The 57,671-nt window shown below is 40.7% G+C and carries 52 protein-coding genes and 2 tRNA genes (2 of these 54 only partly in view); 35 read left to right on the top strand and 19 right to left on the bottom strand.

What is annotated here, in order from left to right; all coding sequences use genetic code 11:
- The 4 genes from mreD to A6B40_RS02510 all read left to right on the top strand — a co-directional run.
- Positions 1-420: the 3' portion of a rod shape-determining protein MreD gene (gene mreD / locus A6B40_RS02525; RefSeq protein WP_176671460.1), read on the top strand. 69 nt of this gene lie to the left of the window's left edge; the window shows 420 of its 489 coding nt (coding positions 70-489); its start codon lies off the left edge, out of view; its stop codon occupies positions 418-420.
- A 9-nt stretch (positions 421-429) separates the two neighbouring features.
- Positions 430-1,767, top strand: coding sequence for a replication-associated recombination protein A (locus A6B40_RS02520; protein WP_176671459.1), 1,338 nt, complete (start codon positions 430-432; stop codon positions 1,765-1,767).
- A gap of 58 nt (positions 1,768-1,825) precedes the next feature.
- Positions 1,826-2,611 (top strand): zinc ABC transporter permease subunit ZnuB, encoded by a 786-nt coding sequence (gene znuB / locus A6B40_RS02515; RefSeq protein WP_176671458.1) that lies wholly within the window; start codon positions 1,826-1,828, stop codon positions 2,609-2,611.
- A 135-nt stretch (positions 2,612-2,746) separates the two neighbouring features.
- Positions 2,747-3,547, top strand: coding sequence for a class II glutamine amidotransferase (locus A6B40_RS02510; protein ID WP_025217555.1), 801 nt, complete (start codon positions 2,747-2,749; stop codon positions 3,545-3,547).
- Between the two features lie 35 nt (positions 3,548-3,582).
- Here the strand turns inward: A6B40_RS02510 and ispA are convergent, their stop codons facing one another.
- Complete coding sequence (gene ispA, locus A6B40_RS02505) at positions 3,583-4,476, bottom strand: (2E,6E)-farnesyl diphosphate synthase (RefSeq protein ID WP_176671457.1); 894 nt, start codon at positions 4,474-4,476, stop codon at positions 3,583-3,585.
- Positions 4,477-4,491: 15 nt separating this feature from the next.
- Entirely contained in the window at positions 4,492-4,722 is a 231-nt protein-coding gene (xseB, locus tag A6B40_RS02500) for an exodeoxyribonuclease VII small subunit (protein ID WP_025217553.1), read from the bottom strand.
- A gap of 124 nt (positions 4,723-4,846) precedes the next feature.
- Here xseB and A6B40_RS02495 point away from each other — a divergent pair, with 124 nt between their 5' ends.
- Positions 4,847-5,629, top strand: a complete 783-nt coding sequence (locus A6B40_RS02495) for an MOSC domain-containing protein (protein WP_176671456.1) — start codon at positions 4,847-4,849, stop codon at positions 5,627-5,629.
- Positions 5,630-5,664: 35 nt separating this feature from the next.
- Positions 5,665-7,614, top strand: a complete 1,950-nt coding sequence (locus tag A6B40_RS02490) for an LTA synthase family protein (RefSeq protein ID WP_176671455.1) — start codon at positions 5,665-5,667, stop codon at positions 7,612-7,614.
- Between the two features lie 74 nt (positions 7,615-7,688).
- Here the strand turns inward: A6B40_RS02490 and nagK are convergent, their stop codons facing one another.
- From nagK to yhbY, 3 genes are all read right to left on the bottom strand, one after another.
- Positions 7,689-8,606 carry an N-acetylglucosamine kinase gene (nagK, locus tag A6B40_RS02485; RefSeq protein WP_025217551.1) on the bottom strand — a complete coding sequence of 306 codons (918 nt, stop codon included), beginning with the start codon at positions 8,604-8,606 and terminating at the stop codon, positions 7,689-7,691.
- 2 nt (positions 8,607-8,608) lie between these two features.
- Complete coding sequence (locus A6B40_RS02480; RefSeq protein ID WP_112111107.1) at positions 8,609-9,340, bottom strand: phosphatase PAP2 family protein; 732 nt, start codon at positions 9,338-9,340, stop codon at positions 8,609-8,611.
- Positions 9,341-9,403: 63 nt separating this feature from the next.
- Positions 9,404-9,718, bottom strand: coding sequence for a ribosome assembly RNA-binding protein YhbY (gene yhbY / locus A6B40_RS02475; protein ID WP_081732162.1), 315 nt, complete (start codon positions 9,716-9,718; stop codon positions 9,404-9,406).
- A gap of 114 nt (positions 9,719-9,832) precedes the next feature.
- Here yhbY and A6B40_RS02470 point away from each other — a divergent pair, with 114 nt between their 5' ends.
- Complete coding sequence (locus tag A6B40_RS02470; protein WP_112111106.1) at positions 9,833-10,591, top strand: glycosyltransferase family 2 protein; 759 nt, start codon at positions 9,833-9,835, stop codon at positions 10,589-10,591.
- A gap of 58 nt (positions 10,592-10,649) precedes the next feature.
- On the opposite strand, the gene A6B40_RS02465 is transcribed toward A6B40_RS02470, so the two are convergent.
- Both A6B40_RS02465 and A6B40_RS02460 read right to left on the bottom strand, forming a co-directional pair.
- Positions 10,650-11,678, bottom strand: coding sequence for a glycosyltransferase family 9 protein (locus A6B40_RS02465; RefSeq protein ID WP_176671454.1), 1,029 nt, complete (start codon positions 11,676-11,678; stop codon positions 10,650-10,652).
- A gap of 81 nt (positions 11,679-11,759) precedes the next feature.
- Complete coding sequence (locus tag A6B40_RS02460; protein ID WP_197016874.1) at positions 11,760-12,275, bottom strand: M23 family metallopeptidase; 516 nt, start codon at positions 12,273-12,275, stop codon at positions 11,760-11,762.
- 177 nt (positions 12,276-12,452) lie between these two features.
- On the opposite strand from A6B40_RS02460, the gene argG reads away from it, so the two are divergent.
- The 4 genes from argG to purF all read left to right on the top strand — a co-directional run bounded on the left by argG (position 12,453) and on the right by purF (position 16,533).
- A complete protein-coding gene (gene argG / locus A6B40_RS02455) occupies positions 12,453-13,784 on the top strand; it encodes an argininosuccinate synthase (protein WP_176671453.1) in 1,332 nt (443 codons plus the stop codon).
- A gap of 97 nt (positions 13,785-13,881) precedes the next feature.
- Complete coding sequence (gene rnhA / locus A6B40_RS02450; protein WP_025217544.1) at positions 13,882-14,343, top strand: ribonuclease HI; 462 nt, start codon at positions 13,882-13,884, stop codon at positions 14,341-14,343.
- 154 nt (positions 14,344-14,497) lie between these two features.
- Positions 14,498-15,001 carry a CvpA family protein gene (locus tag A6B40_RS02445; RefSeq protein WP_025217543.1) on the top strand — a complete coding sequence of 168 codons (504 nt, stop codon included), beginning with the start codon at positions 14,498-14,500 and terminating at the stop codon, positions 14,999-15,001.
- 14 nt (positions 15,002-15,015) lie between these two features.
- Entirely contained in the window at positions 15,016-16,533 is a 1,518-nt protein-coding gene (gene purF / locus A6B40_RS02440; protein ID WP_176671452.1) for an amidophosphoribosyltransferase, read from the top strand.
- Positions 16,534-16,569: 36 nt separating this feature from the next.
- Here the strand turns inward: purF and A6B40_RS02435 are convergent, their stop codons facing one another.
- Positions 16,570-17,028 carry a DUF5358 family protein gene (locus tag A6B40_RS02435; RefSeq protein ID WP_112111104.1) on the bottom strand — a complete coding sequence of 153 codons (459 nt, stop codon included), beginning with the start codon at positions 17,026-17,028 and terminating at the stop codon, positions 16,570-16,572.
- A gap of 13 nt (positions 17,029-17,041) precedes the next feature.
- Entirely contained in the window at positions 17,042-18,139 is a 1,098-nt protein-coding gene (gene mltA / locus A6B40_RS02430; protein WP_176671451.1) for a murein transglycosylase A, read from the bottom strand.
- Positions 18,140-18,343: 204 nt separating this feature from the next.
- On the opposite strand from mltA, the gene A6B40_RS02425 reads away from it, so the two are divergent.
- From A6B40_RS02425 to A6B40_RS02415, 3 genes are all read left to right on the top strand, one after another.
- Positions 18,344-18,420, top strand: a tRNA-Met gene (locus tag A6B40_RS02425).
- Between the two features lie 164 nt (positions 18,421-18,584).
- Positions 18,585-20,045 carry an exodeoxyribonuclease VII large subunit gene (gene xseA / locus A6B40_RS02420; protein ID WP_176671450.1) on the top strand — a complete coding sequence of 487 codons (1,461 nt, stop codon included), beginning with the start codon at positions 18,585-18,587 and terminating at the stop codon, positions 20,043-20,045.
- A gap of 219 nt (positions 20,046-20,264) precedes the next feature.
- Positions 20,265-20,350 (top strand) — tRNA-Leu (locus A6B40_RS02415).
- A 62-nt stretch (positions 20,351-20,412) separates the two neighbouring features.
- On the opposite strand, the gene A6B40_RS02410 is transcribed toward A6B40_RS02415, so the two are convergent.
- Positions 20,413-21,264, bottom strand: coding sequence for an oxamate carbamoyltransferase subunit AllH family protein (locus tag A6B40_RS02410; RefSeq protein ID WP_176671449.1), 852 nt, complete (start codon positions 21,262-21,264; stop codon positions 20,413-20,415).
- A gap of 123 nt (positions 21,265-21,387) precedes the next feature.
- On the opposite strand from A6B40_RS02410, the gene allB (A6B40_RS02405) reads away from it, so the two are divergent.
- Positions 21,388-22,794, top strand: a complete 1,407-nt coding sequence (gene allB / locus A6B40_RS02405) for an allantoinase AllB (RefSeq protein WP_176671448.1) — start codon at positions 21,388-21,390, stop codon at positions 22,792-22,794.
- 85 nt (positions 22,795-22,879) lie between these two features.
- A complete protein-coding gene (locus A6B40_RS02400; protein ID WP_112111100.1) occupies positions 22,880-24,208 on the top strand; it encodes an NCS1 family transporter in 1,329 nt (442 codons plus the stop codon).
- 104 nt (positions 24,209-24,312) lie between these two features.
- Here A6B40_RS02400 and A6B40_RS02395 read toward each other — a convergent pair whose 3' ends face one another.
- Positions 24,313-25,170, bottom strand: coding sequence for an alpha/beta hydrolase (locus A6B40_RS02395; protein WP_176671447.1), 858 nt, complete (start codon positions 25,168-25,170; stop codon positions 24,313-24,315).
- A 76-nt stretch (positions 25,171-25,246) separates the two neighbouring features.
- Here A6B40_RS02395 and allE point away from each other — a divergent pair, with 76 nt between their 5' ends.
- From allE to A6B40_RS02345, 10 genes are all read left to right on the top strand, one after another.
- The gene (gene allE / locus A6B40_RS02390) at positions 25,247-26,032 is read left to right on the top strand and encodes a (S)-ureidoglycine aminohydrolase (protein ID WP_176671446.1); all 786 of its coding nucleotides are present in this window, start codon (positions 25,247-25,249) and stop codon (positions 26,030-26,032) included.
- A gap of 32 nt (positions 26,033-26,064) precedes the next feature.
- Positions 26,065-27,117: an ureidoglycolate dehydrogenase gene (allD, locus tag A6B40_RS02385; protein WP_176671445.1), complete on the top strand. Its 1,053-nt coding sequence runs from the start codon at positions 26,065-26,067 to the stop codon at positions 27,115-27,117.
- Positions 27,118-27,197: 80 nt separating this feature from the next.
- A complete protein-coding gene (locus tag A6B40_RS02380) occupies positions 27,198-30,197 on the top strand; it encodes a bifunctional FdrA/YlbE family protein (protein ID WP_176671444.1) in 3,000 nt (999 codons plus the stop codon).
- Positions 30,198-30,293: 96 nt separating this feature from the next.
- A complete protein-coding gene (gene arcC / locus A6B40_RS02375) occupies positions 30,294-31,226 on the top strand; it encodes a carbamate kinase (RefSeq protein WP_176671443.1) in 933 nt (310 codons plus the stop codon).
- 115 nt (positions 31,227-31,341) lie between these two features.
- Entirely contained in the window at positions 31,342-32,934 is a 1,593-nt protein-coding gene (locus A6B40_RS02370; protein ID WP_231475478.1) for an L-lactate permease, read from the top strand.
- A gap of 12 nt (positions 32,935-32,946) precedes the next feature.
- Complete coding sequence (locus tag A6B40_RS02365; RefSeq protein ID WP_176671442.1) at positions 32,947-33,141, top strand: hypothetical protein; 195 nt, start codon at positions 32,947-32,949, stop codon at positions 33,139-33,141.
- 44 nt (positions 33,142-33,185) lie between these two features.
- Positions 33,186-34,421 carry a M20 family metallo-hydrolase gene (locus A6B40_RS02360; RefSeq protein WP_176671441.1) on the top strand — a complete coding sequence of 412 codons (1,236 nt, stop codon included), beginning with the start codon at positions 33,186-33,188 and terminating at the stop codon, positions 34,419-34,421.
- Between the two features lie 109 nt (positions 34,422-34,530).
- Positions 34,531-35,904 (top strand): allantoinase AllB, encoded by a 1,374-nt coding sequence (gene allB, locus A6B40_RS02355; protein WP_176671440.1) that lies wholly within the window; start codon positions 34,531-34,533, stop codon positions 35,902-35,904.
- Between the two features lie 11 nt (positions 35,905-35,915).
- Entirely contained in the window at positions 35,916-37,274 is a 1,359-nt protein-coding gene (locus A6B40_RS02350) for an NCS1 family transporter (RefSeq protein WP_176671439.1), read from the top strand.
- A 78-nt stretch (positions 37,275-37,352) separates the two neighbouring features.
- Positions 37,353-38,573, top strand: a complete 1,221-nt coding sequence (locus A6B40_RS02345; protein WP_176671438.1) for a dicarboxylate/amino acid:cation symporter — start codon at positions 37,353-37,355, stop codon at positions 38,571-38,573.
- A 118-nt stretch (positions 38,574-38,691) separates the two neighbouring features.
- Here A6B40_RS02345 and A6B40_RS02340 read toward each other — a convergent pair whose 3' ends face one another.
- From A6B40_RS02340 to pepE, 4 genes are all read right to left on the bottom strand, one after another.
- Positions 38,692-39,921 (bottom strand): pyridoxal-phosphate-dependent aminotransferase family protein, encoded by a 1,230-nt coding sequence (locus A6B40_RS02340; RefSeq protein ID WP_176671437.1) that lies wholly within the window; start codon positions 39,919-39,921, stop codon positions 38,692-38,694.
- 188 nt (positions 39,922-40,109) lie between these two features.
- A complete protein-coding gene (locus A6B40_RS02335) occupies positions 40,110-41,378 on the bottom strand; it encodes a M20 family metallo-hydrolase (RefSeq protein WP_176671436.1) in 1,269 nt (422 codons plus the stop codon).
- Positions 41,379-41,430: 52 nt separating this feature from the next.
- The gene (gene dcuC, locus A6B40_RS02330) at positions 41,431-42,723 is read right to left on the bottom strand and encodes a C4-dicarboxylate transporter DcuC (RefSeq protein ID WP_176671435.1); all 1,293 of its coding nucleotides are present in this window, start codon (positions 42,721-42,723) and stop codon (positions 41,431-41,433) included.
- Between the two features lie 10 nt (positions 42,724-42,733).
- Positions 42,734-43,438, bottom strand: coding sequence for a dipeptidase PepE (gene pepE / locus A6B40_RS02325; RefSeq protein WP_176671434.1), 705 nt, complete (start codon positions 43,436-43,438; stop codon positions 42,734-42,736).
- Positions 43,439-43,543: 105 nt separating this feature from the next.
- Here pepE and A6B40_RS02320 point away from each other — a divergent pair, with 105 nt between their 5' ends.
- The 9 genes from A6B40_RS02320 (at position 43,544) to A6B40_RS02280 (ending at position 54,082) form a co-directional block, all read left to right on the top strand.
- Positions 43,544-44,779 (top strand): Zn-dependent hydrolase, encoded by a 1,236-nt coding sequence (locus A6B40_RS02320; protein ID WP_176671433.1) that lies wholly within the window; start codon positions 43,544-43,546, stop codon positions 44,777-44,779.
- Between the two features lie 176 nt (positions 44,780-44,955).
- Positions 44,956-46,749, top strand: coding sequence for a translation elongation factor 4 (gene lepA, locus A6B40_RS02315; protein WP_176672307.1), 1,794 nt, complete (start codon positions 44,956-44,958; stop codon positions 46,747-46,749).
- A gap of 114 nt (positions 46,750-46,863) precedes the next feature.
- Positions 46,864-47,823 (top strand): signal peptidase I, encoded by a 960-nt coding sequence (lepB, locus tag A6B40_RS02310; protein ID WP_176671432.1) that lies wholly within the window; start codon positions 46,864-46,866, stop codon positions 47,821-47,823.
- A 59-nt stretch (positions 47,824-47,882) separates the two neighbouring features.
- Positions 47,883-48,557, top strand: a complete 675-nt coding sequence (gene rnc / locus A6B40_RS02305; protein ID WP_025247842.1) for a ribonuclease III — start codon at positions 47,883-47,885, stop codon at positions 48,555-48,557.
- A gap of 142 nt (positions 48,558-48,699) precedes the next feature.
- Positions 48,700-49,608, top strand: coding sequence for a GTPase Era (gene era / locus A6B40_RS02300; protein ID WP_025217499.1), 909 nt, complete (start codon positions 48,700-48,702; stop codon positions 49,606-49,608).
- A gap of 496 nt (positions 49,609-50,104) precedes the next feature.
- Entirely contained in the window at positions 50,105-50,827 is a 723-nt protein-coding gene (gene recO, locus A6B40_RS02295) for a DNA repair protein RecO (protein ID WP_176671431.1), read from the top strand.
- Positions 50,828-50,902: 75 nt separating this feature from the next.
- Positions 50,903-52,144: an ATP-dependent RNA helicase RhlB gene (gene rhlB / locus A6B40_RS02290; RefSeq protein WP_025217497.1), complete on the top strand. Its 1,242-nt coding sequence runs from the start codon at positions 50,903-50,905 to the stop codon at positions 52,142-52,144.
- A gap of 13 nt (positions 52,145-52,157) precedes the next feature.
- Complete coding sequence (locus A6B40_RS02285) at positions 52,158-52,568, top strand: hypothetical protein (RefSeq protein ID WP_138317044.1); 411 nt, start codon at positions 52,158-52,160, stop codon at positions 52,566-52,568.
- A 23-nt stretch (positions 52,569-52,591) separates the two neighbouring features.
- On the top strand, positions 52,592-54,082 hold the full coding sequence (locus A6B40_RS02280; protein ID WP_176671430.1) for a helicase HerA-like C-terminal domain-containing protein: 1,491 nt from the start codon (positions 52,592-52,594) through the stop codon (positions 54,080-54,082).
- A gap of 61 nt (positions 54,083-54,143) precedes the next feature.
- Here A6B40_RS02280 and A6B40_RS02275 read toward each other — a convergent pair whose 3' ends face one another.
- The 4 genes from A6B40_RS02275 to A6B40_RS02260 all read right to left on the bottom strand — a co-directional run.
- Complete coding sequence (locus tag A6B40_RS02275; protein ID WP_176671429.1) at positions 54,144-54,770, bottom strand: DsbA family oxidoreductase; 627 nt, start codon at positions 54,768-54,770, stop codon at positions 54,144-54,146.
- Between the two features lie 9 nt (positions 54,771-54,779).
- Positions 54,780-55,790, bottom strand: coding sequence for an ABC transporter ATP-binding protein (locus tag A6B40_RS02270; RefSeq protein ID WP_025217493.1), 1,011 nt, complete (start codon positions 55,788-55,790; stop codon positions 54,780-54,782).
- Between the two features lie 9 nt (positions 55,791-55,799).
- Positions 55,800-57,446, bottom strand: a complete 1,647-nt coding sequence (locus A6B40_RS02265) for an ABC transporter permease (RefSeq protein ID WP_176671428.1) — start codon at positions 57,444-57,446, stop codon at positions 55,800-55,802.
- A 119-nt stretch (positions 57,447-57,565) separates the two neighbouring features.
- On the bottom strand, positions 57,566-57,671 hold the 3' portion of the coding sequence (locus A6B40_RS02260; protein WP_176671427.1) for a Fe(3+) ABC transporter substrate-binding protein. 923 nt of this gene lie beyond the right edge of the window; 106 of the gene's 1,029 nt are visible here — the last part of the coding sequence; its start codon lies off the right edge, out of view — the gene reads right to left on this strand; its stop codon occupies positions 57,566-57,568.

Here is a 57,671-nt window from a genome sequence, read left to right as displayed (position 1 = left end):
ATTATGCCTTGGCCTGTTGGATTTCAAGGCTTACGCCCAACGTGGGTTGTATTGGTGCTGATCTACTGGGCATTAGCACTGCCTGATAAAATCAGCGTCGGTACAGCTTTTTTAGCAGGTATTGTGTGGGATCTGATCTTAGGTTCGATTTTAGGTATTCACGCATTAATATTGTCTATTGCCATTTATTTTGTGGCTAAGTACCACCTTATTTTACGTAATTTATCACTTTGGCTGCAAAGTTTATTGGTAATGGCATATATTGTACTGATCCGTTTCGCTATTTTTGTGGTTGAATTTATTTTGCATAGTGCTGAATTTAACTCACAAGAAATATTAGGGGCAGTCATTAGTGGTGTACTCTGGCCTTGGATTTTCCTACTGATGCGTCATATTCGTCGCCAACTTCGCTTACGCTAAGGGGGAGAAATGAGTAGCTTGCCTTTTGATTTTGCAGAAGATTTTCGACCGCTTGCAGCAAGAATGCGCCCTCAACATTTAAATGAATATGTGGGGCAATCTCACCTGATTGGAGAAGGCAAACCGTTACGCAGAGCAATTGAAGCCGGGCATAGTCATTCTATGGTTTTCTGGGGGCCCCCAGGAACAGGGAAAACGACATTAGCTGAAATCATTGCTCATCATTTTGATGCTGAAGTGGAACGTATTTCAGCGGTAACCAGCGGTGTAAAAGAGATTAGAGAAGCAATTGAGAGAGCAAAATTAAATCGACAAGCAGGCAGACGAACATTACTCTTTGTTGATGAAGTTCATCGTTTTAATAAAAGTCAGCAGGATGCGTTTCTACCTCATATTGAAGACGGTACAATTATTTTTATTGGTGCAACAACGGAAAACCCTTCGTTTGAGCTCAATAATGCGTTACTTTCACGAGCCAGAATTTATATCTTAAAGCCACTACAAGCGGTCGAAATTTTGAAAATTTTGCAAATGGCGGTGGCAGATGTAGAGCGTGGGCTAGGCAATGAAAAATTACTGCTTGAAGATGATGTACTGACATTACTTGCCGATTATGTAAATGGTGATGCTCGTTTTGCCTTAAATTGCCTAGAGTTAATGGTAGATATGGCAGAAAGTACTTCTCAAGGTAAACTGTTAAACAAAGCATTACTTACCGAAGTATTGGGCGAGCGACAAGCCCGCTTTGATAAAGGGGGAGATCGTTATTACGATCTGATTTCTGCTCTCCATAAATCCATTCGAGGTTCATCACCAGATGGGGCATTATATTGGTATGCTCGCATTTTAACTGCGGGTGGCGATCCGCTTTATGTAGCAAGACGGTTACTGGCAATTGCTTCAGAAGATATTGGTAATGCAGACCCCAGAGCAATGCAAATTGCCATAGCAGCGTGGGATTGTTTCACCAGAGTTGGAGCTTATGAAGGAGAAAGAGCTATCGCCCAAGCGATTATTTATCTTGCGGTTGCTCCTAAAAGTAATGCGGTTTATCAAGCCTTCAATGAAGCTAAACGCTTAGCGAAAGAAGCGAAAGATTATGATGTACCGGAACATTTACGCAATGCTCCGACTAATTTAATGAAATCATTAGGTTACGGTGAAGAATATCGTTATGCTCATAATGAACCGAATGCTTATGCCGCAGGGGAAAATTATTTTCCGCCTGAACTTCAAGATACGCAATTCTATTTTCCTTCAGAACGAGGAATGGAAAAGCAGATTAGAGAAAAAATGGCTTGGCTGAAAACACAAGATGAATTAAGCGAGATCAGGCGGTATAAATAATCCATAAATTTGCAAAATGTGATGAAAAAGCGACCGCTTGTTGTTATTTGGAAGAGATATGTTTGATATTTTATTGCCTGCGTGGCTTGCAGGTGTTTGTTTAGCTTTTATTACGGCACCGCTTGGTGCCTTTGTTGTTTGGCGTAAAATGGCATATTTTGGAGATACACTTTCTCATTCGGCATTACTAGGTGTAGCTCTGGGTATTTTTCTGCAAATTGATCCTTACATTGCTGTCATTGTAATGACAATTATCTTAGCAATTTTATTAGTCTGGCTTGAGCAGAAAACCAATTATTCAGTTGATACTGTTTTAGGCATTATCGCCCATACCAGCCTTTCTCTCGGTGTGATTACCATTAGTTTGCTGGATAACGTGAGAGTGGACTTAATGTCCTACTTGTTTGGCGATTTACTGGCAATTAATTTTTCTGATGTGATTTTTATCGGGGCAGGAGCAATTCTGATCTTATCTGTACTGATGATTTTCTGGAAACGTTTATTATCCATCACAATTAGTCCGGAACTTGCTCAAATTGAAGGTTTAAATGTTGCTCGCTTGCGTTTATTGCTGATGATTTTAACTGCGTTAACCATCGCGTTAAGTATGAAATTTGTGGGGGCATTAATTATTACCTCACTGCTAATTATTCCGTCTGCAACAGCAAGGCGTTTTGCTAAAACACCTGAGAAAATGGTCTTTATTGCTATTTTATTTAGCATTATTGCAGTAACAGGGGGATTGTTGTTATCGGGTTGGAAGGATACTCCGGCAGGTCCATCGGTGGTAATTTGTGCCGGAATGCTCTTTTTAATTTCACTATTTAAGAAAGAATACAATTAAATGGCATAAAAAAGATATAAATTATAAAAATAAAGCATAAGATTTTTGCGGAGATAGCATTGAAATTTTCTATCAATCTGCTTAAATATCATCATTAGTTTTATAGTAACTCATTGAGAATTAAAGAATTAAATTATGTGTCAATTACTTGGAATGAATTGTAATACGCCGACGGATATTACCTTTTCTTTTGATGGCTTTCGGCGGCGAGGGGGATTAACTGATCATCACACTGATGGATTCGGTATCGCATTTTTTGAAGGAAAAGGGGTGAGGGTTTTTCGTGATAATCGACCGGGAGCTTCATCGCCAATGGCGGAGTCTATTAGTCAATATCAAATCAAGTCGCTGAATGTGATTGCTCATATCCGAAAAGCCACACGCGGCGATGTAAATTTAGAAAACACACACCCTTTTATTCGTGAATTATGGGGCGAGAATTGGGTTTTTGCCCATAATGGTACAGTAGAAGGCGTTGGTGTTTGTGAAGAATGCCACTACCAACCGATTGGTACAACAGACTCCGAAGCAGCATTTTGCCGAATTGTGTCGGAATTAAAAGAGATGTATCCGGCAAAACCAAGTGAAAAAGAGATTTTTGATGCGGTAGTTAAAGTAACAGAAAGAATTGCGGAACACGGCGTATTTAATTTTATTTTATCAAACGGGCATTTTATGATTGCTCGGTGCACAACCAATCTTCATTATGTATGTCGTAAAGCCCCTTTTGGTAAAGCATTGCGTGATGATGATGTTTCAATTGATTTCAGCCAATATACCCAAATTACTGATAAGGTAACAGTCATCACAACTCAGCCGCTGACAAAAAATGAAAATTGGATAAAAATGAAAAATGGTGGTTACGTTTTTTTTAAAGATGGCGATGTACTTTATGAAATTGAAGGTATGCTGCCAGAAGCTAAACCTCACGTTTGATCTCTAAAAAAACCTAGCATCTGCTAGGTTTTTTCTTAGTTTTCACGCTTAACAATAAAATCAGCCAACTCTTTTAATGCAGTAGTATCAAAAGGCAGTTGTTCAAGAGAGGAGAGAGCGGTTTGGTAAAGTGTTTCAGCTTTTTGCTTTGCTCCATCTAATCCTAGTAATTTAGGGTAAGTGCTTTTATTTAAATTTTCATCAGACCCCACCGTTTTACCAATTTTATCGGTTTCGCCAATCACATCTAAAATATCATCTTGCACTTGAAAAGCTAAGCCTATCGCTTTTGCATAATTTACAAGCGGTTGTTTTATCGCTAAATTTTGCGAATGTTCAGAAAGATTAAAACCCATCATTACAGAGGAAAGAATTAATGCCCCCGTTTTGTTACGATGAATTAACTCTAATTCTTCTAAATTGACCGATTTATTTTCCGCAATCAAATCTAAACTTTGCCCTAAGCACATTCCTTTTGCACCTGAGGCGGTTGATAATTCTCTGATTTGAGCAACTTTCTCTTTGTCAGAAAGTTTAGGGTCGGTTGCGATCAATTCAAAAGCAAAACTTTGTAATGCATCACCTGCTAAAATAGCAGTGGCTTCATCAAAGGCAATATGACAAGTTGGCTTGCCTCGACGTAATTTATCATCGTCCATTGCAGGTAAATCATCGTGAACCAATGAATAAGCGTGGATAGATTCCATTGCCGCTGCACTATTATCTAATTTTTCAAGCGGCACGCCAAGCATTCTACCTGTGGCATAAATTAGAAACGGGCGAACACGCTTTCCGCCTAATAACACCGTGTATTCCATCGCTTTAATGAGTGGAGAGTGGAAGGCTTTGTATTGGCTTAACTTTGAAGCTAAAAAATCATTAATTCGTTTTTGTTGAGTGGTAAGATCGCTTGCTAAAGAATAGCTCATTTTATTCTTCTCTTATTATTCTTTTGTATAATCGCTCAGTTCGGCAGACTCATTTTTATTGAGTAGAATTTGAATTCGTTGTTCCGCTTTTTGTAAGCGTTCTTGCCCTTGTTGTACTAATTTGATTGCCGCTTCAAACTCATTAAGAGCATCTTCAAGCGGTAAATCGCCTGCTTCTAAATGGGTAACAATTGCTTCTAATTCTTTGAGAGTCGTTTCAAAATCTTGAGTTGGTTTTTTTGCCATTTTTGTATTACCTGTAACGATGAAAGACGCTCAAGTTTACCGCTCTACAAAGGGATTTGCAAATTCCTTTTACTTTTTGACCGCTTGTAGTATTGTACCCTAGTTTTCTAAAAGAGGATTTTCTATGCAAGTAACAGAACTGAATATTTACCCGATAAAATCAACCCAACCAACCCAAGTTTCACAAGCCTTTGTTGAACCTAAGGGATTAAACTTTGACCGTGAATTTATGATTACCGAATCAGACGGTAAATTTATTACTGCTCGCAAAGATTTAGAGCTATACCGCCTAACCGCTTTCCCGATTTCAACAGGGCTTGTGATTAGCCATACAAGCGGTCAAAAATGTGTTGCACTTTACCAAGATTTCGTTGAGGAGCAATCAAGTGAAGTATGGGGAACGCATTTTTATTCTAAAGTGGCAGACAAGCGTGTTAATCAATGGCTAAGCGAAATTTTAGGAAGAGAAGTGCAGCTGCGTTGGTTGGGTAGTCAAAGCCAACGTAAGGTTGAAAACTTTGCAGATAATCCATTGAGTTTTGCAGATAGTAATCCTGTTACGCTGATGTCATTAAAATCCCTTGAACAAGTACAACAATGGTCGCCTATTTCTATTGAAATGGCACGCTTTCGTCCAAATATTGTGATTGATGGCAATGTCGCTTTTGAAGAAGAACAGTGGGAACAAATTCATATTGGTGAGGTCTTATTTCGCAAATCAGCCCTTTGTACTCGATGTGTGCTGATTACTCGCAATTTATCTACGTTAGAATTAGACCCTCAAGCAGAGCCTTTCCGAACGTTGAAGCAAAAACATACAAATAATAAGGGAAAACCTGTTTTTGGTATCCATCTTGTGCCACAAAATAGTGGAATAATAAGAGTAGGCGATACTATCACTATTTAATTATAACAATTTTAAATTTTTAAAAGGAGATTCAAATGTACCAACGCAGTCAATCAAGAACTGTGCTATTCCCGATCCTGCTATTTATTGGGATAAATCTATTTATTCTAACATTATCCCGTCTAGCGTTAGGTATTTGGCAAGCTGACCGAATATCAGCTGTTGATGGCTGGATACCATTAATATTACAAGGCATCCGTATTGATATATCCTCATTATGCTGGCTGTTTGGTTTACCTGCATTATTGAGCGTATTTTTCTTTCATAAAAATACACTCGGTTCAATTTGGCGGATTATTTTAAAAATTTGGTTAACAGTAGCTAGTGTGTTTATTCTGTTTATGGAAGTTGCTACACCAAATTTTATTGAAACCTTTGATCTCCGCCCTAATCGTCTTTTCATTGAGTATTTAGCTCACCCAAAAGAAGTATTCACAATGTTGATTAATGGTCATTTATGGGCTGTTATTTGCGGTGTTGCTGTATCCATTATCTCATTAATAATTTATTGGAAACTATCAGGCTGGGCAACAAAAAATTTACGTTTGCCGAGCTGGAAAATACGTCCATTATTGGCTCTATTGGTGGCTGTTGTTGTGTTTATTGGTGGACGTTCTAGTTTTGCTCATCGAGGTATAAACCCGGCAATGGTCGCATTTTCAAGTGATCCTCTTGTAAATTCACTGGTGTTAAACTCAGGCTATTCTGTACTTTATGCAGTACAACAATTGAAAGATGAAGATAAATCTTCGGAGCAATATGGCAAAATGTCTGTTGAAGAAATGTTAAGTATTGTTAAACAGGCTCGAAATCGTCCAAGTTCTGATTATATACTAGATGAAATTCCAACCTTGACTGAAAATAAAGCCACTTATCAAGGTAAACCTAAAAATATTGTAATTGTTTTAGAGGAAAGCTTAGGGGCTCAATTTGTTGGCTCATTAGGCGGTAAAAATCTGACGCCAAATTTAGACAAGCTTTCAGAACAAGGGTGGTATTTTACCAATCTCTACGCTACAGGTACTCGCTCGGTGAGGGGTATTGAGGCAGTAACAACCGGTTTTACCCCAACGCCTGCAAGAGCAGTGGTCAAACTGACGAAAAGCCAAAATAACTTTTTCAGTATTGCGGAATTATTAAAGCGTCAAGGTTACCATACTTCTTTTATTTATGGTGGGGAAAAGCATTTTGATAATATGGCTAGTTTCTTCTATGGCAATGGTTTCCAACAAATTATTGACGAAAAAGATTATCAGAACCCTAAATTTACGGCGACTTGGGGCGTGAGTGATGAAGATCTTTTTGGTAAGGCGAATGAAACTTTTACTCAACTCTATAAAGAAGGAAAGCCATTTTTCAGTTTGGTATTTAGTTCAAGTAATCACGACCCTTTTGAATTTCCGGACGGTAAAATTGAATTGTACGAGCAACCAAAACAAACTCGTAACAATGCGGCAAAATACGCCGACTATGCGATCGGGCATTTTTTTGAGTTAGCGAAAAAATCTGATTATTGGAAAGATACAGTGTTCTTAGTGATTGCCGATCACGATTCACGAGCCGTTGGTGAGCATTTAGTGCCGATTCAACATTTCCACATACCGGCGTTATTATTGGGTGAAAATATTGAACCAAGATTGGATAATCGTTTAGTTAGCCAGTTAGATATGCCAACAACATTGCTTTCTGTCGCAGGTGTGAGCGGGCAATATCCAATGATTGGCTATGATTTAACGCAAGATGTTGATCCAAATCGAGCCTTTATGCAATATGATGCAACACAAGCGATGATGAAAGGCAATGATGTAGTTGTAATGCGACCAAACTTACCGATTGAAGGCTTTGTGTATGATAAAACAACTTTTAAGCTAACGCCTAAAGAGCAACCAGACGTTTTTAAGAAAGAAGCATTGGCTCACGCATTACTTGGCAGCTATTTATATAAAAATCAGTTATATAAATTACTACCCGAAAGTAAAGAGTAAAGAAAACTAAAAGAGAGGGGATTGCAATATTTTTATCAAAAATGACCGCTTGTCCTCTCTCTAAATTTGTTAGGTTATTTTAAAAATAATGCTGCTGCGCCACGTGTACCGCCTGAGTCGCCGTGAATAGCTTTTTTAATGACCGGTACTTTAGCTGAACGCATTAAATGTTTCGGTAGGGCTTTTGGTAAAGCTTCATAAATATAGTCGAAGTTAGATAAACCACCGCCAAATACAATCATATCAGGGTCTAAAACGGTAATGAGATTACCAATGCTGATTGCCATTAACTCAATATATTTTTCGACAAATTCCACCACTTTTTGATCATTATTATAGAAGCGCTCAATGATCTCTTTGGCAGCGATTTTCTCGCCCACTAAATCATTAAAAAGTAGCTCAAAACCACGACCGGAAATATAAGTATCTAAGCAAGCCTGATTACCACAGCCACATTCATAAATAGGGGCTTTATCCCAACCCAATAATTTTAATGCGTGATAATTTAACTGCATATGCCCAACTTCGCCAGCCATACCAATTCTGCCTGAGTGAACTTTTCCATCAAACACAATGCCACCACCAAAGCCTGTGCCAATAATTAAGCCAAGCACGGTGGAGAAAGATTGATTGCTTTCATCCCATGCTTCAGAAAGGGAAAAACAATTTGCATCGTTTTCAGCACGCACTTCACGCCCTAAGCGTTCGCTTAAATCTTTAATAATAGTTTTGCCATCTGCAACACGGATATTGGTAATTTCCGCAATCCCTGTTTCCCGGTTTACAAAACCAGGTAAGCCTAAGCCAACTGAGCCTTTTTCTCCAAATTTGGCATCGGCATTTTTCACCAAATTTTCAACGGTATTCAACCAGTCGTCATAGTTAGTTTGTGGTGTTGGTACACGTTCGCTGTGCAGTTTTTCTAATTTTTCATTGAAAGCGGCAAGCTCAATTTTTGTGCCACCGACATCTAAACCGTAATAAGTTGCCATAATTATGCTCTCTTATGAAATAAATTAAATGGATTTTTCTTTTCCAGCCAAGGCACAAACCATACGAAAAGTGCCAAGTTAGTTGCAAATGCAAGTAAGCTACTAATAAATAAATCAATCGGATAGTGCATACCTAATCTTAAACGACTAATTAACATTAATGCAGCCCAAACAACTGCAAAAATATGAGCAAAAACGACCGCTTGTCCTCTCATATTACGGCAGAAGCCAACTACTAAAAGCAACCAAGAAACCGCAAAGATTGTATGACCGGACGGGAAAGAGTAACCAACTTCTTTTGCCTGATGAACTGTTACAAAATTTTGTAGTGTGCCGATTTTTTCAGTAACCGCTAAGCCTCTTTGCTCACGAGTTAATTTATAGAAATCAACAGATTTATCTTCAAAAAGTGCAGAAACAAAGGGTCTAGGTTCTTGGAAAGTGGATTTCATTGCGGTTTTGATAACTTGGGTTGCTACCATTGAAGCAACACAAACTGTAATAACAAAAAACAACGAATAACGCTTTCTTACAACCCAAGCTAATAATAAGGTAAAAATCACGCAAGTAGCGATGGCATAAGGTACAGAACCTGTTTCAGTGATTAAAAATAAAAAGTAGTCAAAACCATATTCAGGGTATTGAATAGCCAAAGACCATTGCCAGTTTGCCAGCCAAGTAACAATAGGGATCAACAGCATCGCCAGCGTATAAAGAGAGAATTTTTTAAACATAGATATTCCGTTAAAAAACCGCTTGAAAATACAAGCGGTTATATTTTGAAAAATTTTACAAATTTAGATAGCTTTAGTCGCTTTCGGTAGAGTGATTTTTTTCTCTTCACTTTGGCGGTAAATCACTAAAATATGTCCGATGGTTTGTACTTCAGCAGCCTTAGTTTCACGCAAAATCGCATCAATGATTAGTTGCTTCGTTTCACGATCTGCACCTGCCACTTTCACTTTAATCAGCTCGTGGTGGTCTAACGCATTGTCGATTTCAGCTAAAACACCTTCGGTTAAGCCATTACCGCCTAGCATTACAACAGGGCTTAAGTGATGTGCTAAGCTTTTTAAATATTGCTTTTGTTTGGTTGTTAATTTAATTGACATTCTTTTATCCATTCATTTGTTTGTAAAATAAAATTTGGCGTAGAAAATAGCACAAAACCACTCATTTTTAAAGTAAAATGAATGAATTATAGCAATAACAAAAAAGGACAGATTATGCCAACATTAAGTGTTGCAATGATTGTAAAAAACGAAGCCCAAGATTTAGCAGCCTGTTTAGAAACAGTGAAAGGCTGGGTTGATGAAATTATAATTTTAGATAGTGGCAGTACAGATGAAACACCACAAATTGCCGCAGAGTATCACGCCAAATTTTACACCAATACTGATTGGCAAGGTTTTGGCAAACAACGCCAACTTGCTCAACAATATGTAACAAGCGATTATGTACTTTGGCTTGATGCAGATGAGCGAGTAACCGAAGAACTGAAACACTCAATTTTACAAGCGGTCAAAAAAGACGAAAAAAATGCCGTTTATAAAATTAGCCGCCTAAGCGAAGTATTTGGCAAGCAAATTCGCCATTCAGGCTGGTATCCGGATTATGTGGTGAGGTTATATAGAACAGATTTTGCAAAGTATGGTGATGAATTAGTTCACGAAAAAGTCCATTATCCAAAAGAAGCAATCGTCAAGAAGCTACAAGGCGATTTATTGCATTTTACCTACAAAGATATTCATCATTATTTAGTAAAATCTGCAAGTTATGCTAAAGCGTGGGCAATTCAGCGAGCGAACGTAGGAAAAGCCGCTTCATTGTTTGATGGCGTAACACACGCTATTGGCTGTTTTGTAAAAATGTATTTCTTAAAAGCCGGTTTTTTAGATGGAAAACAGGGCTTTTTATTAGCCGTACTTTCCGCACATTCTACCTTTGTAAAATATGCAGATTTATGGAATCGCACAAGAAAATAAGTTGATTTGTTTAATAAATTCTCCTCTTTAGCGAAGAATAAAGAGGGGGATTTATAAATTATGCCCAGATTTTCCTGATAAACGGAACAATAGTTTCTAATGAATTAGGAATTGATATTAAGGTTAAATTCATCTGCGATGCTTTGTCAAAAGGCGGACAGAATGCAAGATGTTTATCCGCATCATTAATCGGTTTCCAACGGCGAGGAATTGCAGAAAGACGGCTTGGGTAAAACCCAATCGTTGGAATATTCAATGCTCCGCTAATATGTAATGGCCCTGTTGAGCCGGCGATAAACAAATTAGCACAGGCAAGCGAGCGTGAAAAATCTTGCAGCCCTTCGTTTTTGTCATACACTACTACATTTTTATGATTTACTTTTTCAGCTAAGGCATTTGCTTTTTCGCTCTCGCCTTTTCCTGCCGTCAAAATCACATAACAGTCAAATTCCGCTAAAATACCTTGAATTAAATCAGCATATTGTTCAATAGATAAATTATTGGCAGAACCACCTGTGGAGCTATGTACGAACAGCCACTTTTTATCGGGAGTAATATTCAGCTGCTCACATAATTTTGCTTTTTGTGTTTGGACAGTTTTCTCATCAAACGCTAAGTAAGGTGTGCTAGGCTCTACAATTTTAACGTGATGTTTGACTAAAAACGCACGGGCTAAATCTAAATTATATTCTGATTCAGCTTTCGCTGATTGAGAACGGCGTTGAGTTAGGCGATGGTTATATAAAAATTGGAATAACTTGGTTGCAGGGGCTAGGCGATGTTTAATGCCGCTTTGCCAAGCCAGCTTTGCATTATACCAATCGGATACAAAACAGATTACCGCATCAAATTGTTCATTTTTAACCACTTGTAAAATACGATTAAACTCATTTTTATCTTTCTTGTTTGGCGTATCAATAATGACCTTATCAATAGAAGGGCAAAGTTCTGCAAGAGGGGCAGTATAGTTTGGCACAAGTGCAGTTATTTCCACTTCGGGCAATGATTGCTTCAACATTGCAAAAGCAGGAAAACACACCATAAAATCGCCGATTTTGTCATTTCGAATTACAAGTAGTTTTTTCATTTATATTTCTCTAGTTCAAACAGTTGAATAAATTATACCTCTATTTTATAGGTAATTTTTGAATGAATGGAGTTTTCCAAATTATTGTTTAATCAACGGATACGGATTTATCGCACCGCTTGGTGTATAAATGCCATAATGTAAGTGAGGTGGCGTGCCTTTGGCATTGCCGCTATCGCCTACTGTGCCGATGATTTCGCCTTGTTCAATCCATTGATGGCGTGAAATATTGCCATAATCTTCTAAATGGGCGTAATAATGCACGGTTCTGCCTGTCATTACCGAAACCACCTTACCGCCCAATCTATTTGTACCAATTCGTACTACCAGTCCGCTCGTGGTACTACGAATTGGCGTTCCTCTCGGGGAAAAAATATCTACGCCTTCGTGCTTCCGCCCACCGCTTCTAGGGCTGTGCCAACTGTCAATAAAACGTTGTCCTGCAACAGGGTTTGGCAAACTTTGTTCGGTTGGAATGCCTTGCTTTAATGTAGGTATCCATCGTAAATAATCATAGAGATAAGGAATTTTGAAGTGCTCAATACTGATAAAAGCCATAAACAGCACGATAATTCCTATTAGGCATTTTTTAAACATATCTTTCTCTTAAAAAATTAATATAACAAGCGGTCGTTCTTTGTGAAAAATGTGCAAATCGTATGCACAAATTTTAGATGAAATTTTACCGCTTTTCAGCTAGAATATTTTTCTTGAACACATACGCAAGCGTTTGTGTTTAATTATTTTTTACTTTCAAAATTTATAGGAATTCGTATGTCAGCAACAATTTTAGAAGCTTTACCTTTAGGCCAGAAAGTCGGTATTGCCTTTTCAGGTGGTTTAGATACTTCAGCAGCACTTTTATGGATGCGTAAAAAAGGGGCAGTACCTTATGCCTATACCGCAAATTTAGGTCAGCCGGATGAAGATGATTATAATGCAATTCCGAAAAAAGCAATGGAGTATGGTGCGGAGAATGCTCGCTTAATTGACTGCCGAAAGCAATTAGCCCACGAAGGGATTGCAGCAATTCAATGCGGTGCGTTCCATATTTCAACAGGCGGTATTCCTTATTTCAACACCACGCCACTAGGTCGTGCGGTAACAGGTACAATGCTTGTCGCTGCTATGAAAGAAGATGATGTAAATATCTGGGGCGATGGTTCAACCTTTAAAGGTAACGATATTGAGCGTTTCTACCGTTACGGTTTATTAACTAACCCAAAATTAAAAATTTATAAACCGTGGTTAGATCAACTTTTTATTGATGAACTTGGCGGTCGTTTAGAAATGTCAAAATTCTTAATCGAAAACGGTTTCGACTACAAAATGTCAGTGGAAAAAGCCTACTCAACTGACTCAAATATGTTAGGTGCAACACACGAAGCGAAAGATTTGGAAGAATTAAGCACCGGAATGAAGATCGTAAAACCGATTATGGGCGTAGCGTTCTGGGACGAATCTGTGGAAATCAAACCTGAAACTGTTTCTGTTACCTTTGAAGAAGGTGTGCCAGTTGCATTAAATGGCAAACGTCTTGATGATGCGGTTGAGTTAATTATGGAAGCGAACCGCATTGGTGGTCGCCACGGTTTAGGTATGTCAGACCAAATCGAAAACCGTATTATCGAAGCGAAATCTCGCGGTATTTACGAAGCGCCGGGAATGGCGTTATTACACATCGCTTATGAGCGTTTAGTGACGGGTATTCACAACGAAGATACCATCGAACAATATCGCATCAACGGTTTACGTTTGGGTCGTTTATTGTATCAAGGTCGTTGGTTCGATCCGCAAGCCTTAATGTTGCGTGAAACGGCTCAACGTTGGGTGGCGAAAGCGATTACCGGTACCGTAACGCTTGAGTTACGCCGTGGTAACGATTTCACGATTTTAAATACCGAATCGCCAAACTTAACCTATGAAGCAGAACGTTTAAGTATGGAAAAAGTGGAAGATGCACCGTTCACACCGGCGGATCGTATCGGTCAATTAACAATGCGTAACTTAGACATTGTGGATACTCGTGGCAAATTAGCAGTTTACACGGATGCAGGCTTATTATCAGCGAACAACAGTGTGATTCCGCAACTTGACAAGAAATAATAAGTTGATCCAAATTCTGATAACTTTTAGAATTTAGCCAAAAGCTGCCCCAAAGTTAATGCTTTGGGGCTTTTGTTTTCACGATGTAGTTATTCAAATGAAATTAGTTGAAATTTTTACAGACGGTTCTTGTTTGGGTAATCCTGGAAAAGGGGGGATCGGCATATTATTGCGTTACAACGGTCATGAAAAAACCGTGAGCCGAGGTTATCTCCAAACTACGAATAACCGAATGGAATTGCGGGCGGTGATCGAGGCCTTATCAATGCTGAAAGAACCGTGCAAGGTGCAGCTTAACAGCGACAGTCAATATATGAAAAATGGCATTCAAAAATGGATTTTTAACTGGAAGAAAAACGACTGGAAAACCAGCGATAAAAAGCCTGTTAAAAATAAAGATTTATGGATTGCGTTAGATAAAGAAATTCAACGCCATCAAATTGAATGGGCGTGGGTAAAAGGGCATTCCGGGCATCGTGAAAATGAAATTTGCGATGAATTAGCGAAAAACGGAGCAAATAATCCGACTTTAGATGACGTTGGCTATGGTGTAGAATAAGTACTTTTTACAAGCGGTAAGATTTTTTGCAAATTTTTCGTAAAATATAACCGCTTGTTAATTTGTGTAGATGAGCAATTTTTAACAAAATAGGGCTACGCAAACGTTTTCTTTTTTTGTAAAATAGGAGAGCTTTAAGCTTTTAAGGGTTTTTATGGTTGATTTAATTGTTATCGGGATCATTGCGTTTTCTGTACTGGTAAGTTTATGGCGAGGGTTTACTAATGAGGCGTTATCTCTCCTTGGTTGGGTAATTGCTTTTTTTGTGGCAAGTTCATTTTATCCTTATCTAAGTGGTTATTTCACACAGATAAATTCAGTTTACCTACAAAATTCAGAGTTTTTACGCAATGGTTTAGCAGCAGCCATTTTATTCATTTTAACCTTAATTGTATGTGGTGTAATTAACAGTTTATTAGGCAAGGTGATTGATCTAAGTGGCTTGTCTATTACTGACCGCATTTTAGGTGGTGCTTTTGGAGCGTTACGAGGCATTTTAATTGTTTCAGCAATTTTATTTTTCTTAGATACTTTCACACAAGCAAGTCAAACGGAATTATGGAAATCATCATTATTAATTCCACATTTTGACTTTATTGTGAAATGGTTCTTTGAACAGTTACAAACAAATTCTACTTTTCTAAACTCGACTAAATAAAGAGGTTTTTCTATATGTGCGGCATTGTCGGTATTATTGGGAAGTCGCCTGTCAATCAGGCGATTTATGATGGCTTAACATTATTACAACACCGAGGACAAGATGCCGCAGGTATCGTCACAATCGATGACGAAAACCGCTTCCGCTTACGCAAAGCAAACGGTTTAGTGAGTGATGTGTTCCAGCAAGAACATATGCTACGCTTACAAGGCAATGTAGGAATCGGGCACGTTCGTTATCCAACAGCGGGGAGCTCAAGTGTATCAGAGGCTCAACCTTTTTATGTAAATTCACCATTTGGGATTACGCTTGTACATAATGGTAATTTAACAAATAATTCAGAGCTGAAAGAGCGCTTGTTTAACGAGGCTCGTCGTCACGTTAATACCAATTCAGATTCTGAATCTCTTCTTAATATTTTTGCTTATTTTCTCGATCTTTATTCCACTCAACATTTAAGCCCAGAGAATATTTTTGAAACTGTACGCAAAACGAATGATAGCATTCGTGGAGCTTATGCCTGCATAGCTATGATTATCGGTCACGGTATGGTGGCATTTCGTGATCCGTTTGGTATTCGTCCGTTAGTTTTAGGCAAACGTGAAGTTGAAGGTAAAACAGAATATATGTTTGCCTCAGAAAGTGTTGCATTAGATGTGGTAGGTTTTGAGTTTGTACGGGATGTATTGCCAGGAGAAGCTATCTATATCACCTTTGAGGGTGAATTACATTCCCAAATTTGTGCAGATAATTCGAAACTAAACCCTTGTATTTTTGAATACGTTTACTTTGCTCGCCCGGATTCAGTGATTGATGGTGTTTCTGTTTATGCAGCTCGTGTGCATATGGGAGAGCTATTAGGCGAGAAGATCAAACGTGAATGGGGACGTATTGTTGATGATATTGATGTTGTTATCCCTATTCCAGAAACCTCAAATGATATCGCTGTGCGTATTGCTAATGTGCTTTACAAACCATATCGTCAAGGTTTTGTGAAAAACCGCTATGTGGCTCGTACCTTTATTATGCCAGGGCAAGCACAGCGTAAAAGCTCGGTTCGCCGTAAGCTGAATGCGATTGCCTCAGAATTTAAAGGCAAAAGTGTACTATTAGTTGATGATTCTATTGTGCGAGGCACAACTTCTGAACAGATTGTCGAAATGGCAAGAGCTGCTGGTGCAAAACGTGTTTATTTTGCATCAGCTGCACCGGAAATTCGTTATCCAAATGTTTATGGTATTGATATGCCGACCTGTGAAGAATTGGTTGCTTATGACCGCTCTGTAGAAGAAGTCGCGGATATGATTGGTGTAGATAAACTAATTTTCCAAGATTTGGATGCTCTTTATAAATCAATTCAAATAGAAAACCCAACCATTCATAACTTTGATGATTCTGTCTTTACAGGTGAATATATCACAGGCGATATTGATAAATGTTATTTAGATGCCATTGCGAAATCCCGGAATGATAAAGCTAAGGCAAAAGCAGCAAAGCAAGCTACAAACTTGGAAATTCATAACGAAAGCTAAAAAAGAAAACTCGCAGCCAAAACTGCGAGTTTTTTGTTACTGTTTTTTCTTTTGCTGTTCTGCTAAGGCATTTTGCATACGTTGATACATTTCTTGATAAGTAGGTTTAAACGCATCGCATTTCTCTTGATCTACATTTGCGTTTTGATGATTAAGCTTATGATGTTGCTGATGAAAATATTCTATTGAAGCTTTATCATTTTGCATCGCAAGAAAATCTTCTCGCCCTAATAAGTCATTTAGCACTCTTTGCTCAAAATATTGTATCGTTAAATGTTCAGCTACATTCCAATTATCATAAATTTTTTGATAATCAGGTTTTGCTAGATCAGGGTAAATGCATTGCTCAATATTATTTAGCTGGCGAATTAAAATTTTTACGTCCAGTTCGGAAATTTTATATTTCGGCTCATTGTAAGCGGTCGAATTTTCCAAATTATTTGCAAATGCAAAAGATGAACTAAATAAGAGAACTATTAATGCTTTTTTTAACATATTGCTTACTTAATTAGTTTAGTACCCAAACACGTCCATAATGCTTCATTAAGCCTGCAACGTGTCCTGCTTTATCGCCAATACCTTGGTATAAATCAAAGTGATGGCCTTTCACCGCACCACCCACGTCAAGAGCAACCATCAAACGCATTTCGTGTTTGCCTGTCCAGTTTCCGTTATTATCAATCAGTGGCATTTCAACCAATAACACACTACCGGAAGGCACAATGCTGCGATCTGATGCTACAGAAGCCAATGGTACTAACGGCACACCTGCTGAGCCTTTCACTTTACCATAAGGATCGTTTTGGAAAAATACATAAGACGGATTGCGTTCTAACAATCCTTGAACACGACTAGGGTTACGTTCTCCCCATTCACGAATAGCTTGAACGGACATTTTCTCTTTCGGAATTTCACCATCTTCTACTAACAAACGTCCAACGCTTGCATATTTGAAGCCATTTTGTCCAGCGTAAGCGAAATAATTTAAACGACCCTCGCCAAAATCAACATAACCACTACCTTGAACCCCTAGTAGGAAGTTATCAAGCATTGAATTACTATAAGCTAATTCTAAGCCTTGACCTTGCAATGCTCCTGCATAAATTTCAGCTCGAGAAAAACGCTTATTCGATGGCATTGCATAAATTGGGTGCTGATATTGCCCTTGTGGAGTGCGACGAGCTTTAATTACAGGCGAGTAATAACCTGTCATTAATACATTTTGATAACCATCTTCGCCACGCATTAAACGTGTACTAATACCATATTTCGCCAGATCATTAATATTTGCCCCCGATGAAATCCAACGGCTCACTTTACCATAAGCTAACGAATGGATATTGGCTAAGCTGCTATAAGTGCGAACATTAGAAAGCTGTTGTAAAAAATCGTTCTGATTAACAGGGGAGGAATTTAAAATTAAGCGACCGCTTTGAAAATGCGTACCATAAGGCATAAACTGACGACCGCTGTATTTTGCCCCAAATTTTGCTTTATCGGCATTATAGGAAGTTGAACTTGGAGTGGAGGAGCAACCCACTAAAATGCTGGCAACTAAAGCTACAGTTGTTGCAGCGATTGACTTTTTATATGCTTTCCAATTCATCGAAAATCCTTTCATCGTTAATAAAATGTGAAAAATGAAGCATAGCAAAAATGCTATTAAAATAAAACAAGAATATAACTTGTTTGTTTTTAAAGCAATAAGCGGATTTTTATGCTATTTCTGTTTTAAATTGAATCACTTAGAGCGATTTTTTATAATTTCGCTTGTCATTATGCCAAATTGATATATTATGTACTCACCAGACGCGGGGTGGAGCAGCTTGGTAGCTCGTCGGGCTCATAACCCGAAGGTCGTCGGTTCAAATCCGGCCCCCGCAACCAAATTTCAAACCCTCGATTTTATCGAGGGTTTTTCTTTATCTGCCATTTATAACCGCAATTTGCAAAAAATTCAGAAAAAATGACCGCTTGTTTCTGACAAATACTTTCTCTCTTTCTGATTTCTCGCTACACTAAAATCAATTTCTTTATTTCCCTTTTGAACCATGAGCAATATCTTAACTGTTACCCAACTTAACTATTCTGTTCGTCATTTGCTTGAAATGGAGCTCAATCAAGTTTGGCTCACAGGCGAAATTTCTAATTTCAGCCAACCAGTTTCAGGGCATTGGTATCTCACCTTAAAAGATGATAAAGCCCAAGTGCGTGCCGCAATGTTTAAGATGAAAAATGCGAGAGTGAATTTTCGTCCGCAAAATGGTATGCAAGTTTTAGTTCGAGCAAGTGTAACCTTGTATGAACCAAGAGGGGATTACCAACTTATTATTGAAAGTATGCAACCTGCAGGGGAAGGGTTGTTACAGCAACGGTTTGAAGAGCTTAAAATAAAATTAGCCGCTCAGGGGCTATTTGCTCAAGAACATAAAAAGCCTATTCCTCCTTTTGTAAAAAAAGTTGGGATTATTACTTCATCAAGCGGGGCAGCGTTACAAGATATTCTTCATATTTTACAACGTCGTGATCCAAGCTTAGAAGTGGTGATTTACCCAACGTTAGTTCAAGGTAAGGAGGCCACACAAGATATTGTTAATACGATAGATCTAGCAAATCGCCGTAACGAGTGTGATGTATTGATTGTTGGGCGAGGTGGTGGTTCGTTAGAGGATTTATGGTGCTTTAACGAAGAAGATGTTGCTTATGCGATTTACCATTCCAACATTCCGATTATTAGCGCGGTAGGGCACGAAACAGATGTAACTATTACTGATTTTGTTGCTGATTTACGAGCCCCAACTCCTTCTGCAGCGGCGGAATTGGTTAGCCGTGATCAAAACGAGCTAAAACGCCAATTACAACACCAATTTGATAAAGTCAATTTAGCATTTGACAGACTTTGGACAGCCAAAATAAGTCGCTTTCAGCAGCTGAATTTACGACTAAATGCTCAGCACCCTATTAAACATATTCAAGCTCGACAACAAAAGCTTGACTATATTGAATATAGGCTCGAACAGGCTGTTTACAAATTGCTTTCAGTGAAAACACAGCAAACGAAAGAGCTTAATTTACGTTTAATCAATCAGCACCTACAGAAACAGATGGAACGCCAACGCCAGCGATTATACCAAGTCGAACAAAGATTGCACTGGCAAATGCTGCAGAAACTTAATAAAAAGCAACAACAATGGAACGCTGTTATTCAGCGTTTTGAGAGAAATCCATTGCCTTACCAAGTTAATCAACAACAAACGGTGTTGGCAAAATTTTCTCAACGTCTAAATTATGCAATGGAAAAAACGATGCTCAAAGAGCAACAACATTTCCAAGAACTCTGTACTAAATTGGAAGGGCTAAGTCCATTGAAAATTCTCACTCGCGGTTACTCAATCACACAAACAGAAGAAGGTAAAATGCTTACTTCAAGCAGTGATATCAAGGCTGGAGAGATGATCATTACCCAGCTAAAAACAGGAAAAATAAGAAGTCAAGTAGTGGGTTTTTTGTAGGGGAAATTTTGAGCACTCTTGGTTTTAAAAATTAATTATATGAAAATCAGTGGGTTAAGTATTTATAAACAGGGTTGTTCACTTACTTATCCACAGATGATGTGCATAACTATTTTTATAAAGATGAATTGAATGCTGAATTTTAAATCAACCAATTTGAAAGGCGTTTTTTACGCTTGCGCAAGCGGTCATATTTTTCTATAATTTCGAAAAATTTAAGCCAGTGTGGCGAAATCGGTAGACGCAGCGGATTCAAAATCCGCCGCCCATAAAGCGTGTCGGTTCGAGTCCGACCACTGGCACCATTCCACAGAAAACCCAAAAGAATATCACTATTCTTTTGGGTTTTTTAATATATAGAATAATTCTATTTTTTACTTAATAAGCTACACCCATAATAAATTCCAAAAAGCGTATCCATTCCTGATGAATGTCCTATATTTTCAAATAGTTTATTGAGTTGCTCTATATCACTATTTTGCTTATCAATATTTTCAAAGAAAGTCAGTACGGGAACAGAAAATTGTTGTTGTAATGCGCAGTCTAAAAATCGGCTACTGATAGCATTTGTATTGGCCAAATTTTGTCTGATTTGTTGTGTGAGGGTTTGATAAAAAGTAGATTTTGTAGCATTGAAGTATTGGAATGTTGCAAGTAAGCCAGATAGAAAATCATCCCCACTTGGGGTAAGACCTATACCCAATCCAATTAATTTAGTCAAAATATTACAGGTATTTTCCTCATCATTCATTATGTAGAAATGCTCGGCTTGAGTTAAATATTGCTGAAAGGCTGCTAGTATCAAGTCATCATTTTTCTGTTGAAAAAGCAGGTTTAAGCCTTTTTTATCAGATTGCTGTAATATTTGTTTAGCTATCTTAATAGAATTTGCAAGGGCAGTTTTTGTAGAGCTTTTACAAGCGGTCAATTTTGTATAAAAAATTGTAACGTTTTGGTAGTTGAAATAAAGTTGATAAGTTTTAATTGGTTGTAATTTGAGCTGTTGAAATTGTGATAATGTTAGGTTTGTTATAAGACTAATTGGAGATAGTTCACTATCTCTAGGTTGGATAGAAAAAATTCTTTTATTAATTAATAGGTTAATTGTTTTGTTGTAAGTGGAGTGAACAGTTGCAATAGCTTCATTTCCTATTGTATTGTGAGCGTATTGGCTAATTTTTAATAGAGAGATATTTATTATTTGCTCTTTTATGCTCATTTTGTAAAATACCTGTTGATTTTTTATTATTTTATTGATTAGTATTAAGATAAATTGAAATACGATTTCATATTCTGTATTTTCCTTTCAAACCATTAAAAGTCAATAAAAAGAAGGTTTATTATGTATGATTTAATCGTTAAAAACGGACAGCTTGTGACGCCAGACCGTATTTATCCGGCAACGGTTGCGGTGAAAGACGGCAAATTTGTCGGTTTCTTCTCGCCTGAAACGGAAGTGGAAGCGAAAGAGGTCGTTGATGCGAAAGGCAACTTGGTTTATCCGGGCATTATCGACTGCCATGCTCACTTAAACGAACCGGGCTTTGATTACCGTGAAGATTTCGAAACAGGCTCCCGTGCCGCTGTGGCAGCAGGTTGTACAACCTTAATCGATATGCCACTCAATAATGACCCTTCTCTTATCAATAAAGACGTTTTCAAACTGAAACACGCCAACGTTAGCAAACATTCCTTTATCGACTTTGCCCTTTGGGGCGGTATTGTGGGCGATTATGACGACAACCCGAACTCCATTAAAAGCAATTCTGCCGATCTTGTCGATCTTGAAGCTTGCGGCGTTGCTGCATTTAAAGGCTTTACCTGTCCGAATGGGGATCTGTTCCCAACCGTGAATTTAGGTAACGTGCGTAAAGCGTTAGAAATCTTAAAACCGTTCAATGCGTTATCCGGCTTCCATTGTGAAGAATATGGGCAAGTGAAAGAGCGTGTGAAAGAGGCGAAAGCGAAAACTGGCTTAACCAATCAAGAAAAAATCCGTGAATTTTTAGATGCTCACGATGTGTGGGTGGAATATGTGGCAACCAAAAATATCATTGATATGTCCCGAGCCACTGGCGGTCGTGTGCATATTTGCCACGTTACACACCCAATGGTTGCCCAGCTCGTGAAAGATGCAATTTATGAAGGCTTGCCTGTGTCGGGCGAGACTTGTCCGCACTATTTAGGCTTTACCGAAGATTTTGTGTTTGAGAAAGGCGGCCCGGCAAAATGTACGCCGCCGCTACGCAAACGTGAAGATATGGAAAAACTTTGGAATTATGTGGTTGACGGTACGCTTTCTTGTGTGGGTAGCGATCACTCGCCAGCCGCTGATGAAGAGAAAAATAACGAAACCCACGATATTTGGGAAGCTTGGGGCGGTTTAAATGGTATCCAATTCTTCTTACCGATGATGTTCGATATGGTGGTGCATCAACGCAAATTAAGCCCAAGCCTGATTGCAAAAGTAATGGGCGTGAATCCGGCAAAATTATTCGGCTTATACGGTCGTAAAGGGGCATTTGAAATTGGTTTTGATGCGGATATCGTGATTGTCGATCCGGAAAAACCGTGGAAAGTGGAGCAAGAAAAACTCTTTACCAAAGGTCACGTGACCTGTTTCAACGGCTTAGAGGGCAAAGGTGCGGCAACCCATACCTTCATTCGTGGTCGTTTAGTGGCAGAAAACGGTATGTACAAACAAGATGCGATGGGTTACGGCGAATTTATTCGTCCGGTTAAGCGATAAATTAAATGCGGTCAGTTTTTATTGATGTAAAAATTGACCGCATTTTTATTATGATAAATATAAATGCTAATTACAGGAGCAGAAGATGTCTGAAAAAACCAACTTACTTCCGATTCCGGAAAATAAACGGATTATGGATTTATTGTCTTATCTTTTCTTATGGCTTGGTGGCTGTGTATCTATTGGTACGTTTGCTTTAGGTTCTGGGCAATTAGAAAAAGGATTAAACTTAACCCAAGCATTCGTAGCGATGTTATTAGGTTCGATTTTATTAATCATTTGTTTATGTTTAAATGACCAAATGAGCTATAAAAGTGGCGTGCCTTATGCTGTTCAATTAAAAAGTGCATTTGGTACGAAAGGTGGCATTTTACCTGCTATGTTACGTGGTGTGCCAGCGATAGTTTGGTATGGTGTACAAAGTTGGTTAGGTGGTTCTGCGATTAACCAAATCTCTATTTTATTATTTGGTTATGATAATTTAGTGCTTTATTTCTTATTATTCCAAGCCTTACAAATTTGGATTTCTACTACAGGTTTCCACGGCTTAAAATGGCTAGAGAACATTGGGGCAGTAGTAATTATTGCATCTCTTGCTTATATGTTCTATGTGTGTATGACTAAATTTGGGGGCCGTATTGAAGAAAACCTCATTAATAAAGAGGGTACTTGGGGTTTACCATTTGTGAGTGCGATTGTGGCATTCTTCGGTGTGAATGTTTTAGTAATGCTGAATGTAGGCGACTATGTGCGTGAGTTAAAAGCTGGCTATTCAACACCAAAACGTGGCATAGTTTACTTTTTAGCAATGGTGCCAACAACGGTATTTATGGGAATTATCGGCTTAATGATCTCTTCTGCAACAGGTATTGCTAACCCAATTAATGCGTTTGCACAAGCTGCAGATAATAAATTTTTAGTGGTTATTACCTTAATCTTTATTTTATTTGCACAGATGACAACAAATCTTGCCAGTAACGTTGTACCACCTGCTTATGCCTTAATGGACGCTTTTAAAATTAAGCACAAAACGTCGGTAATTCTTATTGGTTTATTAGCTATTGCAACCTGTCCTTGGTTAATTACTTCAGACTCTTCATCAAAAGGTGTAGATATTTTCGTATTAACTTACACGGTATTCTTTGGCCCTATTTTTGCGGTGTTATTAGTAGATTACTATATCTTACGCAAACGCAAAGTAGATATTGCTGAACTTTATGACGAAAATGGCAATCGTAGAGGTGTAAACTGGGCAGCTATTTTAGCAATTTCTGTAGGTGCGGTAATTGGTTTATTTAATGCTGATATTTCATTCCTTACCGCAACCATTCCAACAGCGTTAGTCTATTATTTCGGTATGAAACATATGGCATCAAGTGCTCGATTCAGAAAAGGGACGATTTTGGAAAAATAATAACAACCCCATACGAGATGTATGGGGTTGAATAAGCCGAGCCACTTTGTGGCTCTGCGAAAGTCCCAGAGGGACTTGGATTATTTAACCTAGCACGGCTCGTGCTAGGTGTTTTGAATAAAGTTTATAGTTGCTTGAATTAATTCCCACGTATCTTTCGATTGTTCATCTCGGTCGAAATCGTGTAATTCGGCGGCGATGACAAATTTGGTTGGATTGAATTTTTCGCACAAGGCTTGAAACTCTGCAAAGGGCACATCAGGGTCGTTTGTAGCGTGAGCTGCGAAAATCGGTAAATTCAATTCCGCCAAACGTAAGCTGTAATCAATGTAGAAAAATTTATCTCTGCCTTGATAAATCAAAGATTTCCACTTACCACTTTGGCGAGCGTAAATATAGCAGCTAAAGTGAGTTTTTAAATCAGCTTCTTGACTTGGAGTTGCTATTAGTGATTGAAAGGTGCTTTCACTGACTAATGGTAATTTTAAATAGTGTGGGCTTGGGCTTTCAAACCAACCATCAGTTAAAAATCCGTAACCGTAATAGAAAATTACACCTTGTGGCTTTTTAATATCGGTTTGTTGGTTTAGTTTAGAAGCAGTTAATAATGCAAGATAAGCTCCTGCAGAGCGTCCGAATAGAAAATAGGGAAGTTCTGCAAAACTTGGTTGGCTGTGTAGTTGTTCAATCGAACTCAATATTGAATTAACAATATCTTCAATCTGAGCCTGTGGTGCAAGCGGGTAATTTATCGCAAAAATTTGCAAACCAGCTTGGCTAAAGGTGTCAAGATGAAGCTGAGGTAAATCCTCTTTTGTGCCATAAAGTAAACCACCGCCGTGTAGATAAATAAGATTAGCCTTTGGTGCGATTTCATCATCTTGATAGAGCATTGCCTCAATAGTTAGAAGCGAGTCTTGAATTTGGACTGTATTTAATGTGATTTGTGTTGCTTTTAACATAATAAACCTCGATTTTTTATAAATTATAGTACAAATTAATTCAACTTATCATACTCACATAAAGAAGGAGAATATTATGGGATATTTGAATGGTCAAACAGGTTATCGAAAAGGATTACTGGAAACGCGTTCGGTAATTCGTAAGAATAACTTTGTGATTTTGGAAACTGATGGATTAGTGAAAAACAGTATTCCAAATTACCATAATTGTGATATTAGTATTTTATCTTCGCCTGCATTGGGTGCATCTTTTGCCGATTATATTGCAACTGTTCATCCAAATGGCGGCTGCACACAATTAGGCGGTAATGGTATTGAGGTGTTCGTTTATTCGGTAAGTGGTCAGCTAACCGTTAAAAATGGTGATACTGAAGTTACGCTTGAAAGTGGTGGTTATATTTTTTCTCCTGCTGACCAAGTGTTGAGTTTTGTGAATAAGTCTGAACAATCAACTAAAATTTATATTCATCGCCGTCGTTATACGATATTAGAAGGGCATCAAGCAACCACTTATGTGGGCAATGTAAATGAAATTGACTACGTTGAATATGAAGGTATGAAAACCTGTTTGATTAAAGATTTATTACCTTCAGCAACAGATTTTGGTTTTGATATGAATATGCATATCTTGCTATTTAAGCCTGGAGCTTCGCATGGTTATATCGAAACCCATTTCCAAGAACACGGAATGTTATTCCTTTCAGGTAAAGGAATGTATCGTTTAGATGATGAATGGATTCCAGTGAAAAAAGATGATTATGTATTTATGGATTCCTACTGTCCACAAGCTTGTTATGCAGTAGGTGATGAAGATTTCGTGTATATTTACTCGAAAGAATGCAACCGTGATGTAGAACTATAAGAGCAATTTACGTTTTATAAAAGGAACAAACTATGAAATTATCAAGAGATGAATTAAAAGGCTTAATGAAAGCTAAATTGATGAAAGCAGGCTTAAACGATCAACACGCAGATATTACAGCAGAAATTTTGACGTGGTCTGACGAACGTGGTTACCACTCTCATGGTGCGGTGCGTATGGAATATTACTGCGAGCGTATTTTTAAAGGTGGTATTACCCACGATCCGAAATTTGAATGGAAAGAAACAGGCCCAGCATCAGCGATCTTTGAAGGCGATAACGGCTGTGGTTATGTAGCGGCGACTTTCGCAATGGAAAAAGCAATTGAAATGGCAAAAAAATCAGGCATTGCGATTGTCGGTATTCGTAACATTTCTCATAGCGGTGCGATTGGCTACTATACAGAAATGGCAGCTAAAGAAGGATTACTCTCTATTTCATTTTGTCAATCAGACCCAATGGCTGTGCCTTATGGCGGTTCTGAACCTTATTACGGCACAAACCCAATTTCTTTTGCTGCCCCTGCTGATGAAGACAGAAATGTGGTATTTGATATGGCAACCACTGTTCAGGCTTGGGGTAAAATTTTAGACAAACGCTCTCGTGGTGAATCTATTCCACCAGATTGGGCTGTAGATGTGGATGGTAATCCAGTAACCGACCCAAACAAAGTCAATGCGTTAGTGCCAATTTCGGGTGCGAAAGGCTATGGCTTAATGATGATGGTTGATATTTTCTCTGGTATCTTATTAGGCGTGCCATTCGGCAAACACGTTTCTTCAATGTACCACGATTTATCGGAAGGTCGCCGTTTAGGTCAAATGCACATTGTGATTGATCCGGATCGTTTCTGCGGTGCGGAGCAATTCCGTGAGAATATGGCTCAGTCATTAAATGAATTAACCTCTATGCAACCAGCATCTGATTTCGACCGTGTTTATTATCCGGGAGAGCGAGCAGAATTGCGCCGCGATAAATATTATGCAACGGGTGGTATTGAAATTGTGGATAAAGTCTATGAATATTTAATTAGTGATGATATCCATTTTGACCGCTACGATCATAAAAATCGTTTTGCAGATTAATAAATTAGTTGCGTATTGTTAGACTAAATAACCCCATACGCTTTGTATGGGGTAATACAATTAATTAGGGAAGTAAAAATATGTTAAAAACCGTTGTTAAAAAAGGCAGCTACCAAGATTCGGTAGTGTTAATGTTATTAACCAACGCCATTTCTGGCTTAGAAGGCGTGAATAAAGTTTCTGTAATGATGGCAACGCCTGCGAACAAAGATATTTTCGCTCAAAGTGGCTTAGACACACCTGAATTATTAGAAGCGACCGCAAACGATATGGTGGTGGTAGCAGACGTTGAGCAAGAAGATGTGATTAACTTGGTAATGGAAAAAGTTGAAGAGTTTTTAAAACAGAAATCACAAGCCAATTCAGCTCAAAGCGGTACGGAAGTTGTAAAATCTTGGAATAAAGCGACCGCTTGTTTGCCTGATGCTAACCTAGCGGTGATCTCCATTCCGGGGGCTTATGCGGCACTAGAAGCGAACCGTGCATTAGATGAAGGCTTAAACGTCTTTATGTTCAGCGATAACGTGAGCATTGAAGATGAAAAAGCATTAAAAGAGAAAGCTCACAGCAAAGGCCTAGTGGTAATGGGACCGGACTGCGGAACAGGAATTATTCAAGGCGTGCCGGTGGCATTCACTAACAGCGTGACCCCGGGTTCAATCGGTATTATCGGAGCATCGGGTACAGGTATCCAAGAATTAACCACCATCATTGACCGTTTAGGCGAAGGCGTAGAAAATGCGATTGGTACGGGCGGTCGTGACCTTTACGAAGACATCGGCGGTATCACAATGTTAGACACCATCGAAGCGATGGAACAAAACGATAAAGTGAAAGTGTTGATCGTGATTTCCAAACCACCTGCAAAAGCGGTGCGTGAGAAAATTTTTGCACGTTTAAGCCGTTACACCAAACCAGTTATTACACTATTCTTAGGTGAAAAACCAGAGTTCCACGAAGAGAATTTCTACCACGCTTATACCTTAGACGAGGCGGCTCGTTTGGCTGTGGCATTAGTGCGTAACGAGCCGATTCCAACATTTGCAAAAAATCCGGTAAATTCAACCGCTTGCGGTAAAACTTTAAAAGCCTACTATTCAGGCGGTACGCTTGCTGGCGAAGCAGCAATGTTGCTGAAAGATGCGTTACGCATTGAGGGCAGCGGCTCAAAAGAAGATGGCTTTATGTTCAAGCAAGACGGCCACATCGTGGTGGATTTAGGCGATGACGTTTATACCCAAGGCAAACCGCACCCGATGATCGATCCGGCAAAACGTATTGAATCAATGCGTGAAGCGGTTGATGATGCAAGCACCGGCGTGATTCTATTTGACATCGTGTTAGGCTACGGCTCGCACGAAGATATGGCATCTGCTTTAATTCCAACTATTCAAGAATTACAACAAAAAGCCAAAGCTCAAAGCCGTGATGTTGCTTTTGTAGCAACTGTGTGCGGAACTTGCAGCGACTACCAAGGCTATGACGAAACCGTACGTAAATTGGTGGAAGCTGGCGTTGAAGTGTGTGAAACCAACAAAAGTGCGGTGGAAAAATCCCTTGCTTTATTAGGCTTACAATTTGACGAACCAACTAAACCAATCCAGCCGAAAACCGTGGTACAAGGCGAAAATAGCCCAGCCTCTGAGCAGCTATTACGCTTATTGTCTGAAAAACCGAAAATTATCAATATCGGTCTGAAAAGTTTTGCGGACGTGGCAGAAAAATTTGGCTGCCAAGTGGTGCAATTCAACTGGCAACCACCGGCAGGCGGCAACATTCAGCTGATTAAAGCCTTGAATTTCTTAAACGAATACGAAGCGGTGGATATTGATGAAGCCAACCGCAAGGTGATTGCGAAAGTGGTTGCGGCGGCTCCGATTATTCGTGATAACGTGTTGGCGAAAACCGTAATCAAAGAGTTAAACGAAGGCAAAGTGATCTTACACGCCGGCCCACCAATTCAATACAAAGATATGCCTAACACGGTGCAAGGCTCTTGCGTTGGGGCGGTGTTATTTGAAAAATGGGCGGCAGACGAAGCCTCAGCCCGTGCCTTATTAGAAAGCGGTGAAATCAAATTTATCCCTTGCCACCACGTGAATGCGGTTGGCCCGATGGGCGGTATCACCACGGCAAATATGCCGGTTTGGGTGGTAGAAAACGCCACAGACGGCAACTTCGCTTACTGTACAATGAACGAAGGTATCGGCAAGGTGTTACGTTTCGGTGCTTACTCTGATGAAGTAGTAAAACGCTTAGAGTGGATGCGTGATGTGTTAGGCCCAACGCTTGGCAAAGCGATCCGTGCAATGGAAAACGGCTTGGCGGTAAATCCGTTAGTGGCGAAAGCCATTGCAATGGGCGATGAATTCCACCAACGTAATATCGCAGCATCAATGTCATTCTTCAAAGAAGTGGCTCCACGCATTACTGCAATGAGCGATTTGGCAGACAACGACAAATATGATGTGATCAAATTCTTAGCCGACACGGATCAATTCTTCTTGAACATTATGATGGCAAGCTGTAAAGCGATTATGGATGGCGCAAGAACTATTACTGATGGTACAGTTGTTACTGCAATGTGCCGCAACGGTGTGCATTTTGGTATCCGCATTGCCGGTATGGGTGATGAATGGTTCGTAGGGCCGGTTAATACGCCGCAAGGCTTATACTTCACCGGCTATGACGGCGAAGATGCTTGTCCGGACATCGGTGACTCCGCAATTACTGAAACCCTTGGTGTCGGTGGCTTAGCGATGATCGCAGCCCCAGCGGTAACCCGTTTCGTAGGAGCTGGCGGCTACGAAGATGCTCTTCGCACCAGCAACGATATGATGGAAATCTGTATCGACCGCAACCCGAACTATGTTGTGCCGAATTGGAACTTCCAAGGAGCTTGCTTAGGTGTGGATGCTCGCTTAGTGGTTGAAAAGGGTATTACGCCTGTTATCAACACCGGTATCGCCCACAAAATCGCAGGCTTTGGACAAATCGGTGCGGGTACGGTTCGCCCACCGCTAGCTTGCTTTGAAAAAGCCGTGCTTGCGTATGCGAGAAAATTAGGATTTAACGGCTAGTCATCTGTAGGGGCAAATTGCAATTTGCCCCTACTATCGTACCTATTTGAATAGGGCGTACGTAGTACGCCCCTACAGCCTATAAAAGGATAAATAATGTCAAAACAAACCATCGTGTTAGCCTTGGGCGGTAATGCTCTTGGCAATAATTTAAAAGAACAGCGCGAAGCGGTTGCAAAAACAGCAAAAGTGATTGTAGATATTTTGCAACAGGGTAAAAACATTGTGATTACGCACGGCAACGGCCCTCAAGTGGGTATGATCCAACGAGCAATGGACGATTTTGCGAAAAGCTCCGGTGATGAAATTCCACTGCCGACCAGTGTGGCAATGAGCCAAGGCTATATCGGCATTGATTTACAAAATGCGATTAAATATGAATTGGTGGCTCGTGGTATCGACCAAAAAGTCAGCACCATTTTGTCGCAAATTGAAGTGGATCCAAAAGACCCAGCCTTTGAAAATCCGGATAAACCAATTGGTCGTTTCTTAACTGAAGCAGAAGCTCAAGAGCTGGAAGCTAAAGGCATTCGTACAATGGAAGATGCAGGGCGTGGCTATCGCATCGTGGTTCCGTCACCAAAACCACAACGCATTCGTGAGCTAGAAACTATCAAAACTTTAGTGGAAGCAGGGCATATTGTGATCACCTGCGGCGGTGGCGGTATTCCGGTGGTGGCTGACGAACAAGGTCGTTTGGTTGGCGTGAATGCGGTGATCGACAAAGATAACGCTAGCTCATTACTCGCTCAAAAATTAAATGCCGATTATTTGGTGATTTTAACAGCGGTAGAAAAAGTGGCGATCAACTGGGGCAAATCTAACCAAGAGTGGTTGGCAGATTTAAGCACCGAACAGGCTCGCCAATACATCGCCGAAGAGCAATTTGCGAAAGGCTCAATGCTACCAAAAGTAGAGGCAGCTCTGAAATTTGCTGAAAGCGGAGCTGGTCGCCGAGCGCTAATCACCTTATTAGACAAAGCTGCAGAAGGTATTGCAGGCGAAACCGGTACGGTGATTTATTCGTAAGATTGAGCGTATCTGTAGGGGCAAATTGCAATTTGCCCCTACAAAAATAATGACAAGCGATCATCTTTTTTCATTTTTTTGCAATTAGGTTGTATTAACAAAAATGGATATTCCAGTGAATTTTTTTATGTGGTTTATGGCGTTGTTGCCGATAATCACATTGGTTATTTTAATGGTGAAATTCCAATGGGGAGCGACAGAAGCCGCACCGGTTGGGCTTTTGATCACCATTTTTAGTGGTATTTTTCTTTATCAAGCCGATGTCGCTTTGATTGCGATTGAATCGGCGAAAGGCATTTGGAATGCCTTGGTGATTTTACTTATCGTCTGGACTGCGGTGCTGATGTACCAAGTGAGCGATGGTGCGAAAGCCTTTTTAGTAATTCGTGCCGGAATGAGCAAATTGTTCCCGAATGAACTCTTGCTTGTGATGACGATGGGCTGGATTTTTGAAAGTTTCCTACAAGGTATCACCGGCTTTGGTGTGCCGGTAGCGGTAGGAGCTCCGTTGCTTATCGGGATTGGGGTTCGTCCGTTGTGGGCGGTGGTATTGCCATTGCTTGGTCAGGCGTGGGGGAATACCTTCGGTACGCTTGCCGCAGCCTGGGACGCCTTAGCGGTTTCTGCAGGCTTAGAGTTAGGTAGCGATGACTATTTCTTAACCGCACTTTGGTCTGCCGCTTTCTTGTGGTTCTGGATTGTGATTACAGGTTTGGCGATTTCTTGGTTCTACGGCAAAGGCAAAGCCCTGAAAAAAGGTTTAGTGGCAACGCTGATCATTGCGACTATTCAAGGGGGCGGAGAATTGGTATTAAGCCAAGTGAATACCACCATTTCGGCGTTTATTCCTGCCTGCTTGTCGATTTTAGCAATCGTGTTTATCAGCAAGATGTCGATGTATAAAGACCCTTGGCGTGTGGAAGATAGCCCGATTATGGACAGAACCAAAACCACCGAAACGGAAGAAGCATTGCCGAATATGAACCTGTTGCAGGCCTTTATTCCGTATATTGTGCTGTCGGTGATGACGCTTGCAATCCTTGTGATTACGCCAATCAACCAATTCTTATCGCAATTTAAGTTCGGCTTTGCTTTCCCTGAAACGGTAACTGGCTACGGCTTTGTGAATAAGGCGTACGAATCTTACTCGCCGATTACGATTTTCACTCACGCAAGCATGTTCTTGTTCGCCTCTTCAATTATCGGCTTGATCTACTACCAACGCAAAGGTTGGATTGCCAAAGGTGGCACGAAAACCATTTTTGCGAAATCGATCTCAATGACGATGCCATCAGGCATTGCAGTGGTAGGCCTTGTGATTATGTCGAAAATTATGGGCGGCACAGGGCAAACTGCAGTGTTGGCTCAAGGAATGGCGGCGGTGCTAGGGAAATCTTATGTGATTTTATCGCCGTTTATCGGCTTGCTCGGCACCTTTATGACCGGCAGTAATATGAGTTCAAACATCTTGTTTGGCGATTTCCAAATGACGACCTCAAAATTACTCAATGCGAACTCGGCAGCGATTCTCGGGGCTCAAACCACAGGTGGAGCAATCGGTAGTGCGATCAGCCCAAGTAAAATTATTTTAGGCACAACAACCGCCAACATTCTCGGCAAAGAGGGCGATGTGATGAAAACCATTATTTGGATCACCTTATTGCCAACCTTGTTGATTGGCGTGGTTGCTTATTTTGCCTCGTTATAGAAAGGAGTGAAAATGGAAACCTCGTTTTTTAAAACCAAAGCAGGCAAAATGACCTTGGCGTTTATTGTCACAATGTTGGCTTTTGCTCTGATTATGCTCGGCATTGCTCAAATGAATAACAGTTTTATTCATATCGGATTTGTACTAATGGTTGCGGCAATGGTATATTCGCCGATAGATGTATTTATCCTAAACCGCAAGAAATAAACGTAGGGGCGAAACATTTTTCGCCCATCTAAGAGGAATAAAAAATGGAACAAATCACCCAGCGTATTACGCAAAATTTAGAAACGCTCAAACAATTTACCGCTACACTGGGTAACGGTTGCACTCGTTTACCTTTTTCTCCAGAAGCTAGAAATGCAGTGAATTATTTAAGAGATTTGATGGTGGAAGCCGGCCTGCGTGTTCGTGAAGACGAAGCCGGCAATATTTTCGGTGTGCTTGAGGGAGAACAGCCGGATTTGCCTTGCGTAATGTCTGGCTCGCACTACGACAGCGTGCTACACGGTGGTGATTATGACGGTATTGCCGGCGTGATCACCGCTCTTGAAACTGCTCGTTTATTAAAAGAAAGCGGCAAAAAATTCAAACGCAATTTCGTGGTAGTCGGTTTTAACGATGAAGAAGGAATGCGTTTTGGCACGGGCTACTTCGGCTCAGGGGCGATGCTTGGCTTGCGTGATGCAGACTATTGCAAAAAATTCTTAGACAAAGACGGCATTTCTATTTACGAAGCAATGCGTAATTACGGATTAGATCCGGAAAAAGTGCAGAATGCGAAATGGGAAGAGGGTTCAATCGGGCATTTTATCGAAACTCACATTGAGCAAGGTCCGGTGCTGGAAAATCAAGGACTTGAAATTGGCTTAGTGACCGGTATTGTTGGCTTGCACCGCCATATGTTTACTGTTCACGGACGTGCAGATCACGCAGGTACAACGCCGATGGATATGCGTTTAGATGCCGTAGATGCTGCCACCAAAGTAATTGCCAAAATTGCGGACTGGGCGAGAGAGAAAAATGACGGCACAGTGGCAACGGTCGGTTATATGAGCGTATTGCCGGGCGGTATTAACATCGTGGCGGAAAAAGTGGTATTCAGCGTAGATATTCGTTCGTTAAATATGGCGAATATTGAAGATATTACGGCGAAAATCGAGCAGGAATTAGCGGAAGAAACTGCAAAAATCGGCTCGACTTTTGAAAAAGATACCAAGTTGATTATTCAGCCGGTTAAACTTTCTGAAAAAATGTTAGGTATTTTAGAAGAATCCACTAAAGCCCACGGTTTCAGCTACAAACGCTTACCAAGCGGAGCAGGGCACGATTCATTAGAAATCGGGCAAAAAATCCCAACCGTGATGCTCTTCGTGCCAAGTAAAGAGGGCAGGAGTCATACCCCAGTGGAATTTACTGAATACCACTACTTCGCCAAAGCTGCCGTGTTACAACAAGAGTTGGCGGAAAAACTATTAGACGAATAATGTTGTGAAACAGGAACAAGTTGCAAAATTTTATAAAAAATTGACCGCTTGTTCCTGTTTAACGAGCTTAGAATTTTACTAAAACCATAACTACAAGGAGTATTCGACTATGTATGATCTCGTTCTTAAAAATGGGAAGATAGTCTTATCCGATGCCGTATTTGACGGCAATATTGCGGTCAAAGCAGGGAAAATTGCCGCGATTTTGGAAAACGGCACTGTACCTGAAGCCAAGGAAGTGATTGATGTGAAAGGCAACCTTGTTTTTCCGGGGGCGATTGATACCCACGCTCACTTAAACGATCCGGGCTATGAATGGCGTGAAGATTACGCACACGGCACGGCAGCGGCGGCAGTTGGCGGTTACACCACCATTATTGATATGCCGTTACAAAATGAGCCAGCCTTAACCGATGGCAAAATTTTTGATGCGAAAATCGCTAAAGTATCGCCAAATGCTTATGTTGATTACTGTTTCTGGGGCGGTTTAGTACCAAGTAATTTTGAACATTTAAGCGAATTAAACGATAAAGGTTGTGTGGCATTAAAATCTTTTATCGGTCCGGTTTCCCCTGATTACGCCTCGCTTAACTATGGTCAAACTTATGAAGCAATGGAAATTATCCAAAAATTCGGTGGTCGTGCAGGCTTCCATTGTGAAGATTTCTCCGCTATCAAATGGCAAGAGCAGCGAATGAAAAAAGAAGGTCGTTTAGACTGGAGAGCATTCCTCGATTCCCGCCCACTTATCGCTGAAATGTTGGCAACCATCAACATTATCGAAATTGCGAAAGCCACCGGCTGTAAAGCCCATATCTGCCACGTTAGCCACCCTGATGTTGCTCAAAAAATCAAAGAAGCTCAACAAGAAGGCTATGATATTACCGCCGAAACTTGTGCTCACTATCTCTGTTTTAGCGAAGATGATGTGATCGAAAAAGGAGCGTTATTCAAATGTGCACCGCCTTTACGTTCTAAATCTGATGTTGATCGTTTATGGGATTATGTGGTTGATGGTACCTTTAGCGGTATAGGCAGCGACCATTCCCCTTGCTCTTATGACGAAAAATTCAACGAAATTCTCGGTCAAAAAATCGAAAACGTCTTCGATGTTTGGGGCGGTATCAGCGGTATTCAAAGCTGCGTACAAGTGGCGTTCTATGAAGGCTGCATAAAACGTGGCGTATCACCAACCGTGCTTGCTAACGCAATGGCGAAATTGCCTGCGAAAGCGTTCGGTATTTACGGTCAGAAAGGTGATATCCAAGTAGGTTTTGATGCTGATTTCACCATTATCGACCCAAACAAAGAGTGGGAAATCAAAGCGGAAGATCTGCAATATGTGAATAAAATCTCCGCTTATGTCGGTAAAAAAGGCAAAGGCTTACCGGTTTGCACTATCGTGCGTGGTAAGGTGATTGCCAAAGACGGCAAACTCACTGATAGCAAAGGTTTCGGCAAATTTATTACTAAAACAAAATAAGGAGCATAACAATGCAACACAACACACAACTCAACCCTGAGTTGGCAAAAGAAGTCAATGTTGACTTACAGCCGACCAAAGAACGCATTATGGATAACTTTTCCTACTGGGCAAGTTTCCTTGGTGGCTGTGTCTCCATTGGGACATTCTCAATGGGGGCAAGCCTCATCGGTGCGTTAACCGTCACCCAAGCAATTTTAGCTATGGCTATCGGCTGTATCGTGATTGCGATTGGCTTAGTGCTCATCGGTAATGGCGGTCACAAATACGGTATTCCGTTCCCAGTTCAATTACGTAGCTCTTTTGGTACAACAGGTGTGAAAATTCCGGGCATTTTACGTGGCGTGCCAGCAATTGTTTGGTTCGGTTTCCAAAGTTGGGTGGGGGCAGGTGCAATCAATATGTGTTTAAAACTGTTATTTGGTTTTGATAACCTCCCAGTAGTGTATGTGGCATTTACAGCATTACAAGTGGCGTTATCAATCAACGGTTTCAAAGGCATCAAATGGCTAGAAAACGTTTCTTGTGTGTTCTTAATTGGTATTCTTGCTTATATGCTTTATGTGGTGAACACCAAATTCTCGGTAGAAATTGGTGATCGTTTTGCGAACATTGAAGGCACTTGGGGAATGCCATTTTGGGCAGCAACTACCGCTTTCTTAGGGATTTACTCAACAATGATCCTCAATGCGTCTGACTATTCACGCCACGTTAAAAAAGGCACAAGTTCAGCTACAACAGGTGTGATTTATGTATTATCAATTTTACCTGTAACCTTATTTATGGGCTTAATCGGCTTATTAGTAACGGCGGCAACTGGCAACAGTGACCCAATCGAAGTGTTCGCCACCGCAATGGATAACAAATTCTTAACCGTTATCACCTTATTATTCATCGCCTTTGCTCAGGTCACCACCAACGTATTAAACAACATCGTGCCACCGGCATACATTTTAATGGATTCATTCAAAATGAAATGGTCGCACGCTACGATTTTAGTGGGCGTATTATCAATGTGTATGATGCCTTGGAAATTAGTAACCGCAGAATCAGCAGATGGATTATCACTATTCATCAAAATTTATTCTGCGTTTTTAGGTCCAATTTTCGCCGTAATGGTTGTTGATTACTACATCTTAAGAAAACGTACTTTAAATGTGAATGATTTATACAATAAAGAAGGTGTTTTTAAAGGGATTAACTGGGCAGCGATTATAGCTATTGCTATTGGTTCACTTTGCTCGTTAATCGTGGTGGATCTTTCTTGGTATGTGAGTTTAATTCCTTCAGGTTTAAGCTACTACATTTTGATGAAATCACTGAAATCTTCCGAGTCTTTCCGTAAAGGAACGATTTTAGAAAATCAATAAAAAACACAAGCGGTAAAATTTGATAAAAATTTTACCGCTTTTTTATATCTTCATTATTAACTAAAAGAGGAAGCAATTATGCAAATAAAAAACAACACAACCTTGCAAATATTCTTATCAATGATCTTGGGAATAGTTGCTGGACTGATATTGCCCAAATTAATGGTTGAGCTGAAATTTATTGGAGATATATTCCTCCGTCTAATTCAAATGGGGATTATTTTATTAGTGATGGGGTCTGTTATTGAGGCAATAGGATCGCTTAAACGAAAAGAGATAGGCAATTTAGGCATAAAAGCCCTGATCGGATTTGCGACCACCACTATTATTGCCGCAATCGTTGGGATCATTATTGCGAATATTATTCAGCCCGGTACGGGAATTAATTACACGCAAGAGTTGGTTACATCGGTTAAAGGAACGGATAAAACCGTAGCTCAAATTATTACAGATTTCTTCCCAAGTAATGTCATTGCTTCCATCAGTTCAGGTAGCACCATTCAAGTGATTGTATTTGCAATTTTAGCTGGGCTTGCGATAAGTATTATTTCTGAAACGAACCCCAACAATACGTTTTTAAATAATATTAAAAGCCTGAATGAAGTATTATTACAGATCATTAAATTAGTAATGAAAATTGCCCCTTTAGGTATTTTCTGCCTACTAGGCTGGGTGATTGGCTATTATGGCATTGAAGTGATTTTCCCACTCTTTAAGTTTTTACTCGCTTTTGCGATTGGAATGGTGCTTATCTTAGCGGTATTTGTTTCTATCACCGCAACTGTTGTAAAAGTCAGTCCTTTTAAACTTTTGAAAAAGCTACTAAGAATGGGGGTAATGGCATTTACTACCACCTCATCAGCCATCACTTTACCGACTAAAATGGAAGATGCTGAAGAGCGTATCGGTGTGAGCAAACGTGTTTCACGCTTGATTAACCCATTAGGAATGTCGCTAAATAGTGACGGTTTGGCAATTTATCTTGCTCTAGCATGCTTAACTACCGCTCAATTTTTTGGTATTGAAATGTCAATTCAGCAGCAATTTATTGTCGTGATCATGGCAACGCTTGCCACATTAGGCACAGTGACAGTGCCGGGCGGCGGGTTAGTCGCATTAGCAATAGTGCTTCCCGCGGTGGGATTGCCGATTGAAGGTGTAGCTCTGTTAGCTGGAATAGACTGGTTTTCAGGCATGTTTAGAACGGTATTAAATGTGATTGATGATGTGTTAGTCGCGCTACTCGTGGCGCATTCTGAAAACGAATTTGACAGAGAGATTTTTGATAATACGCCTTAATCAAATCAGCAATACAAGCGGTAAAATTTTCTAAAAAATTTACCGCTTGTATAGTGATGCCATGCAGAAAAGAAAAACGGTCGGCAATGCCAACCGTTTTTTGTTTATGAACTGAAGCTTATTTCTCAGCGTCTTTATACACTGCTAATGCCGCAGCGACAGCATCGCCTGAAGGCACTTTCACTTTGTGGCTTAATAACACCGCTTCTAACGCACCTAAAGTTAATAACACGTTACGTTTTTGGCTTGAGTAGCCCATATTCCCCACACGAATCACTTTGCCGTCTAACGGGCCGAATGAAGTGGCAAGTTCAATGCCGAAGTGATTTAAAATATCGCTACGTAGAGCTGGACCGGTAATGCCTTCTGGAATATGGAAAGCGGTTACCACCGGAGCTTTGTGTTTGCGATCACCGAAGATCTTCAAGCCCATCGCTTCTAAACCAGCACATAATGCTTTGTCGTTTAAAATATGGCGAGCAAAACGAGCTTCTAAGCCTTCTTGTAAGATAATGCGTAATGCTTCGTGAATGCCGTATTGAGCAGAAGTCGCCTCAGTATGGTGGTTCAAGCGGCGTGGACTCCAGTAGTCTTGTAACTGAGCTAAGTCTAAGTAGTTACTTGGAATTGGTGGAAGGTTACCATCAACGTCAGAATCAACACGAATGCCTTTTTCTACACGTTTACGTTTTGCAATGATCTCTTCAATGCGTTTGTTGTAAGTGATTAACGCCGTACCAGACGGAGCAGAAATGCATTTTTGTGTGCCGCCGATACACGCATCAATACCCCATTCATCCACACGAATATCCACACCACCTAATGTTGCCACGGTGTCCACAATTAACATTGCATCATATTGTTTACAGATTTTACCGATCTCTTCTAACGGCTGCATCATTGAGGTTGAGGTTTCACCGTGGATAATTGCAACTGCTTTATAGCCGCCTTTTTTCAATTCTGCTTCAATTTCTTCAGGCTCGAACACCGTACCCCATTCTCTTTCGATGATAGTGATGTCTGCACCGCTACGGGCTAAAATTTCGTTTAATAAGTAACCGAAACGACCGAATGCAGGGATCAATACTTTATCACCCGGGCAAATAGCTGCTGTTAAAATCGTTTCTAAACCACCACGAGAGGTTGAGTTCACCACATAAGTTTGTTCATTTTTGGTTTGGAATACACGGCGCTCCATTTCCATTGTTTCGTTCATTAATGAGGTAAATTCAGGGTCGAACTGACCTAAAATAGGAGCAGACATCGCACGCAAAACACGTGGATCAGCATCTGTTGGGCCGGGGCACATTAATAAACGTGGAGAAGGGTTAATTTCTCTAAATTCCATAAATCATTTCCTTATTGTGTTAAATTAAAAAAACTTATGGATTCTACAATAAAAATTTGTGGTTACTCAATATTTTTTTCGATAAAAAGAGCGTTTTCGCTCGATTATATTGATTACAAGCGGTAATTTTTTAGAAAAATTTTGCAGATGAGAAAGAAAAGCCCTGAGCAAGCTCAGGGCGATTTTAATTAAGCTAATAATCTTTCGACTAAAGCCGTGTAGATATTCACACCAGTTAATAATTGCTCTTCATCAAAATCAAATTCAGCTTGATGATGTTCTGCAGTGCGATTTGCACCTATGATAAAGTAAATTGCTTTGCCGCCGTTATCTTGCACGCGGCGTCCGAGGATAGTAGCATCTTCGCTGGCGTTAAAGGCGTAATCTTGATCGCTACTGTGAACTTGTGGCTGGGTAATCGCAATTTCTTTGATTAACTCTACCAATTCGGCATCATTTACCATATCCACCGCTTCACCCATAATTTCAGTTTCGTACGTTACCCCAAAACTTGTGGCAACACCTTGGGCGATTTGCATTACTTGATCTGCCATATATTGATTGATCGCTTTGTTTTCTCCCCGTACTTCAAGCTTGATTTCCGCCTCAGATGGAATAACATTCCGCCCTGAGCCTGCTTTCAGTACTCCGACATTAATTCTGGTCATTCCTTCTCCATGGCGGGAAATACCATGCAGTTGGGTTACGGCGTGGGCGGCAGCTAGTAGAGCATTCTGCCCCAAATGCGGAGCTGCCCCTGCGTGGGCAGATTTGCCTTTATAGCGAATATCAACTTTGGTGGTGGAGAGGAAATTTCTCGGATTGGCTAACACCGTGCCGCTATTGGCACAAAAACTGATGTGTGAGCCGGCAAAGTAATTGGCGTCATCAATGATACCGCTTGCAGCAATCGCAGCCGCTCCTCGCACGCCTTCTTCTGCTGGTTGGAACACAATTTTGACTTTGCCAGTCAATTTATCTTTGTGTTCCATTAACCAATGGGCTACGCCCAAGCCGATCGTAATATGCCCATCGTGTCCACAGGCATGCATTTCGCCCTCGTTTAATGAAGCAAAGCCGAGTTGATTGGCTCGATGGTTCGGATCTTTGGTTTCCGCCACATCTACGCAGTCAATATCAAACCGTAAAGCGACTGTTTTGCCGGTCTTGCCGGAATCAAACACTGCCACACAGCCGGTGTAGCCTTCCATTTTTTCGAGCCACTTAGGATTTGCTCCGTATTCTTTGGCTCGTTTTATCCCTTTCTCGACCACAGCTTGACTGCGACCACGTACGAAATCAGGATTGATGATTTGTTTACCAAGTAAAATTTCAAAGCCAATTTCTGAAAGATAATCAGCAATTTTACTGGTTGTCCAAAATTCACTCCAGCCTGTTTCAGGGAATTGATGAAATTCACGACGCCATTGAATAAGTTTTTCTAATGAAATACTCATAGTTCCTCCTTATAGCAATTACTTTCCGCGTTTATCACAAAGGGCAGCTGGGTTATAGCATAAATAATGCTAGGAATAATGTTGCGAGCACCATACCTGGTGCAGTTCGTTTAATCATTTCAACTGGGTTTACACCTGCAATACCAGCACATACAATCACTACACCTGCAATAGGTGAGGCTGTACGACCGATTGCCCCTGCAATAGCAGCCGCCATACCTAAATTAACGTGGGTATAACCTAATTCTGCTGCGTGTGGGGTTACGGCAGTGTTAAATGCGATTGCTGCAGCGTCGCCAGAGCCTGTTACTAAGCCCATTAAGAAAGGACCGATAGTAGCTCCCCAGCGTACAAATTCATTTGAGTGTTTTAAGAATTCAATCGCTGTATCAATTGCACCTGTAGCTTTCAAACCAGCCACGAAGACACCCGCAGCAATGATAATGCCTAATACATTCGCATAAGCACTCCCCATTCCGTTAAAGAATTCATTAGTGATTTTTGCAGGCGAGATACGAGTTACAATTAAGCCATAAATTGCCCCAATTAACATTGCTTGTGGTACGCCCATTTTTGTCCAATTTAGCCAAGAGATTTCTTGTAATGAAGTTCCCCCAATCACTAAGATAACTAATGGTACTAACGGTGCAATAGCATATAGAATATTGGTATTAGTTGTTTCCGTTTGAGTTTGTTCGGCAGTTTGTAAATAAGCATCACGATGTTCTTTGCCATAGTCTTTAAATATGACAGCAAGAATAGTAAGAGTAATAGCTCCAATTGCCCCTGCAATCATCGTGTAAGGTGCGTGGGAAAGATTGACTTCGGTAATGGTTAAGCCTGACATTTCACTAATCATTGCCGAATGGGAAGAACCAGGGCTCATCATTGAACCAAATGTACCAGCCAGAATCGCAGCACCCGCCATCGCTGGGCGAACACCTGATGATTTTAATACAGGAATTAGCGTTGCCCCTACCGCTGCAGCACAACCAGCAGCTGATGGAATGGCAATATTGATAAAAAAGGTAATGATGGTTGCAATTGGAATTAAGAAAAACTTTAATCCACTTAACGGTTTCGTTAAGAGTTGTACTAAGTGATTATCACAACCTGTTGATTTCATCACATAGGCAAAACCCATACTAGAACAGATTGCCATAATCAGGCCGCTTGAAGTCATACTTTTAGCAAAGGCATCAAGGGCTGCCATTGGCTGAAGGGTGAGTAATGCCATCATCAGACCGACAGCAATTAACACCGTTCGAGTTTCATGCTTTTTTATCAGTAAATAGATTGTTGCGATGATCCCAATAATGGCAATCGCAAGGTTAAATGTTTGCATAGATATCTCCTTAAAAAGTAAAAATTGAATTTGGCTCAAAAGTATTTAACTGCATATTTCGGCTAAATTGCAAAATGGCGGTTTCGCCAAGCGCGGTTGCTTGATTATCTTGAATGTGTAATGCGGTGCCTTCCGGTAAGGCATAAACCAACGCATTTGGATTGACAGTCAGAAATTCGCTTAAACGTTCTTCTCGGCTCTCGCCATTATGGCCTTGAATTTTGCCAGAGATAAAATGAGGATTAATTTGATGAGGAAATAAATTTAAGGCGTTAAAGGAAGGCGGATAAGTAATCGGCATATCGTTTGTGGTCATAATTGAACCGCCAGCCACATTTGCCCCTGCACTCCAACCAAAATAAGGTGTGCCGTTTTCTACTTTTTCACGAATGCTCTCTAACACCTGATTTTCATACATCTGATTTAACAAACAAAATGTATTACCTCCCCCAATTGCAATCATATCAGCTTGTTCAATAATTTTAGTGTGTTTTTTAGCTCGATGGACGGAAACGATCTCTAATTCCAACTCTGCTAACTTTTCTTGTACTGTTTGCTCATATTCATCATAGCTTCTACTCACACCTGCATAGGGTAAAAATGCAACTTTCTTCCCTTTATAATCAGCTAAAAATTCTTTCAACCACGGAATAGTGTGAGTCAGATATTCAGTGCATTTATATTTAGAGCCACTCATTAGTAACATATTTTTCATTATTGCCTCCTTAATTAATAAAATATTATTTGATCAAAACAGCTATTACATCTTTTAGGATTGTATATAATTTTATCTGTTTTAGGTTAAAAAAAGAGGTAGTTTATGTCAATAAATATGCAAAGAATTCAACAAATTTTTTCAGATTTAGCAACACTTACATCAATTGATGGCGAATTAACTCGACTTGCATTTTCCGAACAGGATATTAAAGCAAGAGATTATGTGATTAATTTGTGCAAGCGATATGATCTCTCGGTAAAGATCGATCCTATTGGTAATGTGTTTATCCGAAAACAAGGGCAAGATAACAACCTTCCTGCCGTTGCGTTTGGCTCGCATATTGATACGGTAGTGAATGCCGGCAAATTTGACGGCACTTTAGGCACTATCGCTGGGCTGGAAACCCTTTTTCAACTTTGTGAACAGAATATCCAAACCCGTTATCCGCTCGAATTGATTATTTTTGCTTGTGAAGAATCAAGTCGGTTTAACTATGCTACCTTAGGTAGTAAAGTAATGTGCGGTGTTGCTGACCAAGCATCATTAAGTCATCTGAGAGATAAGCAAGGATTAGGGCTAGAACAAGCTCTAGCGGCTATTGGCTTGGATTTTAACAAAATAAATCAAGCTAAACGTAAAAGTGAAGACTTTCAGTGCTTTTTAGAACTACATATTGAGCAAGGCCCAAGACTAGAAAATGAACATAAAACTATCGGCATTGTAACGGGTATTGCAGCGCCTATCCGTTGCATTGTGAAAATACAAGGTCAAGCCGATCATTCAGGGGCAACTGCGATGCACTATCGGCGTGATGCGTTGCTTGGTGCAGCGGAATTAGCTTTGGAATTAGAACAAGCAGCCATTCAAGCAGGGCATTCAACGGTTGCAACCGCAGGCAATTTAACCGCAAAACCTGGTGTGATGAACGTTGTTCCAGGATATGCGGAATTATTGGTCGATATTCGTGGCACGCATACTGAGGCAAGGGAGTCCGTTTTTGGAGCGTTACAAGCTAAAATCCAAGAAGTAGAGCAAAAACGAGGAGTGAGTATTGAGCTACAACTTATCTCAAAAGATAAACCTATCGTTTTAGATACGCAACTTGTGGAACATTTAACCCAAGTAACCGAAAAACTCGGCTACAGCTATGAAATTATGCCAAGTGGAGCAGGGCACGATGCTATGCATATGGCAACCTTTTGCCCAACGGGAATGCTGTTTGTGCCGTCACATTTAGGAGTCAGCCACAACCCGCTTGAGTTCACCGAATGGAAAGATATTGAAGCAGGTATTCGAGTACTGCAGCAAGCTATCTTAGAACAAGCTGAAGTTATCTGATTTTTTACATTTTTAGCAAGCGGTTATTTTTTCCAAGAAATTTGTAAATTTTTAGGAAAAAGTAACCGCTTGTCGCTATTTGTTTCTCTTTGCAAAACCGTGCATTTCAAGTACAATTCCCCGATTAATTTTTTGATAAACATACAACAAAACAGGACATTAACTGCCCGATGAAAATGCAAAATATCCGTAACTTTTCGATTATTGCCCATATTGACCACGGTAAATCGACTTTATCAGACCGCTTAATCCAAACGTGTGGCGGCTTATCAGACCGTGAAATGGAAGCTCAGGTGTTGGATTCAATGGATCTTGAGCGTGAGCGTGGAATTACCATTAAAGCCCAAAGTGTAACCTTAAATTATAAAGCGAACGATGGTGAAACTTACCAGCTCAACTTTATCGACACTCCGGGGCACGTGGATTTCTCCTACGAAGTTTCTCGCTCGCTGGCGGCTTGTGAAGGGGCATTGTTGGTGGTGGATGCAGGGCAGGGCGTGGAAGCTCAAACCTTGGCGAACTGTTATACCGCAATCGAAATGGATCTTGAGGTTGTGCCGATTTTAAACAAAATCGACCTACCAGCTGCTGAACCTGAGCGTGTTGCAGAAGAGATCGAAGATATTGTCGGCATTGATGCGATTGATGCGGTGCGTTGTTCGGCAAAAACCGGTTTAGGCATTGATTTGGTGTTGGAAGAAATCGTGAAGAAAATCCCTGCACCGGAGGGCGATCCTGAAGCTCCGTTACAAGCCTTGATTATCGACTCTTGGTTCGATAACTACTTGGGCGTTGTTTCTTTAGTGCGTGTAAAAAACGGCGTGCTGAAAAAAGGCGATAAAATCAAAGTGATGAGCACGGGGCAGTCTTACAATGTGGATCGCTTAGGTATTTTCACACCAAAACAGGTGGATACCACAGAATTAAAAACCGGCGAAGTGGGCTGGGTGGTTTGTGCGATCAAAGACATTTTAGGGGCGCCGGTGGGCGATACTTTAACTCACCACCACAATTCAGCCACCGAAGTGTTACCGGGCTTTAAGAAAGTAAAACCGCAGGTTTATGCAGGTTTATTCCCGATTTCATCAGATGATTACGAAGCTTTCCGTGATGCCTTAGGTAAATTAAGTCTAAACGATGCTTCGTTATTCTACGAACCGGAAACTTCTAGTGCGTTAGGCTTCGGCTTCCGTTGCGGCTTCTTAGGCTTGTTGCATATGGAGATCATTCAAGAGCGTTTAGAACGTGAATACGACTTGGATTTGATCACCACCGCTCCAACCGTAGTGTATGAAGTCGTGCAAACCAACGGCGAAACCATTTATGTGGACAGCCCGTCTAAACTCCCTGCAATCAACAATATTGCAGAAATTCGTGAGCCGATTGCTGAGTGTAATATGCTTGTGCCGCAAGAGTTCTTGGGTAACGTGATTACCCTTTGTGTGGAAAAACGTGGCGTGCAAACCAATATGGTGTACCACGGCAACCAAATCGCTTTAACTTATGAAATCCCGATGGGCGAAGTGGTGTTAGACTTCTTCGACCGTTTGAAATCAACCTCTCGTGGTTACGCTTCATTGGATTACGGCTTCAAACGCTTCCAAACTGCCGATATGGTGCGTGTGGATATTATGATCAACGGCGAGCGTGTTGATGCCTTGGCGATCATTGTTCACCGTGCAAATGCAGCTTATCGTGGGCGTGAGTTGGTAGAAAAAATGCGAGAGCTAATTCCTCGCCAACAATTTGATATCGCAATCCAAGCTGCTATCGGCAACCACGTAATCGCTCGTTCAACGGTTAAACAGTTGCGTAAAAACGTATTGGCGAAATGTTACGGTGGTGACGTCAGCCGTAAGAAGAAACTTCTCCAAAAACAAAAAGAGGGTAAAAAACGAATGAAATCCCTCGGTAACGTAGAAGTGCCACAAGAAGCGTTCTTAGCGATTTTACACGTTGGCAAAGAGTAATTTGCAAAATTAATGCGGAATCAAACCGCTTGCAAGCGGTCATATTTTCAGGATTTTTTGCAAAAAATGTAGGGGCGAATTGCAATTCGCCCCCCAAACAAAAGAGGAAATCAAATGGCACAATTTATGCCGATTATTTTTCTAGGCATTATTTACGGTATTTGGAAATGGCTGGATTCAATGCAACTGCCGAATACCATTTCGATCATTTTAGTGGCGTTGGTATTGATTTGCGGCGGTTTTTGGGCATTCTACAAATTCAGTGCCGATCCAAGACGCAAACAGGCTATTGCCGAACAACAAAAGCGTTTAGGCAGAGAATTAACCGCAGAAGAAATGGCGGAAATTCAGCCAAAATCAGCGGTAGGTGAATTTTTTGCCTCGTTGTTCGGCGTGTTATTCTTTGTGACCGTATTGCGTTCATTCTTATTTGAGCCGTTCCAAATCCCAAGTGGCTCAATGGAGCCAACCTTGCGTGTGGGCGATTTTTTAGTGGTGAACAAATTTAACTACGGCATTAAAGATCCGATTTGGCAAAACACGCTGATTGAAACCGGCAAGCCGGAACGTGGCGATATTGTGGTGTTCAAAGCTCCAGCTCAACCACACGTGGATTACATTAAACGTGTTGTGGGCGTGGGCGGTGATAAAATCAAATACGATTTTGCTTATCAACAGCTTACCGTAACCAAAGCCAATGGCGAGGTGCAAGCATTTGAATATAGCGAAGGCAAGCCGAATGCGGATTTCTTCTACCACGGTGAAATGCAAATTGAACGCACCGAAAAAGGCGATGTAACCCACCAAATTTTAAATAACCCGATGGCGTTTAACTATGCTCCTTACTTCTTCAAACAAGCAGGGCAAGCTGACGGCGAATGGGTTGTGCCGGAAGGACATTACTTTGTAATGGGCGACAACCGCGATAACAGCGAAGACAGCCGATTCTGGGGCTTCGTGCCGGAGCAAAATATTGTCGGCAAAGCCACCTTTATCTGGCTGAGTTTAGACAAAAAAGCGAATGAATTTCCAACCGGACTTCGTTTCTCTAGAATGTTTACCGCTATTCAATAATGTCGTGTAGGGGCGAATTGCAATTCGCCCCTAAGTTATTATTAATAAACAAAGAATTTATGCACTTAGAACGATTACAGAAAAAATTAGGTTATCAATTCCATAACCTTGATTACCTCACCCAAGCCTTAACCCACCGCAGTGCGGCGGCAAAAAATAACGAACGCCTTGAGTTTTTGGGCGATTCGATCTTGAACTTCACCATCGGCAAAGCGTTATACGACAAATTCCCGAAAGCAAACGAGGGCGAACTCAGCCGTATGCGTGCCACCCTTGTGCGTGAACAAACCTTAGCGATCATTGCCCGCCAATTCGATTTAGGTGAATATCTAAAATTAGGTCCGGGCGAACTCAAAAGTGGCGGACACCGTCGAGAGTCCATTCTTTCCGACTGCGTAGAAGCCATTATTGCGGCGATCTCGTTAGATCAAGATATGGCAACCGCAATGGCAAAAGTGCAGGATTGGTATGCAGACTTATTGAAAAACATCAGCCCTGATGACTCGCAAAAAGACCCGAAAACCCGTCTGCAAGAATTTTTACAGGGCAGAAAATTGCCGCTGCCGGAATATGATGTGTTAGATATTAAAGGCGAAGCCCACAACCAAACTTTCCGTGTTACTTGCAAGGTGATTAACGTGGAGGAAGTTTTTATCGGCACCGGCACCAGCCGCCGCAAGGCAGAGCAGAATGCGGCTGAGAAAGTGTTGGCTATGATCAAAACAAAGAAATAGTTACTCCCCTCTTTAGCAAAGAGGGGCAGGGGGAGATTTGGCAGAATAAATATTACGCTCATATGAAATATTGATATCGTAATCAAATCTCCCCTAACCCCTCTTTTCTTAAAGAGGGGAATTAAATGAAAGGAAAACAAAAATGACAGAACAAACAGCCAAAACCTACTGCGGTTTTATTGCCATCGTAGGTCGCCCGAATGTCGGGAAATCAACGCTACTGAACAAAATTTTAGGACAAAAAATCTCCATCACCTCACGCAAAGCCCAAACCACTCGCCACCGTATTGTCGGCATTCACACCGAAGATCAATACCAAGCGATTTATGTGGACACCCCAGGGCTTCATATTGAAGAAAAGCGTGCGATCAACCGCTTAATGAACCGTGCGGCAAGCTCGGCGATTGGCGATGTGGATTTAATCATCTTCGTAGTGGAAGGCACAAAATGGACGGAAGATGATGAAATGGTGCTAAATAAACTCCGTTCGGCAAAAGCTCCGGTGCTGTTGGCGATCAACAAAATCGACAACATCAAAGAAAAAGAAGAGCTACTTCCGCATATTACTGAGCTTTCACAAAAATTCGATTTTGCGGAAATTCTCCCGATTTCGGCTCAGCGTGGCAAAAACGTCCATATTTTACAAAAATTCGTGCGTGAATCTCTCCGTCCGGGTGAGCACCATTTCCCTGAAGAATATGTCACAGACCGCTCCCAACGTTTTATGGCGTCAGAAATTATCCGTGAAAAACTGATGCGTTTCACCGGCGAAGAGCTACCTTATTCGGTTACAGTAGAAATTGAGCAGTTCAAAATGAACGAACGTGGTGTGTATGAAATCAACGGTTTGATTTTAGTAGAACGTGACGGACAGAAAAAAATGGTCATCGGAGCCGGTGGCCAAAAAATTAAAACCATCGGCATCGAAGCCCGAAAAGATATGGAACGCCTATTCGATAACCAAGTCCACCTTGAACTCTGGGTGAAAGTTAAGGCCGGCTGGGCAGACGACGAACGAGCGTTGAGAAGTTTGGGGTATATGGACGAGTGATGATATTGTCACTTTTCTTTGCTTGTGCAAAGAAAAGTAACCAAAAGAAAGCACACCCTGCTTCGTTGCTGTTCCTCACTTTGTTGAAATTTTCTTAACGAAAAATAACCCTGATGTTCGCTTCGCTCTCGTTCGGGTTATTTTCCTAAAAATTTCAAGTCGTTCGGGCAACTCAGAAGGGAACCCGATCCGCCATTACAAGCGGTTGCTTTTTTGACGATTTTTGTAAAATAACGCTCGAATAAGTTCCCTTCTGAACCACCTGAGCGACTTTGAATTTGTAGGAAAAATTTAGTGTTTGAGCTTGCGAAGCAAGCTTGTTATAAATTTTTCCGTTAAGCAAATTCAAACTAAGCGAAGATCAGCGGTGAAGTAGGGGCGCCTTTCTTTGGTTACTTTCTTTATTCGCTACGCTCACACTTCGTGCCGTTGGCAAAGCCAACGTTCAAAACATAAATGTTTTGTGGCGAAGCAAAGAAAGTAACAATAAGGATTTATGACAACAGACCAATGGCACCGTGCTTTCGTGTTGCACCGCCGTGAATACAGCGAAAGCAGTTTATTAGTGGAGTTCTTCACCGAACACCACGGGCGGATTACCTTGCTGGCGAAAGGGGCGAGGCGGGCTCGTTCGCCGTTGAAAGCAGTGCTTCAGCCGTTTACGCCGTTATTGATCCGTTGGACTGGCAAGGGGGATCTAAAAACGCTTACCAAAGCAGAGCCGGCGGCATTGACGTTGCCGATGAATACGTTGTCGCTTTATAGCGGTTTTTATATTAACGAGGTGCTTGCAAGAGTGTTGGAAAATCAGACCGCTTATCCAGAACTGTTTCAGCATTATTTAGTGTGTGTCACACAACTCGCCACGCAATCTGAGATTGAGCCGATTTTACGCACCTTTGAATTTCATACTTTAAAAGCGTTGGGCTATGGTGTGGATTTCACCCATTGTACCGCCACAGGCTTGCCGGTTGAGCCCGAAATGAGCTACCAATTTAGCGAAAACGAGGGCTTTATCGCCTCGTTATTACAAAACAACAATCGTTTTCTTGGGCGTGATTTACTCGCTTTCGCCGAGTTGGATTTTTCCGAAAAATCAACCCAACAGGCAGCAAAACGCTTTACTCGCATTGCACTCAAACCCTATTTAGGATCACAACCGTTAAAAAGCCGTGAACTTTTTCAATCTATCTTGCCTAACAAACTTAAAAGCGGTTGAATTTATTAAACTTTTTGCAAATTTTGAGTAGAATATAACCGCTTGCAGAAATAACGATTATTCCAAGGAAATATTATGTCAAATCATCTTACTGAACATCGTTTCATTGATTTCCCGATTCACGCCAATGTTCTCAATGCGTTGGACAGCAAGGGCTTTGAATTTTGCACTCCAATTCAAGCCAAAACTTTCCCCATTACGCTTTATGGAAATGATATTGCAGGGCAAGCTCAAACAGGAACGGGGAAAACGCTGGCATTTTTGGTGGCGACTTTCAACCATTTACTGAATAACGAAGTTGAAACAGCGAAAAATCAGCCAAGAGCGTTAATTTTAGCCCCAACTCGTGAATTGGCGGTGCAAATCGGGGCTGATGCTCAGCTCTTTTTACAGCATTCTGATCTGAAACTCGCCCTTGCCTACGGCGGTGATGGCTACGATAAACAGCTACAAGAAATCGAAAAAGGCGTGGATATTTTAGTCGGCACAACAGGTCGGGTGATTGATTATGTGAAACAAGGCATTATCAATTTGGATAAAGTTCAAGTGGTAGTGCTTGATGAGGCGGATCGAATGTTCGATCTTGGCTTCATTAAGGATATTCGTTACTTAATGCGTAAATGTCCGAAGCCGCAAGATCGCTTAACGCTACTGTTTTCCGCCACCCTTTCGCCAAAAGTGCGTGAGCTGGCTTACGAAGATATGGACAATGCCGAATATATCGAAATTGAGCCGTTGCAACGCACTGGCCATCGTATTAAAGAGGAGCTTTTCTACCCGTCTAATGAAGATAAAATGGCGTTATTGCTGACGTTGTTGGAAGAAGAGTGGCCGGATCGCTGTATGATTTTCGCTAACACTAAACATAAATGCGAGGAAATTTGGCAATATTTGTTAGCGGACGGGCATCGGGTCGGAATGCTGACCGGTGATATTCCGCAGAAAAAACGCCTTTCATTGCTGGATAATTTCACCAAAGGCAATTTGGATATTTTAGTCGTTACGGATGTCGCAGCTCGTGGTTTGCATATTCCGGATGTAACGCACGTTTTTAATTACGATTTGCCTGATGATAAAGAAGATTACGTCCATCGTATTGGTAGAACAGGGCGAGCAGGGGAGAGCGGGCATTCCATCAGTTTTGCTTGTGAGCGTTACGCGGTGAATTTACCGGCTATCGAAGAGTATATCGGGCATCAAATTCCGGTTAGCCAATATGATAAAGAATCTTTACTTGATGTGCCGAAAGTAAATCGTCCAAGAGGTAAAAATCCTTTTGTGGCGAAGAAAAATAATCGTAATGGTGTTAATAAATAGAGCTCTGAAGACGATGAAGTTTGTTAAATATCTATGTTGCTTAGTATTGCTGACTGGCTGTAAGAACTTAGAACAGTTTGAGGAAGATTGGTTATCTTCTGCAGAATCGGTTAATCGCCATTCATCAGCTAAGATTACAACGAAAAAAGAGCGTAATATAACATTAAATCCGACAGTTAAAGCTAGTCAAAATAAATTACCTATAGTTAATCAAACAGTTGTAAATAAACGAATAAATACGACCGCTTGTAAAGATAGCGATGATTGGTATTTAGATGGCTATCGTGTTGGAAAATCATTCCGTGCACAGAAAAACCAAATGCTAGAACAACGAAGCAGATATTGTGGCTATAATGTAAAAGATCTACCTTCCCATTATTATAATAATTGGGAAAGAGGTTTCCGCATTGGCATTAAAAGTTAATTTTAGACAAAAGAGAATCAAATATGGGGTTATATAATATTGCTCAAACAGAATCGGGCAAAGTCATCTCACTTAACGCAAAAATGGCGAACCGACACGGTTTAGTGGCGGGGGCAACCGGTACAGGTAAAACGGTTACTTTACGAAAATTAGCGGAAGCTTTTAGTGATGATGGAGTGCCGGTGTTTTTAGTGGATGTCAAAGGCGATCTTTCAGGCTTGGTACAAGCGGGCAGTTTTTCCGGAAAAATTGCAGAACGTATTGAGATGTTCAACTTAGGTGGCGAGGATTACTTAAGCGGTTATCCTGTCTCATTTTGGGACGTGTTTGGTGAATCCGGTATTCCACTTCGTACTACGATTTCAGAAATGGGACCGATGCTACTTTCCCGTTTACTTAACTTAAACGATACGCAAGAAGGCTTATTAAATCTTGTTTTCCGTGTAGCAGATGATCGTGGATTGTTGTTGATTGATTTAAAAGATTTGCGTGCCTTACTTAAATTTGTAGCAGGTAATGCGAAAGAATTCCAAGTAGAATACGGCAATGTATCAGCAGCAAGTGTAGGAGCTATTCAACGTGCATTATTAAGACTTGAAAACGAAGGGGCGGATAATTTATTTGGCGAACCTGCACTAGATTTACACGATTGGATGCAAACCCGCAATGGGCGTGGCGTAATCAATATTTTAAATTCGGAAAAATTAATTAATTCGCCAAGAATGTACGGTGCATTCTTACTGTGGTTTATGGCAGAACTGTTTGAAAATTTACCTGAAGTTGGCGATCCTGAAAAACCAAAATTTGTGCTTTTCTTTGATGAAGCTCATCTATTATTTGATGATGCCCCTAAAGCATTAGTAGATAAAATTGAACAGGTGGTTCGCTTAATTCGTTCTAAAGGCGTTGGGGTTTATTTTGTTACGCAAAACCCACTCGACTTGCCCGATTCTGTGCTAGGGCAGCTCGGTAATCGTATTCAACACGCCTTGCGAGCTTTCACACCTCGTGATCAAAAAGCAGTGAAATCAGCGGCGGAGACCTTCCGTGCCAATAAAGAGGTAAATGTAGTAGAAGCTATTACTCAACTTGGTGTGGGGCAAGCGTTGGTTTCGGTGTTAGATGAAAAAGGTATGCCAACCCCTGTTGAAATTGCTTATATTTATCCACCGAAAAGCCAGTTAGCTTCATTGGCGACAGGCGAACGTGATGCTTTAGTTAAGCAAGATGATCTGTATCATCACTACAGTCAGTATGTAGATAATGAATCTGCGTTTGAATTGCTTAATGCTAAAGCTGAACAAGTGAAAGCCGAGCAAGCTGCAGCGGAAGAAGAAAATAATGATTTCTTAGGTGGCATTATCTCTTCAATTTTTGGTTCGAAGAAGAAAAAAGATCAATCTATTACCGAGCAAGTGGTTAGTCAAGTAGCTCATTCTGTCGGCAGAAATTTACGCAACCAAGTAACCAAGCAAATTATGCGTGGCATTTTAGGGGCGATTACTAAAAAGTAATTTGCAGATTTTGAAAAGAAAAAGACCGCTTGTTATTCGTTACAAGCGGTCTTTTTTCAGATTATTTTTGCAATGCTTGTTTGATGGCATTGAGCAACACTTCTGGTGGTTGAGCTCCTGATACGCCGAGTTTTTCATCAATCACGAAAAATGGCACGCTGTGAATACCATATTTATGAGCCACACGTTCATCTTCTCGCACTTCATGCCCGAAATCATCGCCCGTAAGCAGTTGAGCCACTTCATCACGATCTAAGCCGATCTCTAAGGTTAAACCAATCAGCTCGGTGCGTTTAGCTAAAATGGTGTTATCGGTAAAATAGGCTCTGAATAAACGTTCAATCATTGCTTTACCCAAACCTTTAGTTTCAGCAAATTTTGCCAAGCGATGAGCCTCAAAGGTGCGAGTGTATTGGGTAGTTCGGTAACGCAAATCTAATCCTGCCTGCTTTCCAGCTTCTTCCACATAGCTAATCATTTCATCAGCCTGTTCAACTGTTTTTTGATATTTCTGCATTAAACGTTGCTGAATATCACCCTCTGGTTCCCCATTTGCGTGTGGGTCAAGCTCAAAGGCTCGGAAAACCACTTCAACTTCGCCCTCAAATTGGGCTAATGCCTGCTCTAAATGACGTTTACCGATGTAGCAAAACGGGCAAGCGTAATCTGACCAAACTTCAATTTTCATATTATCTCCTTAAAATAGGATAAACTCTCTTACTTGGAAGCCTACTTCCACCTGCTCGCCAATTTTGAGTTCTTGAGACTGGTAAGTGACTATTTCAATCCCTTTAATTTCAACCTGATAGCGGTAATATAAGCCTAAAAATAGTTTACCTACCACAGTGCCTAAACCAAGCTCGTTTGGTTTTAAGATGATCTGCTCTGGGCGAAGCAGCCAGCGATAGCGTCCTTTTTGGACTTCCATTTCAGGGAAAAGACGAAACTCGCCAATTGGGCTACACAGCACTTTGTCTTCCGTTACATTACAGTTCAGGTAGTTTGTGCCACCTAAAAAATCTGCCACAAATGGATTAACTGGAGAATGATATAGCTCGTTTGGCTTACCAAATTGAACAATTTTCCCTTGATCCATCACGGCAATTTTATCAGCAAAGGCAAAGGCTTCTTCTTTGCTATGTGTGACAAAAATAGCTGGCACATTTTGGCTTTTTAAGATCTGTTTGATCTCTTGAATCATCGTATAGCGAGTTTGGCTGTCAATGTTGGAAAATGGCTCGTCTAACAATAACAACTCAGGCTGGCACGCCAACGCTCGGGCAATTGCCACCCGTTGTTGTTGCCCGCCTGAAAGCTCGTGTGGAAAACGGTTCTCAAAACCTTGTAAATGCACAACGGAAAGCATTTTTTCTGTAATGGTTTTTTGCTGATCTTTTGGTAGTTTAGATAATCCAAACTGAATGTTATCCGCCACCGTTAAATGTGGAAATAGAGCGTAATCTTGGAAAATTAGCCCGATTTTACGTTCTTCCACCGCTTTGCTTTTTAAGCATTGCCCCGCAAGATGAATATCGCCTTGTTCAATCGGCAACAAGCCTGCAATCGCTTTCAGTAAAGTAGTTTTACCGCAGCCGCTGGCACCAAGCAGACAGATAATTTCATTTTGGTTTACAGCTAGATGGAGATTTTTTAAAACTGTTGTGCTGCCGAAATTAAGATTTAGATTATTGATAGTTAAAACAGACATAAAATTCCTTTATCTTTCCTTTTCCGACTGCGAAATAAGCGATCTAGTCAGCCAAATAACAGGTAATAACCCAACTAATACTAGCACAATCGCTGGAAGTGCTGCACGCTCAAGTTGTTCGTCTGATGTAAAGGTAAACACGTAGGTTGCGAGTGTATCAAAGTTAAACGGGCGGAGTAGTAGAGAAGCGTTTAGCTCTTTCATACTCTCAATAAAAACCATCAATCCGGCAGTAAGAATACCTTTATAAATCAATGGGATATGGATTTTTGCTAACATTGCGATGCCGTTTTTACCCAGCGTTTGGCTTGCCATATCCAGTGAGGGCGAAATTTTATTTAGTGAGGTTTCAAGGCTGCCAATTGCCATTGCTAAAAATCGGATGGTATAAGCCAATACTAATGCAAAGAGTGAGCCTGAAAAAATCAATCCAACAGGTGATAATTCAAGGCTTTTTAGCCAAGCGTGGAGTTGATGATCGGCAAATGTTAAAGGAGAAAGTAATCCAATTGCCAATACTGTTCCCGGCACCGCATAGCCAAGTGAGGCTAATTGTAATGACAAGCGGTTATTTTTGACTAAAATTTTGCGAGTATTTAAGCGTTTAGCAAAATGGAGCAACAGAGCAATGAATACCGTTATCACGGAGGCGATAATTGAGACTTTTAAGCTATTAAGCGAAAATTGAATAAAGTCTAAATTCCATGCTTGTTCGAAATAGTCGTATGCCCAATAGAGCAATCTGCCAAACGGAATGAAAAAGGCTAACGCTAATAAGCCCCAGCACCAAGTCAGGGCTAATGTTAATTTCCAGCCGGTTAAAGATTTAAATGCGGATTTTTTCTCATAGCCGCGTTGATAACTTTTTTGCTTGCGGCGGCTGTATTGTTCCAAACTTAAAAAGAGGAAAATCATCAGCAACATAAAGATTGCAATTTGGCTAGCTGTGCCGAGATCATGGTAGCCTAGCCAAGAATCATAAATTGCGGTAGTTAGCGTTGGCACAGCAAAATAGGCAACAGTACCAAAATCGCCCAACGTTTCCATTGCGACTAATGCCATACCTACGGCGATAGAAGGACGAATTAATGGCAGAGTAATACGGCGAAAGAGTTGGGCAGGAGATGCCCCTAACATTTTTGCACTATGAGTTAAGTTTTCAGATTGCTCTAATAATGCCACTCGTACTAATAAGAAAATGTACGGATACAGCACTAATGCCAGCACAAAGCACGCTCCATACAGCGTACGAATTTGAGGAAACCAATAATCTTGTGGTCTAGTCCAGCCAAACAGGCTACGCAACCAGCCTTGAAAAGCCCCTGAGTAATCTAATAAATCAGTGTATAAATAGGCGATTAAATAAGCAGGCATTGCAAGAGGCAAGCAAAGTAGCCATTGCAAAGTTCTTCGCCCCCAAAAGCGATAATTAGCCACAATCCAAGCGGTAGGCAGAGCAAAAATTAAGGCGAGAAATACCGTTCCTAAAACTAATAATGTTGAATTTTTCAGATAGATTGGCAACATTGTTTGCCAAAGATGGGAAAGGTTTTCACTGTCTCCTTGCAATGCGTGATAGCCAATAGCGAGAAGTGGAAGTAAAACAATAAAAGTGCTGAGAGCTGCAATACTTTTCCAGCAAAGTTGTGATCGCATTTTCTTTAAGCCTGTTATTCCATAAAAATAAAAGGACGCAAAATGCGTCCTTTCGCAAGCGGTCGTATTTTAGCAAAATTTTGCAAATTTTTGTGGAAAAATGACCGCTTGTTGGTTGATTATTTTTTCTCAGAGAAATCGTCAAATTTCACTTCATCAACCAATTTTAATGCCGCTTCATAGTGTTTCGCGATATCTTCAAGTTTGATTGTATCAGTTGTGAAT

Source organism: Mannheimia varigena (assembly GCF_013377235.1).
GTDB lineage: Bacteria > Pseudomonadota > Gammaproteobacteria > Enterobacterales > Pasteurellaceae > Mannheimia > Mannheimia varigena.
This window is presented reverse-complemented; position numbering and strand designations above follow the sequence as displayed.

Bases quoted from the DNA above. Each gene is read 5' to 3' on its own strand.
- A6B40_RS02465 (WP_176671454.1), bottom strand. From the start codon at position 11,678: ATGAAAAAACTACTTGTAATTCGAAATGACAAAATCGGCGATTTTATG.
- A6B40_RS02510 (WP_025217555.1), top strand. From the start codon at position 2,747: ATGTGTCAATTACTTGGAATGAATTGTAATACGCCGACGGATATTACC.
- rhlB (WP_025217497.1), top strand. From the start codon at position 50,903: ATGTCAAATCATCTTACTGAACATCGTTTCATTGATTTCCCGATTCAC.
- argG (WP_176671453.1), top strand. From the start codon at position 12,453: ATGTCAGCAACAATTTTAGAAGCTTTACCTTTAGGCCAGAAAGTCGGT.
- A6B40_RS02400 (WP_112111100.1), top strand. From the start codon at position 22,880: ATGTCTGAAAAAACCAACTTACTTCCGATTCCGGAAAATAAACGGATT.
- A6B40_RS02265 (WP_176671428.1), bottom strand. From the start codon at position 57,446: ATGCGATCACAACTTTGCTGGAAAAGTATTGCAGCTCTCAGCACTTTT.
- rnc (WP_025247842.1), top strand. From the start codon at position 47,883: ATGCACTTAGAACGATTACAGAAAAAATTAGGTTATCAATTCCATAAC.
- A6B40_RS02345 (WP_176671438.1), top strand. From the start codon at position 37,353: ATGCAAATAAAAAACAACACAACCTTGCAAATATTCTTATCAATGATC.
- A6B40_RS02340 (WP_176671437.1), bottom strand. From the start codon at position 39,921: ATGGAATTTAGAGAAATTAACCCTTCTCCACGTTTATTAATGTGCCCC.
- A6B40_RS02495 (WP_176671456.1), top strand. From the start codon at position 4,847: ATGCAAGTAACAGAACTGAATATTTACCCGATAAAATCAACCCAACCA.
- era (WP_025217499.1), top strand. From the start codon at position 48,700: ATGACAGAACAAACAGCCAAAACCTACTGCGGTTTTATTGCCATCGTA.
- A6B40_RS02360 (WP_176671441.1), top strand. From the start codon at position 33,186: ATGGAACAAATCACCCAGCGTATTACGCAAAATTTAGAAACGCTCAAA.
- A6B40_RS02460 (WP_197016874.1), bottom strand. From the start codon at position 12,275: ATGTTTAAAAAATGCCTAATAGGAATTATCGTGCTGTTTATGGCTTTT.
- A6B40_RS02490 (WP_176671455.1), top strand. From the start codon at position 5,665: ATGTACCAACGCAGTCAATCAAGAACTGTGCTATTCCCGATCCTGCTA.
- lepA (WP_176672307.1), top strand. From the start codon at position 44,956: ATGCAAAATATCCGTAACTTTTCGATTATTGCCCATATTGACCACGGT.
- allB (WP_176671448.1), top strand. From the start codon at position 21,388: ATGTATGATTTAATCGTTAAAAACGGACAGCTTGTGACGCCAGACCGT.
- A6B40_RS02285 (WP_138317044.1), top strand. From the start codon at position 52,158: ATGAAGTTTGTTAAATATCTATGTTGCTTAGTATTGCTGACTGGCTGT.
- A6B40_RS02435 (WP_112111104.1), bottom strand. From the start codon at position 17,028: ATGTTAAAAAAAGCATTAATAGTTCTCTTATTTAGTTCATCTTTTGCA.
- rnhA (WP_025217544.1), top strand. From the start codon at position 13,882: ATGAAATTAGTTGAAATTTTTACAGACGGTTCTTGTTTGGGTAATCCT.
- A6B40_RS02280 (WP_176671430.1), top strand. From the start codon at position 52,592: ATGGGGTTATATAATATTGCTCAAACAGAATCGGGCAAAGTCATCTCA.
- purF (WP_176671452.1), top strand. From the start codon at position 15,016: ATGTGCGGCATTGTCGGTATTATTGGGAAGTCGCCTGTCAATCAGGCG.
- A6B40_RS02395 (WP_176671447.1), bottom strand. From the start codon at position 25,170: ATGTTAAAAGCAACACAAATCACATTAAATACAGTCCAAATTCAAGAC.
- xseA (WP_176671450.1), top strand. From the start codon at position 18,585: ATGAGCAATATCTTAACTGTTACCCAACTTAACTATTCTGTTCGTCAT.
- A6B40_RS02275 (WP_176671429.1), bottom strand. From the start codon at position 54,770: ATGAAAATTGAAGTTTGGTCAGATTACGCTTGCCCGTTTTGCTACATC.
- znuB (WP_176671458.1), top strand. From the start codon at position 1,826: ATGTTTGATATTTTATTGCCTGCGTGGCTTGCAGGTGTTTGTTTAGCT.
- A6B40_RS02470 (WP_112111106.1), top strand. From the start codon at position 9,833: ATGCCAACATTAAGTGTTGCAATGATTGTAAAAAACGAAGCCCAAGAT.
- lepB (WP_176671432.1), top strand. From the start codon at position 46,864: ATGGCACAATTTATGCCGATTATTTTTCTAGGCATTATTTACGGTATT.
- A6B40_RS02410 (WP_176671449.1), bottom strand. From the start codon at position 21,264: ATGAGCATAAAAGAGCAAATAATAAATATCTCTCTATTAAAAATTAGC.
- A6B40_RS02350 (WP_176671439.1), top strand. From the start codon at position 35,916: ATGCAACACAACACACAACTCAACCCTGAGTTGGCAAAAGAAGTCAAT.
- A6B40_RS02365 (WP_176671442.1), top strand. From the start codon at position 32,947: ATGGAAACCTCGTTTTTTAAAACCAAAGCAGGCAAAATGACCTTGGCG.
- A6B40_RS02380 (WP_176671444.1), top strand. From the start codon at position 27,198: ATGTTAAAAACCGTTGTTAAAAAAGGCAGCTACCAAGATTCGGTAGTG.
- pepE (WP_176671434.1), bottom strand. From the start codon at position 43,438: ATGAAAAATATGTTACTAATGAGTGGCTCTAAATATAAATGCACTGAA.
- yhbY (WP_081732162.1), bottom strand. From the start codon at position 9,718: ATGTCAATTAAATTAACAACCAAACAAAAGCAATATTTAAAAAGCTTA.
- A6B40_RS02270 (WP_025217493.1), bottom strand. From the start codon at position 55,790: ATGTCTGTTTTAACTATCAATAATCTAAATCTTAATTTCGGCAGCACA.
- mltA (WP_176671451.1), bottom strand. From the start codon at position 18,139: ATGAATTGGAAAGCATATAAAAAGTCAATCGCTGCAACAACTGTAGCT.
- nagK (WP_025217551.1), bottom strand. From the start codon at position 8,606: ATGGCAACTTATTACGGTTTAGATGTCGGTGGCACAAAAATTGAGCTT.
- A6B40_RS02480 (WP_112111107.1), bottom strand. From the start codon at position 9,340: ATGTTTAAAAAATTCTCTCTTTATACGCTGGCGATGCTGTTGATCCCT.
- recO (WP_176671431.1), top strand. From the start codon at position 50,105: ATGACAACAGACCAATGGCACCGTGCTTTCGTGTTGCACCGCCGTGAA.
- dcuC (WP_176671435.1), bottom strand. From the start codon at position 42,723: ATGCAAACATTTAACCTTGCGATTGCCATTATTGGGATCATCGCAACA.
- A6B40_RS02520 (WP_176671459.1), top strand. From the start codon at position 430: ATGAGTAGCTTGCCTTTTGATTTTGCAGAAGATTTTCGACCGCTTGCA.
- allB (WP_176671440.1), top strand. From the start codon at position 34,531: ATGTATGATCTCGTTCTTAAAAATGGGAAGATAGTCTTATCCGATGCC.
- A6B40_RS02320 (WP_176671433.1), top strand. From the start codon at position 43,544: ATGTCAATAAATATGCAAAGAATTCAACAAATTTTTTCAGATTTAGCA.
- allD (WP_176671445.1), top strand. From the start codon at position 26,065: ATGAAATTATCAAGAGATGAATTAAAAGGCTTAATGAAAGCTAAATTG.
- ispA (WP_176671457.1), bottom strand. From the start codon at position 4,476: ATGAGCTATTCTTTAGCAAGCGATCTTACCACTCAACAAAAACGAATT.
- A6B40_RS02335 (WP_176671436.1), bottom strand. From the start codon at position 41,378: ATGAGTATTTCATTAGAAAAACTTATTCAATGGCGTCGTGAATTTCAT.
- allE (WP_176671446.1), top strand. From the start codon at position 25,247: ATGGGATATTTGAATGGTCAAACAGGTTATCGAAAAGGATTACTGGAA.
- xseB (WP_025217553.1), bottom strand. From the start codon at position 4,722: ATGGCAAAAAAACCAACTCAAGATTTTGAAACGACTCTCAAAGAATTA.
- arcC (WP_176671443.1), top strand. From the start codon at position 30,294: ATGTCAAAACAAACCATCGTGTTAGCCTTGGGCGGTAATGCTCTTGGC.
- A6B40_RS02445 (WP_025217543.1), top strand. From the start codon at position 14,498: ATGGTTGATTTAATTGTTATCGGGATCATTGCGTTTTCTGTACTGGTA.